Here is a 57295-nt window from a genome sequence, read left to right on the forward strand (position 1 = left end):
GTTGCGATACACCAGGGGCAACTCGTGCGGGTGGCGTGGTGCCACAAGCTCACCATGAGGGAGGCTGCATTTTGCAGAGCACTGGATTCCCTCATGGTGAGCTTGTCGAACCACGCATGATTGTTCTGCAACGCTCTTCTCCGTTGCCACGCCCGCAATTGCGTCTGGCTGTTGAAAGGTGGGAAAGACGGGCGGTCCCTGGAGCGCGGGTCTTGGGGTATGCGGTATGCGATGCTTGCGATCCTGGGGACCACCCGCCCCGACGTTTTCAGGCCTTACCCAACGCGTAACCATTGAGCCAAACCTCCCCGGCCGCACAGGTTTTCCTCCCTGCAGGGCCGAAGCGCCGATCCTTTCCCGACTTTCGAAAGTTTCCGGAAGAATTCCCGCCGGAAAGGACACGAGAAGAATAAGCGCGGACGGGAGAACGTGGATAAGTTGGTGGTGAATTTCTTATAAAACAACAGCTTGGCTGTTCCCACCCCCCTCTGTCCTGCCGGACATCTCCCCCACAAGGGGGGAGATCACATCGGCATAAACGCTTTTGCGTTATTTTCAATGTTGAAGATTAGCTGAAACGGTTGTGACAGCTGATCTCCCCCCTTGTGGGGGAGATGTCCGGCAGGACAGAGGGGGGTGAAAATCACACAAAAGGCTTGGCGCATGAATGCCTTTTCTAGCCCGCCAGCATTTCCCGCAGCACCATCCGCTTGAACGTTTCAACAAGCGCATCGCCTTCCCCGCGCTCGACGGAAATCGCCAGATGCATGGTGGCTTGGCCCAGATGCATGATCAGGAAGCTGGAACTCTCCAGCGCCGCCCTGTCCGCCGCCGGGTTGATGCGCAAACGCGCCGCGGCAAGCACGGCGCCATTCAGGCGGCTGTCATGCAGATCGATATCGCGCAGCGCCTTGTCCGCCTGCGTTCCCGACCAGATGTCACGCATGACGGGTTCGGCCAGAAACATCGCGTGATACGTATCGATCAGATCCGCAAAAGATGACTGCAAGTCCTTCATATCACTGACGTTTTGCAGTGCATCAGCAATGCATTCACGCCCCAGTGCATTGTACCTTTCCGCCAGCGTCCGGATGATCGATCCCTTGTCCGGAAAATACTGGTAGAGCGATCCGATCGATATCTCCGCCATCTGCGCCACATCGCTCATGCGCATGGCGTCGCTGCCGCCCGTGGCGATAAGCGTCGAGGCACAGGACAGAATACGCTCCACCCTCTCCCTGCTGCGCCGCTGCGTCGGTTCCTTGCGCGGCATGGTGGCTTCCCTGTCGCCGGAGGCAGGCACAACAGACGCAATCTCGTTCATGGGCAGGATCTCCAAGGTTCTCAAATTCCGCTTGACTCGCAGAATATGAGGATTTATCACATATTGCAAATGTGAGTATTGCTCATATTTGCACAAGGGAGATCACCATGACCAGCAGCAACAGCATATCGACAGCAAAACCCATTCTCATCGTCGGCGGTACGGGCAAGACCGGACGCCGTGTGGCGGAACGGCTCGACGCGCAGAATGTGCCCGTGCGCATCGGTTCGCGCAGCGGCAGCCCGGCCTTTGACTGGGAAGACCGCAATACCTGGCTTCCCGCGCTTGACGGCGTCAAAGCCGCCTACATCACCTATTACCCGGACATTGCCATTCCCGGAGCAACAGAGACCGTCGAGGCATTCGCGCGGCTTGCCGTGGACAATGGCGTCAAACGGCTCGTGCTCCTGTCGGGGCGCGGCGAACACGAAGCCCAGCGTGCCGAAAAGGCATTTCAGCAGTCCGGTGCCGACTGGACCATCGTCCGCGCCAGCTGGTTTGCCCAGAATTTCAGCGAGAACGTCATGCTGGCCTCCATTCTTGCCGGTGAACTCGCCCTGCCGGTCGGCGATGTGGGCGAGCCGTTCGTCGATGCCAACGATATTGCCGATGTGGTGGCGGCAGCGCTGACGGACGATCGCCATATCGGTGAGCTTTATGAGGTCACGGGGCCGCGTCTCTTGACTTTTGCGCAAGCGACGGAAGAAATCGCCAGCGCCGTCAAACGCGATATTCGCTATGTGACGATCACGCCGGAACAGTTCTCGCACGGGTTGGCGCAGGAACAGCTTCCGCCTGAAATCGTCGGCCTGCTCAACGAGCTCTTCACCCAGGTGCTTGACGGGCGCAACGAATATCTCGCCGATGGCGTGCAACGGGCGCTGGGCCGCGCCCCGCGTGACTTCTCGCACTACGTTCAGGAAACAGCAGCGACCGGCATCTGGTCGGATATTTCGGAGGGACAGTAACATGTGGCTACCCATTCTCACCCTTTTGGCCGCCCTGGGAAGCGGCCTGATGGCAGGGTTGTTCTTCGCTTTTTCAAGCTTCGTCATGACCGCGCTGGCCAAACTGCCAGCCGAACAGGGTATCGCCGCGATGAATTCGATCAACGTGACGATCCTCAATTTCTCATTCTCCCTGGCCTTTTTCGGCACCGCGGCGATCTGCGTCGTCCTCGGCGTGGTCAGTGTCATGCGCTGGGGTGAATCCGGGTCGCTGGCGCTGCTTGCCGGCAGCGTGCTTTTCCTTGTCGGCACCATCATCGTCACCATGGTGTTCAACGTGCCGCTGAATGACACGCTGGCTGCAATCAGCCCGACAAGCGCCGAAGGCGCGAGTGCATGGACGACCTATCTGAATGACTGGCTGCCGTGGAACCATGTGCGGACAGTGGCGAATTTCGCCGCCCTCGCCGCCTTCATCTTCGCTTTCGCCCAGCAGTCGCAGGCATGAAGCATCCGGTAAGCTGAAACGCTTATCCGCTCTGCCCGGACAATCGAACCCGGCCGTCCCCACGGCCGGGTTTTCATTTCCGGCGCCTGCAAAAATCACGCTTGCGGATCACATAAGTCTATGCTTATGTATTGGCATGTCTGAAGTCGATATATTCAAGGCCCTTGCCGACCCCACCCGCCGCGCCGTGTTCGAACGGCTGGCCGATGGCGAGAAGAATGCGACCGAGCTGCGCGAGGGGTTTTCCCTGTCGCAGCCCGCCATGTCGCAGCATCTCGCCGTCCTGCGCTCCGCCGGCCTTGTCGCGGAGCAGAAGTCGGGCCGCCACGTTCATTACCGGGTCAATCCCGACGGCCTGGCGCAACTGCACCAATGGCTCCACCGCTACCGTGCCTTCTGGCCGCAGCGCGTCGATGAGTTGAAACAGCTTTTGAAGGAAATGGATCAATGACCAGCGAAACAGCGCAAGCCGATACCGCACTGCGTTATGAATATGATCTGGATGCCGCGCCTTCAAAAGTCTGGCGCGCGCTGACCGTACCGGAATTCGTTGCCCGCTGGCTGCTGCCCGATCCGCAGGCGCCGCAGGAGCCACCGCGTATCTCCCTTGAGGTCATCGAAGCCGATACGGAACGTTTCGTCCGCTATTCCATGCGCGAAGAGGATGATGCCGTGGCTGACAGCATCGTCACCTTCCGGCTCAACCCCAATGGCTCCGGCGGCACGATTTTCAGCATCGTGCATGAGCCTGTGATCGCAGTGATGCCGCAGGGCCGCACCGCTGCCAATGGCAATGCGCCGCCGACCGCCATGCGCCTCGCCGCTTAAACACACAGAAATACAACTGATGAAGGAGTGTTCGCCATGCGCGACATGATGCAGCTCGTCCCTATGGTCGTGGAACAATCCAGCCGCGGTGAACGGTCGTTCGATATTTATTCGCGCCTGCTCCGGGAGCGCATCGTCTTCCTGAACGGTCAGGTGGAAGACGGCATGGCAGCGCTGATCTGCGCGCAGCTGCTGTTTCTCGAATCCGAAAACCCGAAGAAACCCATCTCCATGTATATCAACTCGCCCGGCGGGGTCATCACCTCGGGCCTTGCCATCTATGACACCATGCAGTTCATCACCTGCCCGGTCGCCACGCTGTGCATGGGCACGGCGCGCTCCATGGGTTCATTCCTGCTGATGGCGGGCGAACCTGGCCACCGCGCCGCCCTGCCCAATTCGAGCCTGCATGTGCACCAGCCGCTCGGCGGGTTTCAGGGACAGGCCTCGGATATTTTCATTCAGGCGCAGGAAATGGCGGTGGTCAAGCAGCGCATGACCCGGCTCTATGCCCAGCATTGCGGCCGCACGGTGGAAGAGGTCGAGAGAACCCTCGACCGCGACCATTTCATGACCGCGCAGGAAGGCCTCGACTGGGGCCTCGTCGATACGATCATCAGCAAACGCGACGGCAGCCCCTTGCAGCTTCCCAGCAGCTGACGACGGGCCACATCGACTTTGACATCGCCGTTTTCTTCTTTTATACGGCTCGTCCACACCGATGGAGTGTTTATGTCTAATCAGTCTGAGTCCCTCTAAAGCCCCAGCTTCTTTGAAGGTTGGGGCGTGAAAACAGGAGCCCCGCGCCAAAGTTCTTTGGCAGCGGACGTGTTCTTATGGGCTTTTGCCCGTTTTCCCAGGACTTGGATCAATGGACATTTCGCGCGACGAACAGCGCATACTTCACCTGCTCGCCCAGGGCGGCAAAATCTTGCTTGAAAAAGATGAGCGCAAGGCCATCACGGATATCGTCTGCCTGACCCGCGATGGTGCCCGCTACACGGCCTGCGACCTCAGGCTCTTCCGCAAGCTCAAACAGAAAAAGGCCATCGCCTCCTCCGGCGGCGGCCCTTACCGGGTAACCCGGCGCGGCCTGCAACTGGTGCGCTCGGAGCTGGACAACCGGTAATCGCATGGCCGGCGGCGTGGAAACACGCCGCCGGTTTTATGCAACGAGTTTCCACAAACCATGCGTTTGCAGAGCCATATTGTGCGTGGTTCGACAAGCTCACCATGAGGGATGTGGTTTGGTGCAAGATCAATCACAAACGTTGCAGAACTTAGCTCCCTGCAATCCTCATTCTCCCTCATGGTGAGCTTGTCGAACCACGCACAATGCTGATGCAAATATGGCCCGTATCTCTCCTCAAAAATCTTCCGGTTCCGGAATCCGCCCGAAAGCGATCTTGGAGCCGATGTAATTGCCGGGTCCGGTCGTCAGCCCGAGATTGAGCGCCTTGGAACCATGGCGCACCCGCACCCTGTCGAGCAGGTCCGAAACGCGTTCCCATTGGCCGCGCTGCTCGGTCATCCCCCGCGTGTCGAACAGATCAAGGCTTGCCTCCGTCTCGCTGGAAAGATCATGCAGCACGACGGTGACCGAATTGACCTTCTTCATTTCACCTGCCTTGATCAATTTCTCATGCAAATCATTGAGACAATTGAGAAAACTGTGATCATCCCGTGCCGGGCGGAACTGGCCTTCCACCGTCACGCGGCTATCCCAGCGTGTCCCGACGGTGTAGCTGAGCGCGCCGGCACGGTAATGCGACCGGCGCAAACGCCGCGCGGCGCTGAGGCACAGCAGCCGCGCGCATTGCAGCACCTTGTCCGGTGCCCGCCAATCCGGTGGCAGGTTGCGGCCGTGACCGAACATGCGCTTGACGGTCTCCGGCTTTTCCACGGCATAGCCATGCAGCGCCGAGACGAAACGCTCGCCCTCGACACTGTTCCAGATCGCACGGGCATGTTTGGGCGCCAGCGCCCAGAGACCACGCACATCGTTCACGCCGGACTGCCCCAGGCGCTGTTCCATCCCCTTGGAGATACCGGGCAAATCCTTCAACCGGAGGTCGAACAGCCGTCCCGGCAGGTCATCATGATCCAGCACGACGCAGCCATCGGGCTTGTCCATTTCAGCGGCGATCTTGGCAAGAAGCTCGTTGAGGGAAACGCCGATCGAACAGGTCAGCACCGCGCCCATTTCCTCGTGCAGCGCCCGCTTGATGCGCGCCGCCAACCCCTGCGGGTCCCTGGCCTCGGAGGCCAGCAGCGTGCACGCCACCTCGTCAATCGAGCGCACGGCGGCAATCGGCACGCAGGTCTCGATGGTCGACAGAATCCGGTTGTGCATCTTCACATAGACATCGGGCCGCGCTTCGAGAAACACGATATCCGGGCAGAGCGCACGGGCATCGCGCACAGAGGTGCCCGTCTTGATGCCGAAGGGCTTTGCCTCGCGGCTGGCGGCAATGACGCTTGTATGCGGCGAATCCAGCGGCACCACCGCGATGGGCCGATCGCGCAGCGCCGGATCGAGCTGCTGCTCGGCGCTGGCAAAAAAGCTGTCGAAATCCAGATAGAGCTTTTCCAGATGGGTCGGTTTACGCATGGGTTCTGTTCTCGCTGCAGAATGAGAACAAAAATAGAACATCGGGCCGTTCAATGCAAACTGAATCAGGAAATGCTGCTATCCCTGCTGACAGATGTCAGGCCCGCGCGGCATCCATGATGCGGAACTGGGTGGTTGTCGAGCCGTTCCAGTGGTTCAAGGCCAGATTGCCCGCCACATGCATGGACTGGCCGAGATTGCCGAACAGGAAATCACCCAGCGGCCCGCCTGTTGCGCGAAAGGCAATCGCGTTGATACGCTTGCCGTCGGCGCCCGCCAGCGTCGCCTTGACATGGTTCGTCCCGACGGTGCGGGCATCGACGAGCCGGTGGTGCGGCAGCACCAGCACCGGCTGCGGGTGGCCGGAACCAAACGGCCCGGCCCGTTCCATCGTCTCGAAGAGCGGCACCGTTGCGCCCGATGCGCTGAGCGCACCGTCGATGGCCAATGACTGGTTCTCGCGCAGCTGGCCGACCATTTCGGCCGCCTGCTCTTCAAAGAATGCCCGCAGCGCGCCCATCTTGCCGCGCTCCACCGTGATGCCCGCCGCCATGGCATGGCCGCCGCCTTTGACCAGCAGCCCGGCATCCACGGCGCTGCGCACCAGTTTTCCCAAATCAAACCCGCTGATCGAACGGCCGGAACCGCTGCCGGTGCCGTTGACATTGAAGGCGATGGCAAAGACCGGGCGCCGGGCCCTTTCCTTCAGCCGCGCCGCGATCAAGCCGACAATGCCCGGGTGCCAGTCGTCGCTGGCCGTCACCAGAACGGCGGGTCCGCCACCGCTCGACATTTCCAGCATGGCTTCGGCTTCCGCCTGCTCCAGCATCACGGTTTCCATCGCCTGCCGCTCGGTGTTGAGCCGATCAAGCTCGGCGGCAATCCGCGCCGCCTCGTTCGGATCGTCCAGCGTCAGCAGCCGCGCGCCAAGCCCGGCATCGCCGATGCGCCCGCCCGCATTGATGCGCGGACCGATGAGATAACCGAAATGAAAGGCGCTGAGCGGTTCGCCGATGCGCGAAACCCGCGCCAGGGCGGCCAGCCCGGCATTCTGCTGTGCCCGCGCGACGAGCAGGCCCTTGACCACGAAGGCGCGGTTCAGCTCCTTCAGCGGCACCACATCGCACACGGTGGCAAGCGCCACCAGATCGAGCATCGACAACAGGTCCGGCGCCAGCGTTCCCGTCGCAATGCGCTGCGCGCGCAAGGTGCGCAGAACCTGCACCAGGGTGAGGAACACCACCCCTGCCGCGCAAAGATGGCCCTGCCCGGACAAATCGTCCTCGCGGTTGGGATTGACCACCGCCGCGGCGGCAGCCGGCAGTTCGCCGCCGACCTGATGATGGTCGAGCACGACCACGTCAGCACCCGCTTCGCGCGCAGCCTCGATGGCCGCTGCGCTGTTGGTGCCGCAATCCACCGTCACGATCAGGGAAGCGCCATTTTGCGCCAGTTCGCGCATGGCCTGCGGATTGGGCCCGTACCCCTCGAAAATCCGGTCGGGGATATAGATATGGTTGGCAACGCCGTAATGGCTGAGAAAGCGCGAGAGAATGGCCGACGAACAGGCGCCGTCCACGTCGTAGTCGCCGAAAATCGCCACCTTCTCGTGTTTGGCGATGGCCTGCGCGATACGACCGGCCGCCTTTTCCATATCGATCAGCGATGCGGGATCGGGCATCAGGCCCTTGATGGTCGGGTCCATGAAAGCTGGCGCATCGTCCACCCCGACGCCGCGCCCGGCGAGAACGCGGGTGACGAGATCGGGAAAACCATGGTTCTGCGCCATGGCGAGCGCAATATTGGCTTCACGCGGTCCCAGCCGGTCAACCCATTTCAGACCGGTTGCAGAATGTTCAATGCCGAGGAAAAGCCGTTCTGGTGCCATGCAAGGGTTCAATCATCCGGCCGCGCCGAATGCAATGCTCCGAACGATCAATCCGGTGCACAAACCAGCAATTACTGCGGGGCTGTCGCGGGTGCGGCCTGACCATTGACCGCCGGTGTCCCCAGATCATTCATCGTCGTGGCAATCGAGGTCGCGAAATCGGCAAGGCTGCGCTCGGCCGCATCCTTGCTGCCCTTGGCGTAGTTGGCAACGGGCTGGATCAGCAGATAGCGGCTGTGCATGCCGATCACGCAGACCAGGAAGGCGTGCTTCTCCTGCGCCGCATCCGCGGTGACGCACGGCATTGCCCGGCCCACACTGTAAGGCAACGTTGTCTGCACCGCGATTTCGCCGGGCTGGGTCGAATGGTACTGCGTGGCCTTTTCGAAGAGATCGCGCACAACGGGATCGTCGGGACCGTCCTTGATCGGATAAGCGGCATCCTTGTTGCTGGCCCTGACGCCAGCCATCGTCACCGTTGCCCGGGCGTCAACGGCTTCATATTCGGCCGTCACGCTGAAATCCTGCGGATTGACGCTGTGTTTGACGAGGGTAAAGGGTCCGACCATCTGCGGAAACCGGTCGGCAATCGAATTGGAGCGATAGCCTTGAATGAGATCAAGGTAAGGGTCCTGCGCAAAAGCACCGTTCAGCGGGCCCAGAAGAACGAGCGTTGATACAAGGCAACCGGTTATTTTCGTTCGGATATTCATGGCTGTTCCACCGATCTGAACTCCCGCTCTGAAAATACCTCAAAAAGCATGGCCTCAATAGGGCATTTCCTATTGAGCCATCAACGCAGTTAACAAAATGCCCTGCAGCCCGAAGGAACTGCAGGGCAAAAAGTGTTTCAAATACCGGTTCTTACTGGAATTTTGTCATGTCCTGGTGTTTTGCCTTGATCTCGCGCACGGTCTGCGAATGCGAACGCATGACGATCGTGTGGGTCTGGATATAGTCGCGGGCGAATTTCACGCCGGACAGCATATTGCCGTCAGTGACACCCGTGGCCGCAAACAGCACGTCGCCCTTGGCCATTTCTTCCATGGTGTAGATCTTCTTCGGATCGCTGATGCCCATCTTGGCGGCACGCGCAATCTTGTCGTCGCTGTTGAGCTGCAAGCGGCCCTGCATCTGGCCACCGATGCAGCGCAGAGCCGCCGCGGCAAGAACGCCTTCCGGCGCACCGCCGATGCCGATGTAGATATCGATGCCGGTTTCATCGGGATCGGTCGTGTGGATCACCCCGGCGACGTCGCCATCACCGATGAGGCGGATGGAGGCGCCCGTTGCGCGCACTTCCTCGATCAGCCGCGCATGGCGCGGGCGGTCCATGATGCAGGCGGTGATCTCACTGACCGGAACGCCCTTGGCCTTGGCCACCGCAGCGATGTTCTCCGCCGCAGGCGCATCGAGCTGGATGATTCCGGCGGGATAGCCCGGTCCGACGGCAATCTTTTCCATGTAGACGTCGGGCGCGTAAAGCAGATTGCCCTTTTCGGCAATCGCGATCACGGCGAGTGAGTTGGGCAGGTTCTTGGCGCAGATGGTGGTGCCTTCAAGCGGATCGAGCGCGATATCGACCTCGGGGCCCGTGCGCGTGCCGACTTCTTCACCGATGTAGAGCATCGGCGCTTCGTCGCGCTCGCCCTCGCCGATCACCACGGTACCGCTGATGGGAAGACGATTGAGTTCCTGACGCATGGCATCCACGGCAGCCTGATCGGCAGCCATTTCATCGCCGCGCCCGCGCAGACGGGCAGCGGCCACGGCGGCACGCTCGGTCACGCGGACGAGCTCAAGGGTCAAAATACGGTCGAGGCCCATCGAAGTCTGGTCAGAAGTTTTCGGCATAATCTATCCTGCGTTCGTGTGGGAATTACCCTTTTGCGGATCAACAGGGTACTTCCTAGCATTGCTGTGCAAACCTTTTGTCAAAGTCGCAGAGCAGCGGCAAGACCCCGCCGGCAGGAAAGTGCCTTCACCGAAAAAGCTAATCGATTAAACGGGGTAGCGGCCGTTCACGAAGCAATACAAGCCTTTTACAAACGGTCATGGGCCGGCTGTATCAGCCGGCGCGTTCGATGCGGATCATCTGCGGCTTGTCCGTGGAATGGCCATCCTTCACGATACCCTCAAGCGCCTTCTTGACAGCCGCCTCGGTGGTTTCGTGCGTGACGAGGATGACTGTCTTGGTGGCATCCGGGTGGCTTTCCGCACTCTGGCGCTGGACGATGGATTCCAGCGAAATGTCATTGTCGGCCATGCGCTTGGCAATCGCCGCAAAAACGCCGGCACGGTCATGCACGGTCAGACGAATAAAGTATCCGCCCTCGTGCGAGCGCATTTTGGCACGTTTGTAGGGCGCCAGCGATTTTGCCGGCGTGCCGAAGACGGGGCCGTGCTGGAAGCCCGGACGGCTCTTGGCGATGTCGGCGAGATCACCGATAACGGCAGATGCCGTGGCGGCACCACCGGCGCCCGGACCCGACAACAGCAATTCGCCGAGAAGATCGGTCTCGATCGCAACCGCGTTGGTTACGCCATGCACCTGCGCAATCACCGATTCGACCGGCACCATGGTCGGATGCACGCGCTGTTCGATGCCGCTGTCTGTCTTCAACGCAACGCCAAGCAGCTTGATGCGGTAGCCGAGTTCATCGGCGGCCTTGATATCGGCCAGCGAGATATTGCTGATCCCTTCGAGATAAATGTCATCGGCGGCAATCTGCGTGCCGAAAGCAAGGCTGGTCAGGATCGCCAGCTTGTGCGCGGTGTCGTTGCCCTCGATATCGAATGTCGGATCGGCTTCCGCATAGCCGAGACGCTGGGCATCGGCGAGGCAATCCTCGAAGGAAATGCCCTCGTCCCACATCCGCGTCAGGATGTAGTTGCAGGTGCCATTCATGATGCCGTAGACGCGCGACACGGTGTTGCCGGTCAGGGACTCGCGCAAAGCCTTGATGACGGGAATGCCGCCAGCCACCGCCGCTTCGAAGTTGAGCAGGACGCCCTTCTCCTCGGCAATTTTGGCAAGAGACACGCCATGCTTGGCAAGAAGCGCCTTGTTGGCGGTGACCACATGACGGCCGGATTTCAGCGCCGCCTCGACAGCAGCGCGCGCCGGACCCTCGTCGCCGCCGATCAGTTCGATGAACACGTCGATATTGTTCGACTTGGCCAAGGCAACCGGATCGTCGAACCATGTGGCCGACGAGAAGTCCACGCCGCGATCCCGCTTGGCATCACGGGCGGACACGGCGGTGACGATGATTTCCTTGCCGCACTGACGGGTGAGCATCTCGCCCTTGTCCCGCAAAATTTTCAGAACCGAGGCACCAACAGTGCCCAGTCCGGCGATTCCCACGCGCAGCGCATCACTCATCGTTCATTTCCCTGAAGTGTTTTAGCCTGAAGCGGCGCCCGACGGCGCCGCGAATTCCGATGTCGGCATGCCGCTCAGCGGCGCGCGTTCAACGGAATGACGTTGTGCAGCTTTTCATCCGCCGTTGCAAGGAACCGCTTGAGGTTGCGGGCTGCCTGACGAATGCGATGTTCGTTCTCGACCAGCGCGATGCGGATATAGTCATCGCCATGCTCGCCGAAGCCGATGCCGGGCGCCACGGCGACATCCGCATGCTCGATCAGCAGCTTGGAGAACTCCAGCGAACCGAGGCTACGGAACTTTTCCGGGATCGGCGCCCAGGCAAACATCGTCGCCGCCGGTGACGGAATATCCCATCCGGCGCGGGCGAAACTGTCGACCAGGACATCACGGCGATGCTTGTAGACCGCACGCACTTCCGCAATGTCGGAACCATCGCCATTCAAGGCAGCGGCAGCGGCAACCTGAATCGGCGTGAACGCGCCATAATCGAGATAGGACTTGACCCGGGTGAGCGCCGAGATCAGACGTTCATTGCCGACGGCAAAGCCCATGCGCCAGCCCGGCATCGAGAATGTCTTCGACATGGAGGTAAACTCCACGGCAACATCGATCGCGCCCGGCACCTGCAGGACGGACGGAGGCGGCGCGTCGTCGAAATAAATCTCGGAATAGGCCAGATCCGACAGAATGATGATTTCATTCTTGCGGGCGAAGGCAACCACATCCTTGTAGAAATCCAGCGATGCCACGTGGGCGGTCGGATTGGAGGGGTAGTTGAGGATCAGTGCCAGCGGCTTCGGAATGGAATGGCGGATACCGCGTTCCAGCGCCGGAATGAACTGGTCATCGGGCATGGCCGGGATCGAACGGATGACGCCGCCGGACATGATGAAGCCGAACGCGTGGATCGGATAGGTCGGATCTGGGCACAGCACGACATCGCCGGGCGCGGTGATCGCCTGCGCCATGTTGGCAAAACCTTCCTTGGAGCCAAGGGTCGCCACGACCTGCGTGTCGGGATTGAGCTTCACGCCGAAACGCCGCTCGTAATAGGCGGCCTGGGCACGGCGCAGACCGGGAATGCCTTTCGAGGAGGAATAGCGGTGGGTGCGCGGGTCCTGGACGGCCTCGCACAGCTTGTCGACAATGCCCTGCGGCGTCGGCAGGTCGGGATTGCCCATACCCAGATCGATAATGTCCGCACCGGCCGCTCGCGCGCTCGCCTTCAGGCGATTGACCTGTTCAAAAACGTAAGGTGGCAGGCGGCGAACTTTATGAAATTCTTCCATAGGTTTGGGTCCGGTAAAAATGGGTTCTATGTGCGGGTGCGCTATACACCCAAACTGTACGGCGGTCGAGCGATCATTGACACCGCGCGTCGCGCGCCGGGTCAATCGCCGTCATGCCATCCAGCCCGGGATTCTCCTGAGCAAGACACCCATTCGTGGTGTCTTCATGACCTTGCCGGCAATGGGTTATTGCCCGCTTTCAATAGCCTTCAAATCGTCCTGCTGCTGCTGGACCAGCTTCTTCATCTCGGCCTGGCGCCGGGCAACGGCTGCCGGATCGGCGGTGGCATTGCCCTGCCCGCCTTTGGCCGCCACCAGCTTCTTCTGCAGATCGTCCTTCTGCTGCGGCGTCAGCTGTGCGGTCTCGCCCTTCGGATCGGGCGTGAAAACCGGAAAAGTGCCGGTGTTGACAGGACCGGTCAGGGGCGAATTCGACATGGGCTCGGGCGGCATGTTCGCGCAGGCGCTCAAACCGGCAATCAGAACGGCGCCAACCGAGAAGCGGATGATGGTTTTGACCGAGATATTCATTGTTTGTCCTGACTGCCGGAATCGATATTCATCATAGTGATATGAAATGCACGTTAGAGGGATAGCATTAGAGCAACCGACATTCAAATGGGTTCAATTCCGTTTCTCCCATGGAAATACAATCTGCGAAGATGGTGACAAGGCCGTGATCTTTCCTGCACAATGACCGCAATTGAATGTCCGTTGCTCTGACTTGTGGTATCATATCTATTATGCTGATCGGGAGGATCGGCGGGAGGGAACGAATATATGGATAATCCAGGCGACAAGAGTGCAAAAACGCCGAACCTCGACAAATATGTCATCAAGGATCCGGAAGCTTTCGCGCGCAATGTCGCCCATATGATCGAACAGGCCGGCAAGGCCGCCTCCGCCTGGGTCGAGCCGCGTGAAAAGGGCTTGAAGCGCGACACGATCGCCGATCCCGTCACCGATGTGGTGAAAACCCTCTCGCGTGTTTCCGAATACTGGCTGTCCGAACCGGGGCGCGCGCTGGAGGCGCAGACCAAGCTGTTCGCCAGCTATATGGCCATCTGGTCCAATTCCATCCGCCGCATGAGCGGTGAACAGGTCGATGACGTCGTCAAGCCCGACAAGGGCGACAAGCGCTTCGCCGACGAGGACTGGGGCAGGAACGCTTTCTTCGACTTCCTCAAGCAGGCCTATCTCGTCACGGCAAACTGGGCCGGCGAACTGGTCACCCATGCCGAAGGCCTCGACGATCACACGCGCCACAAGGCGGCGTTCTACGTCAAGCAGCTGACCACGGCGATATCGCCCAGCAACTTCCTGCTGACCAATCCGGAACTCTACAAGGAAACGGTCGCTAGCAATGGCGAGAACCTGGTCAAGGGCATGAAGATGCTGGCGGAAGACATCGTTGCCGGCGGCGGCGACCTGCGCCTGCGGCAATCGGATATGACCAAGTTCGCCCTCGGTGAAAATGTCGCGACCACCCCCGGCAAGGTGATCGCGCGCAGCGATGTCGCAGAAATCATCCAGTATGAACCCGCGACGCCGGATGTGCTGAAACGCCCGCTGCTGATCTGCCCGCCGTGGATCAACAAATTCTACATCCTCGATCTGAACGCAGAAAAATCCTTCATCAAATGGGCCATCGACCAGGGACACACCGTGTTCGTGATTTCCTGGGTCAATCCAGACCACCGGCACGCCATGAAGGACTGGACCGCCTACATCAATGAGGGCCTGCGCTTCGGCCTCGACACCATCGAGAGTGCAACGGGCGAAAAAGCGGTCAACGCCATCGGCTATTGCGTCGGCGGAACGCTTCTGAGCGCCGCCCTCGCCCTTTTTGCCCAGGAAGGCGAAAACAGGATCAGGAGCGCGACCCTTTTCACCACGCAGGTCGATTTCACCTATGCGGGCGATCTCAAGGTTTTCGTCGACGAGGATCAGATTCGCGCCCTGGAAGCCGCCATGTCCGCCGAAGGCTATCTGGACGGCACGCGCATGGCGACGGCCTTCAACATGCTGCGTTCCGGCGATCTGATCTGGCCCTATGTCGTCAACAATTACATGCGCGGTCGCGATCCTGTCCCATTCGATCTTCTCTACTGGAATGCGGATGCCACGCGGATGAGTGCGGCCAACCACTCCTACTACCTGCGCAACTGCTATCTCGACAACAATCTGGTGCGCGGGATGATGAAGCTCGCCGGGCAAAACCTGTCACTGGGCGATGTCAAAATCCCCATCTACAATCTCGCCGCCAAGGAAGACCATATTGCGCCGGCATTGTCGGTTTTCACCGGCTGCAAATATTTCGGCGGCGACGTCACCTATGTCCTGGCCGGCTCCGGCCATATCGCCGGCGTGGTCAATCCGCCCGCCAAGAACAAGTATCAGTATTGGACCGGCGGTTCGCCCGTCGGCGCGTTCGACGAATGGCTCACCAACACGTCGGAACATCCCGGCTCCTGGTGGAATCATTGGCAAAAATGGATCGAATCGCAGGACGACGCGCGCGTTCCCGCACGCCAGCCCGGTGAAAATGGTTCGGAAATTCTCGGCGAGGCGCCGGGAACCTACGTGCGCATCCGCGTGTAAAAATTCGCTGTTTTGCTGGCTTTTGAGCCTATCCTGGTCGTGAAAACCATGGCAGGAAGGTGGCCAATCACGTTTTCGCCTCATTCTGGCTATAGCCCGGAGCTTGTGGAGACGTTTAAAAATCGTTAACTTTGCGCTCTCTCTGCCGGTGTTTTTGCACTTCAACTAAACTTCGCGAGCATCCTGCTCATCTCAAAGCGGATTGGACTGAACCATTGCAAGAGCCGGAAAAGACGAGACGGGGGAATCGTTGAACAAGCTGTCAGCCTCAGTAGCAGCCTTCCGGGCGAGCACCGCTATTTGCTTCGTAACGATTTTTGCGATGGCGACAGCATCCTGCACGTCGACAGGATCGGCACCGACTGCCGGCTCCGTCCTCAACGTCGCTTCAGCCACCACAAGCACCGCGACAGCCAGCGCCAATGCGAATGCGATTCCGGCAGCCGGATCGGAAAAAGCATCCCCCGAAGCACTGGCCCTTGCTGGCGGCGCCGAGACAAACGCCGCCAAGGCAGCCACTCAGGCCGCCACGTCGGCGGAACAGGGCAAAACGGTTGCCGCCCATCCGCAATCACCGAAGGAGGCGGCCACCGCTGAGGCCGCAGCCAAAGCGACTGTGGAAACAGGGCAGCACGTCACAGCCTTCGCGCCCGCGGTGGTAAAGCCGCCGGTAAAGACATCGCTGTTCGGAAGCGCCGCGCCGGAAACGGTCGAGCAACCGCAAGCAGCCGAATCGCATGCCGCTCCGGAAACCGGCGCAAAGCCAACCAAGGCGGACGCGGAAGCCAAGGCGGCACAGGTTGCATCAGCCGGTGCCGGGCAGACAATCACCGTTCCCGAAGCCAAACCGGCAGCACATGCACCGGCATCCGACAGGGACAATGGCTTGCTGGTGCGCCTCTTTGCCAACAATGCCGGTGCTGCCGCGTCGAAACGTCAGGTCGCCGTCATTCAGCCCAAGGCGCAGGCACAACTCAAGGCCATCAGCGGCAATGCGCCGGTACAGGTGGCCAGCGCCGCCGGATTGCCGTCGCCATCGAACTACCGACCGACCGAGCATCTGTCGTCCCTGCCCGGCGTGCGCCCCAATGGCGGCATCCAGATCATGCAGCGCGACAGTCTCTATCAGGACGACGACGAATCAGCCGCCGCGCCGGTGATTCTGGCTTCGGCGGCCGGACTGGCCCGGCTGGCCCCCAATGGGCTCAAGGTTCAGCGCGAAAGCGTGGATGTCGCCTGCCTGAAACCGCAACTGGTCGGCATGCTGAAAACAATCGAACGCCGCTTCGGCAAATCGGTGATCGTGACGTCAGGCTATCGCAGCCCGCCTTACAACCGGCTCGTGAACGGCGCCAAGGCCTCGCTCCACATGTCCTGCGCGGCGGCGGATATCCAGGTTCCCGGCGTTTCCAAATGGGATCTGGCGAATTTTGCCCGGACAATGCCGGGTCGCGGCGGCGTTGGCACCTATTGCTATACCGAATCGGTTCACGTCGATATTGGCCCGACTCGCGACTGGAACTGGCGCTGCGGCAGCCGTCGCGGCTGATCCGGATTAATTGCGGCCGTTCGCGGCCGCCCATGCGCACGGCATTTGTGCACAGCCCCACGAAGAATTTTCACTTTTCCCAAAAAAGAATGAAATATGGGGTTGCAGTCGAAAAACTGTTTCACTATAAGCCGCTTACCTGCAGGCGCCCATCGTCTAGCGGTTAGGACGGCGCCCTTTCACGGCGCAAACAGGGGTTCGATTCCCCTTGGGCGTACCAGGCTTTCTCCCCGTAAAATCAGTATATTACAGAAGCCGGCTCATAGGCCTGCGCTTTATCCTTTCATGCAAAACGGCCAGCCCCCGCAAGAGCCGGCCGCGCTGTCTTTGGTCCTTGCAGCTAGTTGGCAGGGGCCGGCTTTGCCGGTTCCGGTGCCGGAGTGGTTGGAGCTGCGCCGGGTTTTGCGGGCTCCTGGGTGGTCGCAGGCGGCTTGCTGCCGCCCTCAGATGGCTTGTTGTCGCAAGCTGCCAATGTGAACGCAGCGACCGCTAGAACGGGTACGAAAAACTTACAGTTCATCATGTCTCCTCCTATGCGTTTCACCCGCCGTGGGCAGGCGTATACAGGATGAGACAGGGCGGACGATGAGAACAGACCTGCATGTTCAAGCTTTGTCACCGGCTGTTAAAGAAAGTTATGAGGCTCCATACCTGACCTGACTTATCATCAATCACTGCTGAGATTCCGATCTCCGGCAGTAGGGTTCGGTTTAACCTCCAAACCAACCCGAATTCTCCCACCCCAGAGCAAATTTGCCTGCCTTTCCCAAGGCAGGCCTTTTTTGTCTGCGGCCTGACCTACCCACCGCCTTCGGTCCCGGTTCAGCGCCTGCGAATGGGCACAGACGGGCCACAATCTAAGCATGTTTTTCCCATCCTATGTCACCATGCAGGAAAACATATTCATGAGCAGACAAACGAAGATAACAGTGACGTTCTTGCTGGCCGGCCTTGCTGCGACGGCTGCCATGCTCATGGCCAATCTGTCCCTGGCCGATGTGATCAGGACGGTTCAGGGCCTGTCCTGACGTTTCAGGCGCGATTAGCGATTGTCCGGCCTTCCCCGGTCGGGTAGATCTCGTGGATGATTTTCCCTGCCCCTCTCGTCACCGGCCGACTGGTCCAGCGTTACAAGCGCTTTCTTGCCGATATCATCCTCGATGATGGCAGCCCGATCACCAGTTCCGTACCCAATACCGGCTCCATGCTCGGGCTGACCGATCCCGGCATCCGCGTCTGGCTGTCCTTGTCCGATGACGGCAAGCGCAAATATGCCCATACGCTGCAGATCGTCGAAGCGCAGGGCACACTGGTCGGTATCAATACGGGCCTGCCCAACCGGATCGCCGAGGAAGCCATTGTGGCGGGGCTTCTGCTCGCGCTCGGCGGGTATGGCGCGCTCAAGCGCGAGCAGAAATATGGCGTAAATTCCCGCATCGACATTTTGCTGACCGATCCGGAACGGCCGACGGCCTATGTCGAAGTGAAGAACGTGCACTTCTCCCGCACGGCAAATCTCGCGGAATTTCCCGATTCTCCGACAGCCCGCGGCGCAAAACATCTGGACGAGCTTGGCAACATGGTTGAGAATGGTCACCGTGGTGTCATGCTTTACGTGATCCAGCGCGACGACTGCGACCGCTTGCGAATCTGCGGCGACCTAGACCCGGTTTACGCAAGGGCGTTCGAGCGGGCAATGCGCCGCGGGGTTGAAGCTTACGCAATAAGATGCCACATCACGCCTTCGGGCATTGCTGCAACAACTGCGATACCCATTATTGATTGACGCCAAGCGGAAAGCACCATGGTCACCTATCTCGATGCGCAGACAGCGCCCCTGAAGAACACCGGACAGATCAGGCTTCACGGCCCTGAAGGTTTCGCCGCCATGCGCAAGGCCTGCCAGCTCACGGCACGTTGCCTGGATGAGCTCGCCAGTCTGGTTGAACCGGGTGTGACCACCAATACCATCGACCGCTTTGTCTTCGAATTCGGCGCCGATCACGGTGCCCTGCCCGCAACCCTCAACTATCGCGGCTATACGAAATCATCCTGCACGTCGATCAATCACGTCGTCTGCCATGGTATCCCTGATGACAAGCCACTGCGCGAAGGCGATATCGTCAATATCGATGTCACCTACATACTCGATGGCTGGCACGGCGATTCCAGCCGCATGTATCCCGTGGGCGAGATCAAGCGTGCCGCCGAGCGCCTGATGGAAGTGACGCATGAAAGCCTGATGCGCGGTATTGCGGCCGTTCGCCCTGGTGCCCGGACCGGTGCCATCGGCGCCGCCATCCAGAACTATGCCGAAGCGGAGCGCTGCTCCGTTGTTCGCGACTTCTGCGGCCACGGTGTCGGCCAGCTTTTCCACGACGCACCGAACATCCTGCATTACGGCACGCCCAATGAGGGCGTTGAACTGCGCGAAGGCATGATCTTCACCATCGAGCCGATGATCAATCTCGGCCGCCCGCATGTAAAAGTCCTCGCCGATGGCTGGACAGCCGTCACCCGCGACCGTTCGCTGACAGCGCAGTATGAACATACGGTCGGCGTCACCAAGGACGGTTGCGAAGTCTTCACCCTTTCACCCGCAGGCCTGTTCGCTCCGGGTTTGAAACTCGATTAGGAACGCAGGGGCCCATGAGCGAAGACGAGCCACCCAAGACTTTCTTCCTCAAAGAGCCCTCACCAAAATCGCTGCAGAAACAACCTGGTGTTGAGAAAACCGCCGATACAGCCAACGCTGCCAGCCAGGCCGCGGAACCGCATTACACCGGCCACCGCGAGCGGATGAAGGAGCGTTTCCAGAAAGTCGGCCACCAGGGCTTTGCCGACTATGAAATGCTGGAAATGCTGCTGTACCGACCCATAAGGCAAGGCGACACCAAGCCACTGGCCAAGGCGCTTCTGGCCCGCTTCGGCAGTCTGGCGGAAGTCCTGGGCGCGCCGGAACATCTCCTGCAGGAGGTAAAGGGCTGCGGCCCGACCGTTGCCTTTGATCTCAAATTCATCGCCGCCCTTGCTCACAGGGCCATGCGCAGCGGCATTGGCGAACGCACCATGCTTGGCTCATGGAGCAAACTGATCGACTACTGTACCGCGGCCATGGCGCACGAGCCGCGCGAGCAGTTGCGTATCCTCTTTCTCGACAAGAAAAACATGCTGATCGCCGACGAGGTACAGCAGGTCGGCACCGTCGACCACACGCCGGTCTACCCGCGCGAGGTGATTGCCCGGGCCCTGCAACTGTCCGCGAGCGCTCTCATTCTCGTGCATAACCATCCCTCGGGCGACCCGACGCCATCCAAGGCGGATGTCGAGATGACAAAAACCATTGCCGGCATCGGAGCACAGATGGGAATCATTGTTCACGACCACATCATCATCGGCAAGAACGGCCATGCGAGCCTGAAGGGCATGAAACTCTTCTAACCCTGGCCGGGCGAACCGCAATCGCGATCAAATGCATGTCGCCGACAATGTGTATTGGTATGCCGTGCCCCAATGGAGAGTTGCATGAATTCGGTTGAGAAAGCGATCTGGTATGTGGAGGGTCATTTCGCCGAGGAGATCACCCTCGACGATATCGCCGATGTGGCGGGCCTGTCACGGTTTCACATGTCCCGCGCCTTCGGCATCTTTGCCGGCCGCTCGGTCAGCAGTCACATCCGTGGCCGCCGGTTGACCGAGGCAGCAAAATCCCTGTGCGAAGGCGCTCCGGATATTCTCAGCGTCGCGCTCGATGCCGGCTACAGCTCCCATGAGGCATTCACGCGGGCGTTCCGCGATCAGTTCGGCCTGACGCCCGAACAGGTCCGCGCACAGCGCCATACCCGTAACATCCCATTGGTGGAGCCGATGAAAATGGACGAAAAGTTTATCACCGATATCGAAGAGCCACGCATCGCGAACGGCAAACCAATGCTGGTCGCCGGCATAGGCGAACGATACACCTGCCAAACCAGCAGCGGCATTCCGGCGCAATGGCAGCGTTTCAACCCCTATTTCGGCCATATCACCGGCCAGATCGGCAATGTGGCCTACGGCGTCTGCTGCAACAGCGATGACGCCCAGAATTTCGATTACATCGCGGGCACCGAGGTTGCCGATTTCTCCGACATCCCGCAGGAGTTCGCTCGGCTGCGCATTCCAGCACAGACCTATCTGGTGTTTTCGCATCGCGACCATATTTCGACCATTCGCAGCACGATCATGACCATCTGGGGCAAATGGCTGCCGGAATCCGGCCATGCCCTGGCCGATGCACCCAATTTCGAACGTTATGGTCCGGAATTCGACCCGCGGACCGGCAATGGCGGAATGGAGATATGGATTCCGATCAAGGCCTGAACCGGCATCGAATCCATACTGACGGGTGCTGTCAGCAGGAAATCCGCTATGATGGGCCCGTCATAGCGGAGACACCACCATGTTGCAGGCATGTCTGAATGGCGGGCGCATGCGGGATTTTCACCCTGCGCTCCCCTTTACAGCCTCGGAAATTACCAGGGACGCCGCACTTGCCGTGGCGGCTGGCGCCCGCGAGCTGCATATCCACCCGCGCGGACCGGATGGAATGGAAACGCTGGAGCCGGACCATATCGCCGAGACCCTGCAGGCTGTTCGTTCGGCCGTGCCGGGCATTCCCGTCGGCCTTTCCACCCATTGGCGCATCCCTCCCGGCGGCCTTTCGCGGCAGAAACCCATTAACAGCTGGACGACCTTGCCCGACTACGTTTCGATCAACCTGATCGAAGCGGATGCGGAGGATTTGATTGCGCACGTTCTCGGCAGGGGTATCGGCGTCGAAGCGGGGCTCTGGTCCGTCAGCGATGCGGAGCGCTTTGTCGGCCTGAAGAATGCGGCAAAATGCTTGCGCGTGCTGATCGAAATCAACGAGCAGGACATCGACGAGGGATTGCGGGCCGCCGATGGTATTCAGGCGGTTCTGCGCAAGGCAGGCAATACAGTGCCTATCCTCATGCATGGCGATGAAGCCAGTGTCTGGCCCATCTACAGCGAAGCCATGGCCAAGGGCTTTGACAGCCGTATCGGCCTGGAAGACGGCAATCTCCTGCCGTCGGGACAAATGGCTGCGGGCAATGCCGATCTGATCCGCGCCGCGCTCGACCTGGTGTCTCGCTGAGATCGCTTATATCTCATCAAGAAACTCGCCCAGAAACCGGCGGAGTCGCTCCTGTCGCACCTGGGCGATCTGCGCACCCCTGACCGTGTTGAACCCCGCAGTCAACTTGAAAAGCTTGACCTCAAAATGATCGATGGCAAAACTCTTGTCATCGAGGTTACGATCGATTGCCATGGGGTCCAAGGGATCATAAAGCCCACTCCCCATCCGGCCAGCGATGTAGAAACATCGTGCAGCGCCGACCATGCCAATGGCATCCAGACGATCCGCATCCTGCAGGATTTTCGCCTCCAAGGTACGTGGAGGGATGTTTGCCGAAAAGCTGTGTGCTTCGATGGCGTGCGCTGTGGCAGCAACGCGCGGGGATTGCCAGCCAATATCGGCAAGAAGCTTCGATGCTTTTTCAGCAGCCAACCGCGAGGCCTGCGCGCGATGGGGTGAATTCTTTTCGACGGCAACGCAGTCATGCAGGATTGTCGCTGCGGCCAGTATTTCACGGTCCCCACCCTCCTCGTTATGAATTGCTGTTGCATTTTTCCACACACGCAAGAGATGAGACAGGTCATGCGACCCATCACTCGTCCCATCGGTTGCATGAGGCAGAAGGTGTTCGGCAAGCGCCTCGAACGGCGCAAAGGCAGCAATGGACATCGGCGAAATCTCTACGGAATCAGCTAGACTCGCAGCATACGCTGCCCAGCAATTACCACGCACCAGAAATGAAAAAGGCCGCTCGAAAGCGGCCTTTTCAATCAGAGAGACAAAAGCTTACGCTTCGTCTTCGGTCTTCTTCTTGGCGGCCTTCTTCGGCGCTGCCTTCTTGGCAGGCTTCTTGGCTTCGCCGGACTTTTCATCCGACTCGTCTTCAGCCATCAGCTCTTCCTTCGTCACCTTCTTGTCGGTGACATTGATGGAAGTGAGAAGGTGATCGACAACCTTTTCTTCGAAGATCGGAGCGCGCAGATTGTTGATCGCTTCCGGAGTCTTGCGGAAGAATTCATAGATCTGCTGTTCCTGGCCCGGATACTGGCGAACCTGATCGTAAACGGCGCGCTGCAGTTCCTCTTCGGTCACTTCGATGCCGGCCTTGTTGCCGATTTCGGAGAGAACGAGGCCAAGACGAACGCGGCGTTCAGCCAGCTTGCGATATTCTTCGCGTGCTTCTTCTTCCGTGGTCTCTTCGTCTTCGAACGTCTTGCCGGCCTGTGCGAGGTCCTGGCCGATCTGTGCCCAGATGTTGTTGAACTCGGCATTGATCAGGCGTTCCGGCGATTCGAACTTGTACTCGCCGTCGAGCGCATCGAGAATCTGACGCTTGACCTTCTGGCGGGTGAACGAGCCGTACTGGCTTTCGATCTGCTCGCGGATAACCTGACGCAGACGGTCGGCGCTCTCGATGCCGAGCTTCTTCGCGGTTTCGTCGTTGATTTCGAGTTCGCCGGGCTTGCCGATTTCCTTGACGGTGATGTCGAAGGTCGCATCCTTGCCGGCGAGGTGCGCTGCACCGTATTCAGCCGGGAAGGTAACCTTGATCTGCTTCTCGTCGCCAGCCTTGGTGCCGATCAGCTGATCTTCGAAGCCGGGAATGAACTGGCCGGAGCCGAGGATCAGGGTCGCATCGGTATCGGCGCCGCCATCGAACGGCACGCCGTCGATCTTGCCGAGATAGTCCATGGTGACGCGATCGCCGGATTCAGCCTTGCCCTTCTTGGGTTCGAACGTCTGGGCGGAGCTGGCAACGCGCTTGACCTGCTCTTCAACTTCCGCGTCGGTCACATCGACCACTTCGCGCGTGACGCTGATCTTGGAAGCGTCCTTGAGTTCGATAACCGGCAGGACTTCGTAGTTCAGCGTGAATTCGAAATCGGCTTCGCCGTTCAGAACCTTGTCCGCTTCCTTCTCGTCTTCCGTCATCGCAACTTCCGGCTGGGTCGCCGACTTTTCGTTGCGCTCCGCAAGGATCGTGCGCGAGGAATCGCTGAGGATCTCGTTGACGACTTCAGCCATGAACGACTTGCCGTACATCTTGCGCAGGTGATTGAGCGGCACTTTGCCGGGGCGGAAGCCATTGATGCGCGCCTTGGCGCTGGCACCTTGGAGGCGTTCGGAAAGCTTTGCTTCCAGATCCTTGGCCGGAACGACGACCTTGATCTCGCGCTTCAGCCCTTCATTGAGCGTTTCAGTAACCTGCATGTCCAAACCTTCACTTTTTTTAACATTTGTCCCGCCGTCGCCGGCCTGTGAGCCAAATTGCGGGAGAAAAACTGTCTGCCATCGTGGCTTCTGGTGCAGATGGGGCGAGCCATGCCCTCACCATCCACGTTGATTTTATTGCTTTATTTCTCTTTCAGCTCATTTTTTGTGACACAATTCATATCACAGAACCTGTCACAGAGCCGCGCAAGAAATTGCACCCTTACCGATTGGTGGCTCCATTTACTTGCACTGCGTACAAAAATCAATGGCACAGCCTCAGGGTCGGGCAAACTTCTGCACGGCAAGTCAGGCACTTTCATGATCGCAACAACACGTGAAATATTTGCCTGATGACAACAATGTGCAACTGTGCAAATCTTCCCGGCATGGGGACCATCGATAGCCAACTGGAAATATGCCTCAACGGAATTTGGAACTGCCCTTGCGCTGGTCCCTATCGAAACTAAATACTAAATCGATACAATCTGAGAAATTGACTTGTTTGTCTGCGGCGCCAGCATTCCAGCTGTTCTGGTCAGCGCATCACCTGACCCGTAGCCGTACGATGAATCACCAGCGCTGACGGCGATGCCCAGGCATCCCCGAGACGCCTGGAAGTCTGATCGTCATGGAGGCCTGCCCTTGTCACGGAATTCTCTCTCTACCTTCAAAATCGGTGTTGCAATCGCGCTCATGGCCGCCTCTCCGGCACTGGCGCAGAATGCGCCCCCGCCTCCAACCGTCACGGCAGCCAAGCCTGTCGTCCGCGATGTGATCGACAGCGATGAGTTCATCGGCCGCTTCGAAGCGGTCGACCAGGTCTCGGTACGCTCGCGCATCGATGGCTATCTCGATACGGTGCATTTCAAGGACGGCTCGTTGGTCAAGAAGGGCGATCCGCTCTTTACCATCGACCAGCGCCCCTACATATCCGCTCTGGCGCAGGCCCAGTCCGCGCTGGAGGTGGCCAAAACAACGGAAACCTATGCGGAAGCCCAGTTCAAGCGCACCCAGTCGCTGACCGGCAGCGGCACGCTGTCCGTGTCGACGCTGGATGATCAGCGCCGCGCCTATCTCGCCGGTCAAGCCAACGTCGTTGGCGCACAGGCCGCTGTTGACGCTGCCCAGCTCAATCTGAACTACACGCAGATCACGGCGCCGCAGGATGGCCGCATCGACCGCAGGCTCATTTCCGTCGGCAATCTCGTCAATGCCAACAACACCATCCTGACAACCATCGTTTCGCTCGATCCGATCGATTTCTATTTCGACGTGGATGAGCGCAACCTCCTGTCCTATGCCAAGACCGCCCGCGAAAACGGCAGCAATCTGCAGGAAGGAGGCGGCGGCCTCGAAGTGACGGTGCGGCTGACCGATTCCAACCAGCCGCCGTTCAAGGGCAAGCTCGATTTCGCCGAGAACCGGCTCGATGATGCCACCGGAACGATGCGGGTGCGTGCCCGCTTCAACAATCCGGATTTCGTGCTGCAGCCCGGGCTGTTCGGCCGGGTCGAAGTGGCCGCCTCCAACACCTATAAGGGCATTCTCGTGCCCGACGAAGCGGTTGGCTCCGATCAGAACGAGCGGGTTGTCTATGTCCTCAATGCGGACAACTCGGTCACGACCAAGCCCGTGCGTCTCGGCCCCAAACTCTACGGTTATCGGGTGATCCGCAGCGGCCTGACCGGCGACGAGACCATCGTGGTCAACGGCCTGATGCGGATTCGCCCCGGTATCAAGGTCAAGGCCGACGTCATCCAGCTTCCGCCGGAGGTGAAGGCTGCGGAGGCGGGCCAATGAGATTTGCGCATTTTTTCATCGACAGGCCGATCTTCGCATCCGTCCTGTCGATTGTGCTGCTGATCGTCGGCGGGATCGCCTACACCCAGCTCCCTGTCGCCCAGTATCCGGAAATCGCGCCGCCAACCATTGTCGTGCGCACCGCCTATCCCGGCGCCGATGCTGAAACCATTGCCAACACGGTCGCCACCCCCATCGAACAGCAGATCAACGGCGTCGAGGACATGCTCTATATGTCTTCCTACTCGACCGCCGATGGTTCGATGGCGCTGACCATCACCTTCAAGCTCGGCACCGATCTCGACAAGGCACAGGTTCTGGTACAGAACCGCGTCGCCATTGCCGTACCGCAATTGCCGCAGGACGTGCAGCGCAACGGCATCACCACGACGAAAAGTTCGCCCGACCTAATGATGGTCGTGCACGTGCTTTCGCCCGACAACCGTTACGACCAGCTCTATGCCTCAAACTACGCCAATACCCGCATCCGCGACGTGCTCTTACGGCTCGACGGCGTCGGCGAAGTCACCATCTTCGGCGAGCGGCAGTATTCCATGCGCATCTGGCTCGATCCGCAGAAACTCGCCGCATACTCCATGACATCGGCTGATGTGGTTCAGGCACTGCGCGACCAGAACGTGCAGGTCAATGGCGGTGCCATCGGCGGACCGCCCACGCCGGGCACAAGCGCCTTCCAGTACACGGTCACCATGCAGGGTCGGTTCAGCGATGCGCGGCAATTCCGTTATGTCATAGTCAAAACAAGCGGCGACGGCCGTCTGGTACAGTTGCAGGACGTCGCCCGCATCGAACTCGGCGCCAAGGATTATGTGACCAACAGTTATCTCGACGGCAGTCCTGCAGTGGCACTGGGTATCTTCAGCCGTCCGGGCACCAATGCCCTTGCTGCTGCCGCGTCCATCCGGTCCACCATGGAGGAACTGTCCAAGGATTTCCCTCCGGGCCTGAAATACGACATCGTCTATGATCCGACGGAGTTCATCGCGGAATCGATCTCCGACGTTTACAAGACGATCTTCGAAGCCGTGATTCTCGTGGCGCTGGTCGTTCTCGTCTTCCTGCAATCCTGGCGGACGGCAATCATCCCGATCGTGGCCATCCCGGTCTCATTGATCGGCACCTTCGCCATCCTCTCGGCCTTCGGCTTCTCGCTGAACATGCTCACCCTGTTCGGCCTGGTCCTCGCCATCGGTATTGTGGTGGACGACGCCATCGTGGTGGTGGAGAACGTCGAGCGAAACCTTGCGGCGGGCATGAGCCCGAAACAGGCCTCGCACACGACCATGGACGAGGTGGGAACCGCCGTTATCGCCATTTCACTGGTGCTGATCGCGGTGTTTGCCCCGACGGCGTTCATTCCCGGCATATCGGGCCAGTTCTACATCCAGTTCGCCGTGACGATCTCGGCAGCAACAGCCATTTCGGCCATCAACTCGCTGACGCTCTCTCCTGCGCTGGCGGCAATTGTGTTGCGCCCGCATGACCATGCGGTCTCCAAAAACCCTCTGGCGCGGGCTGGCCGGGCCTTGGCCAATGGCTTCAACACCGGCTTCGACAAGATGGCGAACGGCTATTCCTGGATCGTCCGGCATCTCGTCGGATCGACCATCGGTCTCCTCGCCTCCCTGCTGGTGTTCGCAGGGCTGCTGGTCGCCACCTGGTTCATGGCGGTCACGATCCCGCGCGGCTTTGTGCCGCCGATGGATCAGGGCTATGCCATCGTCGTCGTCCAGCTGCCCGACGGTGCTTCGCTCGCCCGCACGGACGCGGTGATCGAAAAGGCATCGAAGATCATCAAGGGCATTCCGGGCGTGCGCAACGCCATTGCCTTTGCCGGGTTCAACGGCGCAACCTTCACCAATGCGTCGAATTCCGGCGTGGTGTTCGTTCCATTCCAGCCGTTCGCGGAGCGGATCAAGAACGGACAAACGGCCAATTCCATCATCGGCCAGGTCTATGGCAGCCTGCAAAGCATCCAGGAGGCCTTCATCATCGCCGTGCCGCCGCCGCCGATCCGCGGCGTCGGCAATGCCGGCGGCTTCAAGATGCAGCTTTTGGATCGCGACAGTTCCGATATGCGCCGCGTCCTGGGATTGGCCTATCAGATGATGGGCGAAGCCAACCAGACCCCCGGCCTGACCGGCGTCTACACCACGTTCTCCGCCAACAGCCCGCAATATTTCCTGGAGGTGGACCGTGACAAGGCACAGGCATTGAACGTGCCCATTCCAAACATTTTCGAGGCGCTTTCAACCAATCTTGGCACCTCCTATGTCAATGACTTCAATGCCTTCGGCCGCGTCTATCAGGTGCGGGCGCAGGCCGACCAGCAATACCGGCTGGACCGGACCGACATCCTTGCCCTGAAAGTACGCTCGGCAACGGGTGCGCTGGTTCCGTTGGGCACGCTGATCAACATCAAGGACACCAATGGCCCCTCGCTGGTGCAGCGATACAACATGTATGTATCGGTGCCGCTGCAGGGCAATGCCGCGCCCGGGGTTTCCACCGGTACGGCGCTCGACAAGATGGAGGCCCTTGCCACCAAGACACTGCCCAGCGGAACGACGTTCCAGTGGACGGAACTGGCGCTTCAGGAACGGCAGACCGGAAACACGGCGATCCTGATCTTCGGACTGTCCGTGGTGTTCGTCTTCCTCGCCCTTGCCGCACAGTATGAAAGCTGGGTGCTGCCATTGGCGATCATCCTGATTGTGCCGCTGGCGGTTCTGGCCGCGCTGATCGGCGTGTTCCTGCGCGGGATGGACAACAACATCCTCACGCAGATCGGCCTTGTCGTCCTGATCGGCCTGGCGGCGAAGAACGCGATCCTGATCGTGGAATTCGCCCGCCAGCATCAGGCGGAAGGTGCAACGCCTGTTGAAGCCGCCATCGAAGCCAGCCGCCTGCGGCTTCGCCCGATCCTGATGACCGCCTTTGCCTTCATCTTCGGTGTCGTGCCGCTGATGATTGCCCAGGGCCCCGGCGCGGAAATGCGCCAGTCACTCGGCACGGCTGTGTTCTCCGGCATGCTGGGCGTGACCTTCTTCGGCCTGTTCCTGACGCCGGTGTTCTACGTTGCGCTCCGTTCATTCGGACGCAAGAAGGCACCGGTTGAAAAGCCGGCGGAAGAAGCCCCGGCCCACTAGGCTTGAAACGCCCGACACAAGGATCGCGCCGGCTTATCACCGGCGCGATTTTTCATGGATGCCGAATTTGATGGTGTGAGGCATTGCAAAACACCGCGCTTTCAAGACACTGCGCGGCAGATTCCAAGGGAAAGTGACGCTCATGACCAATCAGGATATTCGCCCGACCATCGATGCTCCCGATGACGATCCGCGCATCTGGCTCGAAGAAATCGACGGCGCACAGCCGCTCGCATGGGTGGAGAAGCAATCCGCCGCAACCATGCAGCGCTTCGGCGGCCGGCAGTTCGAGCATGACCGCGACGTCCTGACCGCCATTTTGAACCGGCCGGACAAGATCCCGATGGTCGGACGGCGCGGCGATTATCTCTACAACCTCTGGCAGGATGAGAAGAACCCGCGCGGCCTGTGGCGCCGGACCACCATGACATCCTACAAGACGCCCGAGCCGGAATGGGAACTTCTGCTCGATATCGATGCCTTGGCCGCAGCCGAAAATGACGACTGGATCTGGGCAGGCGCGCAGATCGAACCGGAGAAGCGGCAACGGGCCATTCTCTCCCTGTCGCGCGGCGGCAGCGATGCGGTGGTCAACCGCGAGTTCGACCTGGACACGCTGCGGTTCATCGAAAACGGCTTCAACCTTCCCGAAGCGAAGGGTGGCCTCGGCTGGCTCGACCGCGATACGGTGCTGATATCGAGCGCCCTTGGCGAGGGCATGGCCACGCAATCCGGCTATGCGCGCACCGTCCGCCTGTGGCGACGCGGGACCGATCCGCTGGCTGCACCGGTGATTTTCGAATGCGCCGCGGATTCCATGGCCGCCGGTGCCGACATTGACCACAGCAGCGGCAGCGAGCGCCTCTGGTTTGTCGAGCAGCATTCCTTCTTTGAAACCGCCGGATGGCTAGGCGATCGCAGTGGCCCCGGGCAGCGCGTGGACGTGCCCGCAACGGCCTGGTGGAATTCCTACGACCAGTGGCTGACGGTCAAGCCGAGAGAAGACTGGACAGTCGCCGGCATCACCTACCCCGCAGACACGCTCCTCGGCATTTCGCTCCAGGCATTTCTTGCCGGAGAGCGTGATTTTCAGGTTCTGTTCGAACCGGGTCCGCGCCGCGCCCTGCAGGGGTTCTTCTGGAACGACAAGAAGCTGGTCGTCTCCTATCTCGACAATCTCGCGCCACGCTTCGAGATTTTCGAGCCTGCACTTGGCAAATGGGCAAAAAAGCCCATTTCGGTCGTGCCAACCGAGGGCATCGTTCATATCTGGTCGCTGGATGTCGAGGACATCCACGCCAATGGCGAACTGCTCGTCGCCGCGCAGGACCCGATAACCCCGGCGCAGGTGCTGCTTCTCGACATTGCCGAGCCCAACACACTGGCTGCCCCCACGCTGCTCAAACAAAGCCCTGCGGTCTTCGATGCGACCGGGCTTGTCGTCACGCGGCATGAGGCGATCTCCAGCGATGGCGAGTCGATCCCCTATACGCAGATCGGACCCAAGGGTGAAACCGGCGATGCACCGGTGCACATGACCGGTTACGGCGGATTTGGCGTGTCGATGGAGCCCTATTACAGCGCGTCCGTTGGCAAGTTGTGGCTCGAGCGCGGCGGCACAAGCGTGGTCGCCAATCTGCGCGGCGGCGGCGAATTCGGCACCGCATGGCACGACGCGGGGCGCCGGGCAGGCAAAAAGCTCTCGCATGATGATTTTGCCGCCATTGCCGCCGATCTGGTGCGGCGCGGCGTCACCCGGCCGGGCCGTATCGCGGCGGAAGGCGGTTCCAATGGCGGCCTGCTGATTTCCAACATGCTGACGCGTTATCCCGAACGCTTCGGCGCCCTGTTCTGCACCATTCCGCTGATCGACATGCGCCGCTACAACAAGCTTCTCGCCGGGCCGAGCTGGGTCGACGAATATGGCGACCCGGACAAGCCGGAGGATTGGGCTTTTCTGAAGGAAATGTCGGCCTATCACGCGGCTATGCCCGGCCGGCCCTATCCGCCGATCCTCATTGCCACAACCCGCAGGGATGACCGCGTGCACCCCGGACACGCCCGCAAGATGGCAGCAAAGTTGCAGGAACTCGGCTACACCGCTTCGTTCTATGAGCCCGAGGCGGGCGGACACGGATACGGCAAGGACAACAGGGAGCGCGCCAGCTTCATTGCGCTGGGCTACGCCTTCCTGCGGGATGCGATCGGCTGGACGCCGGCGTAAACCTGTTCAAGCGGCGGCTTTTTCCTTTGACCCCTGAGAAGAGGGTGATATAGAGACCGGCGCTTGAGGGCCGGATACGGCCCTCATCTGCGGATATGGCGAAATTGGTAGACGCACCAGATTTAGGTTCTGGCGGGAGACCGTGGGGGTTCGAGTCCCTCTATCCGCACCACTCTTTCTTAAAATACTTCAATAGGTTGAATGGCTTTCTTCAAAGCTGCGCGATGACGGCTGTTCAGTAGGCCGGTTCCTGGTAAAGCAGGCGTCCATTGTACTTGAGCGAACGAATCTGAGCTTCGCCCGCGCTGGAGACGGCAATCACCGCATCAACCCCGCGCTCACTCTGCACCTTCTCGACCGCACGGCCCCATCCTTCGGGGAGATAATAGCGTTCGATGCCGTACTGCACCGCAAAGATGCCCATGGCGCCCGTCAGCGTCTGGCCATGCATCTGGACTTCGCCAGCCGCCAGATCCCGGCGTTTCTGCCAGGAGGCCCCGGTGAAACCCCACCGGCCATCCGCGCCCTCTTTCAGCGTGACGTAGATGTCGGCAAGACCTGTGGTATCCGGCTTGGTGCCGCTCACCTTGTCGGCTTCGACGGACGAAATCCCATAGCCAAGCCGCACATATTCGCCGCGCAACAGGTCGCGCGGATCAACCGGCTGCGTGGCCAGCGTGATCATTGTGCCGTGGCGCAAAATCATCGCGTGCTTTTCTATCATGGCATAAAGCGCGCCCGACTGCAGAAGCGCAACGATCAAAGCCGGCAGCAAAAAATACTTTGTTTTCATGATGCTGCACCCTTCACCAGACTCTTCCTGTGAAGACGGCGTTCCATCCGGATAACGAACACCGCAAGCAGCAGGACGAGCACGCCGACGGTCAGGAAGAAGCCAGCGGTACCGATCATCGTGCCGATGGTCTCGAACGCGATATAGAGAACCTCCAGCGAAAACAGCCCATAGGCGCTCCACCGTATGGCAAGATTGCGGTGCCCCGACAAAGCCAGACCGGCGATCGCCACGGCAAGGATGACAATACCCGTCATGACATCGCGAGTCTGGGCAAAGATGTGGTCGTTGAACTGGAAAATCAGCAGCACCATCTGCACCGCCAGAAATCCGTAGGCGCCGAGACTGATGCTCCATCCGGTCGCGCGGTCCAGCACAGCCGGATGCAGTGCGTCCAGCAGAAACAGGCCGAGCCCGGCAATCAGCATCATCCACAAGACGACAGTGACATCCCGGTCGAAGTGAACGATGCAGACAAAGGCCAGCACGAGGACAGCGAGGAAGTGCCGGGCCACCTGCGCACCCGTATACCAGATCAGGCCCGCCGCAATCACCGCGAAGACCGGAACGATCCAGATATAGGACAAGCGCGATGCCGTTTCCGGTTCCAGGCTGGCCACGAGATAGAAACCGGCAATCACGATGCTGGCGGAGACGAGTGTCGACGAGCGCAACAACAGCGCGGCGACAACCGTCCCGCCCGCCCAGAGCAGCGCCGCGGACGCCACTTCACCCGACAGATGATACATCTGGCCGACCAGTGCGATCCCGGCACCAAAGGCGATGGCGCCCAGGAGATAGAGCGCCTCACTGAAAATCCTGTCGCCCTTGTTCGCCCGCCATGCGCCGCCGAGATAACCGCACCAGAGCACGGCAAAGATCAAGCCGACGCGAACAAGGCGCGGCATGGCTTCCCAATTGGCGGCAATCAGCGACAGCAGCGCCGCGCCGAGGAGAATGACGCCCAGTATGGCCAGGACATTGCCCAGCCCGAAACCCGGGCCCTGCCCGGCGATATCGGCGCGCAGGCGGTCCGCCGTGGCGTCATCGATCAACCCGTCACGCTGCCACCGTGCAATGTGCTTGCGCAGGGTAAAACCGACTATCATGCATTCTGCTCCCGACTCGAGCTGTAAGATTAGGGCTCCGCCCCTGATAAGGCCAGCCACATTGAAAACGCAATTGCAGCCGGATTCGGGCTAAAGGTCATGAAGATGACATTTGTGCGACGCAGCAATTAAAATCGATTAATGATGCAATGCAGCATATGCATAGCTGATCTGCAAACTTGGCTCTGCACATTCGCCAAGGCATCCACTATCTTCAGGTCAACGATCAAGAGTGATCAACGAAACAACTGAACCGAATGGTGAATGAAATGAACCTTATCCGCTCCTACAGCAACTGGCGTCGTTATCGTGACACGGTTTCCGAGCTGAACCGTCTGTCGACCCGCGAACTGAACGACCTGGGCATCTCCCGCTCGGACATCCCGTTCGTCGCCAAGAAGTCCGCAGTACGCTAATCGCATAACAGAATATCGCCGGGGTTCATCCTCCTCCCAGAGCCCCCGCGATCAAAGGCCGGCACTCCTCCTCCCAGCCGGTCTTTACAAAACGGCACCCACCGCACCTCCTCCCGCGGTGGGTGTTGTTGTTTCCAGGGTATGCGGTTCGAGACATCTGCTCACCGCCTCCCTTTTCAAATCGACTCCCGTTGCGATCCATGCCTGCGACCATTCGGGTCAAAGCCGGGCTGGAAACATGCACCCTGGAGTTCTACAGTCTGAGTCCCCCTTCACATCCTCCCCGGGAGACTTACCATGCAAAAACGCCCTCTTGGCCGCACAGGCCTGTCGATTGCTCCGCTGGTTTTCGGCGGCAATGTCTTCGGCTGGACCGCTGACAAGAAAACCTCCTTTGACCTGCTTGACCGCTTTGCCGATGCGGGCCTCAATACGGTCGATACGGCCAATGTCTATTCAAGTTGGGTTCCGGGAAACAGCGGCGGTGAATCAGAAACCATCATCGGCGAGTGGATGAAATCCCGCGGTATGCGTGACAGGATGATCATCATCACCAAGGTCGGCGGCGACATGGGCAAAGGCAAGAATCTCAGGGCCGCCAATATCGCCGAGGCCGTCGAAGCATCGCTGAAACGTCTGCAGGTGGACGCCATCGACCTCTACCTCTCCCATTGGCCGGATCCGGCCACACCCCACGCGGAATCGCTTGCCGCCTATGACAAGCTGCTGAAAGCCGGCAAGGTCAAATCCATCGGCGCATCCAATTTCGATGCGAAGCAGCTGCGCGCAGCGCTCGACACCGCCAAGGCGGATGGCCTGCCGCGCTATGACGTGCTCCAGCCGGAATACAATCTCTATGACCGCGCCGGCTATGACGGCGCGCTGCGCGACCTGTGCATGGCCGAGGACATCGGTGTCATCACCTATTTCAGCCTTGCGCGCGGGTTTCTCTCTGGCAAATACCGCAGCGAAGCCGATCTTGGACAGAGCCAGCGTGGCGGCGGTGTCAAAGCCTATCTCAATGCGCGCGGCTACCGCATTCTGGAAGCGCTGGACGCGGTTGCGGCCAAGCATGGCGCCAAGCAGGCCGAGGTTGCCCTGGCCTGGATTATCGCACGCCAGGGCGTCACCGCCCCCATCGCCAGCGCCACATCGCTGCAACAACTGGAAAGCCTGATCAAGGCGGCATCCCTGACGCTCGACAAGGCGGACATCGCCGAACTCGACAAAGCCAGCGCCTGACACACCGACAAGCCGCTGCGGATGATCCGCAGCGGCGTTTGCACCATTGAAGCCGGACGCCAAACGGTTTATTGGGGTGCTATGTCAAACACACCCGTACACATCATTGGCGGCGGTCTCGCCGGTTCCGAAGCTGCATGGCAACTCGCCGAAGCAGGCATTCCCGTCATCCTGCACGAGATGCGTCCCGTTCGCGGCACGGACGCGCACAAGACGCAGGATCTTGCCGAGCTTGTCTGCTCCAACTCGTTCCGCTCCGATGACGCGCAAACCAACGCCGTCGGCGTGCTGCATGCGGAAATGCGTCTCGCCAATTCGCTGATCATGGCATCGGCCGATTCCCATCAGGTTCCCGCAGGCGGCGCCCTCGCCGTGGACCGCGATGGTTTTGCCCAGGCTGTGACGGCCAAGCTGGAAGCCCACCCGCTGATCACCATCGAGCGCGAAGAGATCACCGGCCTGCCCCCGGCAGAATGGGACAAGGTCATCATCGCCACCGGGCCGTTGACGGCACCGTCGCTGGCCGAAGCCATTGGCAGGCAGACCGGCGCCGATGCCCTCGCCTTTTTCGATGCCATTGCGCCCATCGTGCATTTCGACAGCATCGACATGAACACCTGCTGGTTCCAGTCGCGCTACGACAAGGTTGGCCCAGGCGGCACCGGCAAGGACTACATCAACTGCCCCATGACCAAGGAGCAGTATGAGGCTTTCGTGCAGGCGCTGATCGGCGGTGACAAGACCGAATTCAAGCAGTGGGAAGGCACGCCCTATTTCGACGGCTGCCTGCCCATCGAGGTCATGGCCGAACGCGGCGTCGAAACCCTGCGCCACGGCCCGATGAAGCCGATGGGCCTGACCAATGAGCACAACCCCACGGTCAAGGCCTATGCCGTCGTGCAGCTGCGGCAGGACAATGCGCTTGGCACGCTCTACAACATGGTCGGCTTCCAGACAAAACTGAAATACGGGGCGCAGACGGAGATTTTCCGGATGATTCCCGGCCTCGAGAATGCCGAATTCGCGCGGCTGGGCGGCCTGCACCGCAATACCTACCTGAATTCACCCATCCTGCTCGACCCGACGTTGCAGCTGAAATCCCGCCCGGGCCTGCGCTTTGCCGGGCAGATCACCGGTTGTGAAGGCTATGTGGAATCGGCAGCCATCGGTCTGCTTGCGGGACGTTTCGCCGCCGCCGAGCGTCTCGGACATGCTTTGACACCGCCGCCGCTCACCACGGCCTTTGGCGCGCTGCTCGGACACATCACCGGCGGTCACATTGTCAGTGATGAAGAACCCGGCAAGCGCTCCTTCCAGCCGATGAATGTCAATTTCGGCCTGTTCCCGCCGATTGAGGCGCCGAAGTCGGAAGGCAAACGGCTGCGCGGCAAGGAAAAGACCAACGCCAAGAAACGCGCCATGAGCGCGCGTGCGCTTGCCGATTGCCGCGCCTGGCTGGGCCTGCCTGCGGTGGCCGAGGCTGCGGAGTAACGAGCACAGCTTGTTGCATTCCATGGTGTGCGTGGTTCGACAAGCTCACCATGAGGGAATCCAGTCCGTTGCAAAATGCAACATCCCTCATGGTGAGCTTGTCGAACCACGCACAACGCTAATGCCATCCAAGGCTAGCGCATCGACGCCCTGAGCATCACCCACTGGCGCTTCAACGGTGAAATTACCGCTGTTTCATCGGCTGCTGCGGCGCCATTGGCCCTGATCCCCTTCAGATAGGTTCTGGTCAGGCTTACCGGCAGATAGGCCGGACGCAAAGCGGCGGGGAGCGATTTTGCGCCGGCTTCATATTTCCCGAGATGATCTTCCGCCAGCGCCGTCATCGCATCGATGGCGCGCTTGACTGCGTCCTTGTCGGCGCCCTCAAGCACTGTTTCGGCACTGCAGCCAACCGCGGACAGGATGTCAGCCGGGATATAGACCTGTCCGCGCCGGCGGTGCAGCGGCAGGAGACGCAGAAGGCCGGTAATGGCCTGGGCAACCCCCGCATGGCCCGCCATATCCGCATGGGCCGGCGCCTTTTCCACATCAAGCACAAGCGAGGCAAGCTGGATCAAGGCCGAGGCCGTCTCGCCGCAATAGCCCTCAAGGTCGTTGCGGCTGGGCATGGGATCGTCATAGAGATCGAAAATGCGGGCTTCGCAGTAATTGTCGAAGGCGGCGCGCGGCAGATTATGCACCTTGATCGCCTCCAGCAGGGCCGCCGCCACCGGATTGCCGACGGCCTCGCCATGCTCCGTGCCGTCGATCAGGTCACGCCACCACTGCAGACGTACCTCGCCCGGCAGCGGATCGTGGATCAGGTCACGGATGCGGGCGATCTCGACATTGAATGCATAAAGGGCGGCCAAGGCACCTCGTTTGTCCTCCGGCGCATAAAGCACCGAGAGGTAGCGGTCGGGATCGGCATCGCGCAGCAATTGCAGGCAGTGGGTCTGGTTCGCGTTCATGGGGCTGAGATACAGAGAACCGCCGGTTTAATCCACTGCAATCAGTGCCGCAGCGACGGCACGGTCTTCCGCCAGCAGAACATTATAGGTGCGCACGGCCGCGCCGGTGCTCATGGGATCGGAGGAAATGCGGTGCTCGCGCAGCACGTCACGCAGGGCCTGCGGCAGACGGCGCAGTTCGGTGCCGGTTCCCACCAGCAGAATCTCGATATCGGCCGCCTGTTCGAGCACTAGCGCCAGATCCTCCGCCGTCAGCGCGGTCTCGATCTTCGGCGCCCAGCCATGGATACCCGATGGCAGGCACAGGATCGATCCGCGATGCGACATGTCGGCAAACCGGAACCCGCCATTGCCATAGGCGTCAATGGGTGCACGGCCCGGAAAATGCGCGTCGCGGATTTCAATGCCCTTGGCCACGGCGCTATGCTCCGCTCTGCCTGGCGGGATGAGCATCATCGATCACATCGCGTCCCTTGAGCCCGAACAGCATCAGCAAGGGTCCGGCAACGAAGATCGACGAATAGGTCGCAACGACAATGCCGACCGCGATGGTCAGCGCAAAAGAGCGGACATCATCGCCGCCATAGGCATAGAGCACGACCAGCGCGAGGAAGGTGGCCAGCGATGTCAGGATGGTGCGCGACAATGTCTGGTTGATCGAGGCATCGAGAACCGCCGACAGCGAAACGCTGTTGCCATGCCGCCGCAGGTTTTCCCGGACGCGGTCGTAAATCACCACCGTATCGTTGAGCGAATAACCGACAATGGCCAGAAGCGCCGCAATGCTCCAGAGGTTGAACTCCATCTGGAAGATAATGAACATCCCGAGCAGCAGCACCACGTCATGGATGGTCGCGATGATCGCACCGAGGGCAAAATGCCATTCGAAGCGGAACCAGACATAGGCGAAGATCGCCACCAGGGAGAGCGCGACCGCCAGTCCGCCCGCCTTGGCAAGCTCGCCCGATACAGTCGGGCCGATGACATCCACCCGGCGGAATTCATAATCCTGATCAAGCTCGCCGCGGATTTTGACACCGACGGTCTGCTCGGCGTTTTCGCCTTCGCGCTGGCTACCAACCGTAATCAGCGCCCGGCTGTCCGATTTGAACGGTTCGATCTTCACATCGCCGATGTTCAGGTCATCCAGCCGGCTATAGACATCGTCCAGATCGATCGGCCCTTCATTGGAGGCGATCTCGACCATGGTGCCGCCCTTGAAGTCGATGCCGAAATTCATGCCGACGACAAGGAACAGCACGATGACGGCAACGCTCGACAGCGCGGAGAAACCCAGCGTCAGCCCGCGCAGCCGCATGAACGGAATCCTGGTGTTGTTGGGAATGAGCTTCAGCGGTGCACGCGGCACTTCCTTGGGCTTCGACCACTGCACCCAGGCAGACACCATCCAGCGCGTCAGCGTGAATGTGGTGAACAGCGTGGTGACAATACCGATGGTGACGGTCACGGCGAAGCCATGCACGGGCCCGGTGCCGAGGATGAACAGGACGAGCGCGGCGATCAGCGTTGTCACATTGGCATCGACGATCGTCGCCTGCGCGCGGGCAAAGCCGGAATCGATGGCCTGGATGACCGAAAAGCCGGCGCGCCGGTCTTCGCGAATGCGCTCGTAGATCAGAACGTTGGAGTCCACCGCCATGCCGATGGTCAGGACGATACCGGCAACGCCGGCAAGGCTCAGCGGTACGCCGAATATGGTCAGAACCGCCAGGATCAGGACGATGTTGACAACAAGCGCGATGCTCGCAATCACGCCCAGCAGGCCATAGGTCAGCAGCATGAACAGGATGACGAGACCGGCGCCGATGAGCGCCGCGATCTTGCCTGCAGACACGGCAGCAGCGCCAAGATCGGTACCGACAGAACGTTCTTCAATCACGGTAACAGGTGCAGGCAGTGCGCCGGCACGCATGACGATGGCAAGGTTGCTGGCACCCGACAGGTCGAAATTGCCGGTGATCTGGCCCGTATCGCCGGGAATGGCTTCGCTGATGACCGGTGCCGACAGCACCTGATCGTCAAGCACGATGGCAAAGGACTTTCCAATGTTTTCCTTGGTCGCCCGGGAGAACCGTTCCGCGCCCGCGCTGTCCAGCTTGAAGGTGATGACGGGCTGCTGGGTGGCCGTATCGACACCCGCCTGCGCCCCGACAAAATTCTGGTTGGTGACGATGGCCTCCTTCTTGACGAGGTAGGCCACGGGCGGATCGTCAAAGGAATAGACAACATCAGCGCCTTCCGGCGGCGTGCCGTCAATCGCCTGCTGCACCGGCACGGACGTATCGATCATGCGGAAGCTCAGCTGGCCGGTCAGGCTCAGAATATCCTTGAGCAGCTGCGAGTCATACAGACCCGAAACCTCGACCAGTACACGCCCGCTTCTCTGGCTCTCCACATTGGGATTGGTGTAGCCGAGCTCGCTGAGACGGCGGTTCATCACCTCGATGGCCGCGCCGGTCTGCGCCAGCTTGTCCTTGTCGACCTGCAGCCGGATGCGCGAGCCGCCTTCCATATCCAACCCGAGGGCGAGCTGCTTCTTCGGCAGCCAGTTGGGCAGGTTCGCCAACTGGATGGGGGTAAAGAGGTTTGGCAGAGCCAGGATCACGCCGACCAGAACAACGGCCCAGATGAGAAGTGTCTTCCAGCGGCTAAAATAGAGCATGCAATCCCGACCTCAAGAATCAACAGGGCGGCCTGATGCCGCCCTGTCACTATGACTTATTTCTTGTTATCGGCAACCGGTTCACCTTTGATGCGCACGTCGGACACCAGTGCGCGGATGACGCGGGCCTTGACGCCCTCGCCGATTTCGACCTCGAGTTCACCGCTGTCATCGAACACCTTCGTCACCTTGGCAACGAAACCGCCGGTGATGATCGTGTCACCGCGACGGATGTTCTTGAGCTGCTCTTCGCGCTTCTTCATCTGCGTGCGCTGCGGACGGATGATCAGGAAGTACATGATCACGAAAATCAGGATGAATGGCAGGATGCTCATCAGCATTTCCGGCGCACCACCGATACCTGTTGTCTGTGCATATGCGGGAGTTACGAACATAGAGACAATCTCCAGAGTAATACGTGTTTGAAAGTTTATAGAGCCTGCGCAATACAATGTTTGGAATGGGAAAAGCAACCGTGCAAAATCCCGTAGCGCGCTTTTCGATTTCCCATCAACATGATAGTGGCTTGAACGCAGAAAAAACAAAGGCTTGATAAGAATGTCCGAGGAATTGCTGACAGATAAACTTGACCGTCTGATTGCAGTGCTGGAGCGCATGGCACCGCCAAAACCGCAACCCGTCGATCTCGACACGGCGGATTGCTTTGTCTGGAACCCGGACAAGCTTGCCTTCGACCCCGTCAGAAAGGTCAACCGGGTCGATATTTCACTCATTCGCGGGGTCGATCGCGTCCGCGATATCCTCTTCGACAACACCAAGCGCTTTGCCGACGGATTGCAGGCCAACAACGTGCTTCTGTGGGGCGCGCGCGGCATGGGCAAGTCATCCCTGGTGAAGGCCGTGCATGCCTCCGTCAACATTGCCGCGCCCGACGATACCGGTACGCTCAAGCTGGTCGAGATCCATCGTGAGGACATCGACAGCCTCCCCTCCCTGATGGCGGCCATCAAGGACACGAAATATCGTTTCATTCTGTTCTGCGACGATCTTTCCTTCGACCACGACGATACATCCTACAAGTCATTGAAGGCGGCGCTGGAAGGCGGCGTCGAAGGCCGTCCGGACAACGTCATCTTCTACGCTACTTCGAACCGCCGGCATCTGTTGCCGCGCGACATGATCGAGAACGAGCGCTCGACGGCCATCAATCCGTCCGAAGCCGTTGAGGAAAAAGTGTCCCTGTCGGATCGTTTCGGTCTGTGGCTCGGTTTCCACAAATGTAGCCAGGACGATTATCTCTCGATGATCGACGGCTATGCCGCGCATTTCGATCTGCCGATGCAGAAGGAGCAGTTGCATGCGGAAGCGCTGGAATGGTCGACCACGCGCGGTTCGCGCTCCGGCCGCGTCGCATGGCAGTTCACGCAGGACCTGGCCGGACGGCTCGGCAAGAAGCTCTGACAAACGAAAAGGCCCGCGCATCGCTGAGCGGGCCTTCTGATTCAAACCTGAGCTGATCAGGATTCGAGATATTTCGACGGATCGACCGGGGTCGAGTTCTTGCGCACTTCGAAGTGCAGCTTTGGCGATGTCGCATTGCCTGTCATGCCCGACCGGCCAAGTTCCTCACCGCGCTTCACCTTCTGGCCGCGCTGCACGTTCAGCTTGCTCGCATTGCCATAAACCGTGACCAGACCATTGTCGTGGCGCACGAGAACGGTGTTGCCGAACTCCTTCAGGCCATCGCCGGAGTAGATGACCACGCCGTTTTCAGCGGCTTTGATCGGCGTGCCCTCGGGAACCGAAATGTCGATACCGTCATTGCCCTTGCCGTAATTGGCGACAACCCGGCCGCGAACTGGCCAACGCATCTGCGACGCACCGGTGGCGGATGGTGCCGATGCAACATCCTTCTCCGCATCGTCGATCACCTTTTCGCTCGCCTGCGGCGGCGTGTAAGGCTTTGCCTGGCTGTCAGCCTGCGGCGCAGCAATCGCTGCAGTCGGTGCCGTGCTTGCAACAACCTTTGGCTGTTCGACTGGCGGCGTCGCGGCGGTCTTCACCTGATCGACGGAACCCTTCGACTTCATGTTGTTGGCGACATTTTGCGCCAGCGAGGAACTCGATGCCGGAATGACCAGCGACTGGCCGACCCGAACGGTGCCCTCTTTCATGTTGTTGGCCTGCTTGATGGCCTCGACATTGGTGCCCGTCTTGCGGGCAATGGCATGCAGCGTGTCGCCGCCCTGAACCGTATAGGAGCCGGAATGGCTGGGTGGCGTCGTATTGTTTGCCGTCGTCGTTGCCGCGCCGTTCCGGTCCTTGACCTGCGGGGCCTGCGGAAGAATGGCTGCCGTGTTGGCGGAAGCCTGTCCCGGTGTCGCCGGCTTGGTCGGCATGCGCGCTTCACGGCCATCCGGTGTCTTCAGCGTTCCGGCTGGAGCGGCAAGCGGCGGAGCCTGCACATTGCCCACGGGCTGGACCGATGCCACCTGCTGGCGGACGGGCGCGGTGTTGGCGAGCTGACGTGCCGGCTGCGAGGAGACCGGCGGCAGTGTCGAGGCGCTGACCGCACCGACCGGCGGCAAGGCACCGCGCTGGACACCGCCCGCCGCTGGAACCGCATTGCGGTTCACCGACGCCGTATAGCGTGCATCGACTGGTGGCGTGTAACCCGTTGCACCCGCATTTTGCGGTTGAATGATTGCACGCTGGTTGTCGCTATAGCCGGAGCTGAAGTCAGCACTGGTAAAGCGCGATACTCCGGAGCTGCAGCCTGCAGCCAAACCGGCAATCATGAGAATGCTGGCATTCAGTGCCAGCCGCCGTGACGCTTTGTCTAGTACACTCAAACGCATCGCTTATCCCGCCCGTACTCAATACAAGAATATGGAGCTATTAAACCGCGTTAATGTTACCCGACCGTTAAAACGAGCAGAAAATTTGTAAAAGATTCACCAAACCCGTAAAGGGTTGCGCCTGCGCTGCGGCAGAACGTCCGTGTCAAAGGGCTGTGGCAACACCGTCAAGCAGCGGCAAAAAGCGCGCGGGCATCATATCCTCGCGCTCGAAACGGCTCCCGATCTTCGACAGGCGCGACACCACCTGCTTGCCGTCAACCGGACCGATCGGCGCAATCATGACGCCATTGGACGACAGAAGCTCGACGAACTGGCGCGGCATGCTTTCAAAAGCCGCCCAGACGACAATGCGGTCAAACGGCCCGTCATGGGTCAGGCCAAGCTTGCCATCGGCATGTTTGATGAAGATATTTTCGATCTTCAATGTCTGGTGGCGCTGCTGCGCAAGCTCAACCAGAGTACGATAGCGCTCGATGGACAGGACCCGGCCGGCGAGCCGAGCCATGATGGCAGCGGTAAAGCCGGTGCCCGTGCCGATTTCCAGAACCCGGTGCGCCGGCTCAAGATCGAGGGCCTTGATCAGGCGCGCCTGCAGGTCCAGCCCTTCCATGAACTCACCGCATTCGATCGGCAGCATCCGGTCGCCATAGGCCAGCGTTCCCAGATTGCCGGAAACAAAGGCCATGCGGGATGTCGCCTCAAAAGCCGTCATGAGCCGCTGGTCCGTCATTCCCAAAGACCGCATCCGCAGGACGAAGGCGGCAAAGCCTTCCCGTTCTGAAAGCGCAGGCTTCATGCGAACGCATCCTCCAAGGTCTGGCGCATCTCGTGCGCTGTCAGATCGAGTTGAAGCGGCGTCACGGAGATGTAGTTTTTGCGGATGGCGGCAACATCGCTGTTTTCCGCCGGCTCATCCTTGCCGCGGCCGTACCGCAGCCAGTAATATGGCAGGCCGCGTCCATCCTGCCGCTCTTCAATCGTCAATCCATGGGAAAGCTTGCCCTGCGCCGTGACGCGGACCCCGGCCAGTTCCCCGCCGCTGCAGCTCGGGAAATTCACATTGAGAAGCACGCCTTTGGCCAGCGTGACAGCCAGAAGCTTTTTCAGGAGAGCCGGTGCGCGCTGTTCGACGATGTCCCATGGCAGGACGCGTGTCCCGCCATCGAGATTGTATTCCTGCGACAGGGCAATTGAGTTGATGCCAAGGAGCGTGCCTTCGATGGCCGCGGCAACGGTGCCGGAATAGGTGACATCATCGGCGGTATTCGAGCCGGAATTGACACCCGACAGGATCAGGTCCGGCGGCTCAGGCATCAGATGCTTGACGCCCATGATCACGCAGTCCGTCGGCGTACCGCGAACGGCGTAGTGCCGGTCATCGATCTCGCGCAGGCGCAGCGGTGTGGACAGCGTCAGCGAATGGGCCAGACCGCTTTGGTCGGTTTCGGGCGCGATCACCCAGACATCGTCGGAAAGCTGGCGGGCGATACGTTCCAGAACAGCCAGACCTTCCGCATGAATACCATCATCGTTGGTCAGCAGAATGCGCATCGCCCTCTCCTATGCAGCTTTTTCGATTCGTTTCAGTCCACCCATGTAAGGCACAAGTGCTTCAGGAACTGTGACACTACCGTCCTCGTTCTGATAATTTTCGACAACGGCAATCAGTGCACGCCCGACTGCGGTACCGGAACCGTTGAGCGTGTGGACGAAACGCGTCGATTTCTCCCCTTCCGGCCGGTAGCGCGCATTCATGCGGCGTGCCTGGAAATCACCGCAGACGGAGCAGCTGGAGATTTCGCGATAGGCCTTCTGGCCGGGAAGCCAGACTTCCAGATCGTAGGTCTTCTGCGCGCCAAAGCCCATGTCGCCCGTGCACAGCGTCATCGTGCGGAACGACAGGTCGAGGCGCTTCAGCACTTCCTCGGCGCAAGCGGTCATGCGCTCGTGCTCGGCAATGGAGCTCTCGGCATCGGTGACCGACACCAGCTCGACCTTCATGAATTGGTGCTGGCGCAGCATGCCGCGCGTGTCACGGCCGGCCGAACCGGCCTCGGAGCGGAAGCAGGCTGTCAGCGCCGTCATCCGGATCGGCAGATCGCGAATGTCGAGGATTTCTTCCCGCACGAGATTGGTCAGCGGCACCTCGGCCGTTGGAATGAGATAGCGGCCATCGGTTGTCTTGAAGAGATCCTCTTCGAACTTCGGCAGCTGGCCGGTGCCATAAAGCACGTCCGCATTGACCAGAAGCGGCGGATTGACCTCGGTATAGCCATGCTCGGTCGTGTGCAGATCGATCATGAACTGGCCGAGTGCACGCTCCAGCCGCGCCAGCTGGCTCTTCAGGACGGTAAACCGGCTGCCGGACAGCTTTGCTGCACGCTCGAAATCCATGTAGCCAAGGTTTTCGCCGATCTCGAAATGCTCCCTGGGTTCAAAGGAGAAGTTCTTGAGATGACCGACGCGGCGCGTTTCGACGTTGCCGCCCTCGTCCTTGCCGACCGGGACACTGTCGAGGGGAAGATTGGGAAGCACGGCCAGCGCATCGTTCAACGCACGGTCAAGCTGGCGCTCTTCTTCTTCAGCACTCTGCAGGAAGACCTTGATTTCGGCCACTTCGGCCTTCAGACGGTCGGCCGTGGCCTGATCCTTGGCGCCCATGGCCTTGCCGATCTCCTTGGAGGCGGCATTGCGGCGTTCCTGCGCGTCCTGCAGCTTGGCGATATGCTGACGACGCTTCTCGTCCAGCTCGATCAGGCGGGACGACTGCGGCTCGACGCTCCGTTTCGCCAAAGCTGCGTCAAGCGCCTGAGGATTCTCGCGGATCCATTTGATGTCGAGCATGGTAATAAAGCCGTCTTGAAGTGTTCGTTGGATTGAGGACGTGATTGTCCGGCGAAAGCTGGAACTGCGTCAGGACGAGATATCGCTATCGCTGGACCCTGATTGTGCTTCGGCTTCAGCTGCCTCACGCTTTTTCTCGATCAGACGCGCCATCCAGATGGAAACCTCGTAGAGAAGGATCGTCGGGAGTGCAAGACCGATTTGGCTGAGGGGGTCCGGCGGCGTGATCACCGCCGCGACGATAAAGGCAATGACGATGGCGTATTTGCGCTTCGAGCGCAGGCCTTCATAGCTGACAAGCCCAACCCGCGCGAGCAGCGACGTGACCACCGGCAACTGGAACACCAGGCCAAACGCGAAAATCAGCGTCATGATCAGGCTCAGATATTCCGAAACCTTGGGCAGAAGTGAAATCTGCACTTCACCAGCGCCGCCGGTCTGCTGCATGGCAAGGAAGAACCACATCACCATGGGGGTGAAAAAGAAGAACACCAGTGCGCCGCCCATCAGGAACAGCACCGGCGACGCGATCAGGAATGGCAGAAATGCCATCCGTTCATTCTTGTACAGACCCGGCGCGACAAACTTGTAAATCTGCGAGGCAATGACGGGAAAAGCCAGAACAATGCCGCCGAACATGGCGATCTTGACCTGCGTGAAGAAAAACTCCTGCGGCGCCGTATAGATCAATTGCGCCTTTGCCGGATCAAAGCCGGCCCAGGACACGGCCCACTGATACGGGATGACCAGAACATTGAACAACTGCCGGCCAAAATGGAAGCAGACAAGGAATGCCACGAAAAACGCCACCAATGCCCAGATCAGCCGGCGGCGCAATTCGATGAGGTGTTCGATCAGCGGGGCCGAGCTCTTATCAATGTCGTCGTCGGTCTTGCTCAAGATTTTGTCCCCGTATCGCCAGCTTTGGCCTTGGCACGCGGCTTGGCCGTTCTTTTTGCTGGTGCAGTCTGTGCAGGCGTTTCTGCCGGTATTTTGGCGGCAGATGGCTTGGCCGCAACTTTGACAGGCGCAGCGGCCTTGGCCGTTGCCTTGGCTGGTGCAGCCTTGCCGGATACAGCGGCGGAAGCCGGTGTCTCAGCCGCAGCCTTGGGCTTGCTGGCCCGGCGGGTTTTCTTTGGCGCCGTGGCCGTCATCAGCGGAGCGACAGGCTCCATCGTCTGCGGTTGAAGCTGCGTCGCGCCGGGAGCGGAAGGATCGGGTACGGCAATGTTGTCTTTGCCGGCCGTACCGCCATCCTTCAGGCTTGAGCGGATTTCCTCGCCAATCGTGCGGACGGGATCGAAAACCTTGCGGATATCGTTGCGCGGATCGAGGCTTTTGGCATCGTTGATGATATCGCGCACGTCATCGAGCTCGGCCTCTTTGAGGGCTTCATCGAATTGACGCCGGAATTCACCCGCGGTCGCGCGAAATTTGGCCGTCGCCTTGCCAAAGGCGCGCAGCATTTTCGGCAAATCTTTTGGCCCGACCACCACGATCACAACGATCACGATCACCAGGATTTCCGACCAACCAACATCAAACATTCATCATGCTCCGGCCGCAGCGAGACAGCAAAGCCCCGCGCAGGAAAAAACTAAATCAAGCCACTCAGGACTTCGTTGTCTTTTCCTTGACGGAATTCACCGGCTGGTTCGGCTGATTATCGATCGTCTTGGAATTGTCAGCCGCATCATCATCGGCCATGCCGCTCTTGAAGTTCTTGATACCCTTGGCAACGTCGCCCATCAGTTCGGGAATCTTGCCGCGACCAAAAACCAGAAGCACGATCGCCAATACGATCAGCCAGTGCCAGATTGAAAAACTACCCATTTTACCCTCGCATTCGCTCAACAGTTTGAGCTCATCTATGCCTTTTCCCCGTGCTTTTCAAACACAAGTGCATATTGTTGTTTCACATTCATGTAAGTTCGGCGCAAGTGCGAATTGAAATCTTCAGCACGAATTTTCCGAACCGGCATCGTCTGCGCCACCATTGCGCACAAATATGGCAAATAAAAATTCAATCGTGTTCCACACGCGGCGTCAAAAGTCCAAGTTCTTCCAGATCGATATCGGTCAACGGATCTTCGTCTTCGGTCAATTCATCGGGATCATTGACCGGGATGGGAATGGCGAAATTGGCAGGCATGCGCGCGGACAACAGTCCGGCGCCGCGCAATTCGTCGATCCCCGGCAGATCGCGCACCTCCTGCAGGCCGAAATGATCGAGGAACGAGGATGTCGTGCCATAGGTGATCGGCCGCCCCGGCGTGCGCCGGCGCCCGCGGAACTTGATCCAGCCCGTCTCCATCAGCACATCCAGCGTGCCCTTTGACGTCTCCACGCCGCGAATATCTTCAAGCTCCGCCCGCGTCACCGGCTGGTGATAGGCAATCACGGCGAGCACTTCGAGTGCGGCTCGCGAAAGCTTCTTCTGCTGTACTGCCTCGCGGTTCATCAGGAAGGCAAGATCGGCTGCGGTGCGGAAGGCCCATGCGCCGCCAACCTGCAGGAGATTGATACCGCGCTTGGAATACACCGACTGCAACTCGCCAAGCAGCGCCGGAACGTCGATCCCCGAGGGAAGACGCTCTTCCAGCGCCCTCACTGTCACCGGCTCGGCTGAGGCAAACAGGATAGCCTCGGCCATGCGCAACGCATCGGATACGGAGATCGTCGATTTCCAGTCCGCCTCGCGGCTGTCGCTTTCATCGTTATCGGGCTGGATATGCAGAGGACCGGTTTCAGCCATTGACCACGTCCCTCATCGTTGTCAGCGGCGGCTGGTCGGTCTTTTCAGCCGGTCTTGGCGGCCGGTCCCGCAGGAAAATCGGCTTGAACGCACCGGTCTGCTGGATTTCCATATGCCCTTCCCGCACCATTTCAAGGCTGGCGGCAAAGGAGCTGGCCAGCACGGTGGCGCGCTCGCTGGGCGACGCGATGAAATCGAGGAGGTATTGATCCAATGCGGTCCAATCCTTCATCTCACCGACAAGACGCATGAGAATGGTACGTGCTTCCTTCAGTGACCAGACACTGCGGCGCGCGATCTGCACGTGGGAAATCGCCTGCTTCTGCCGTTGCGAGGCATAGGCGGTCAGGAGTTCGTAAAGCGTTGCCGAATAGATATTGGTCTGATCGACAATGACGGCTTCCGGCATGCCGCGGGCAAAGACATCGCGGCCAAGGCGATTGCGGTTGACCAGCTTCGTGGCCGCATCGCGCATGGCTTCCAGCCGCTTCAAGCGGAATTGCAGCGTCGCCGCCAGCTCCTCGCCGCTCTCGCCTTCATCGCCGGGGGTCTTCGGGATCAGCAGCTTGGACTTGAGGTAGGTCAGCCAGGCCGCCATGACCAGATAGTCGGCGGCAAGCTCCAGCCGCAGCGCTTGGGCCTGGCGGATGAAGATCAGATACTGCTCGACAAGGGCAAGCACGGAAATGCGGGCCAGATCGACCCGCTGGTTGCGCGCCAGATGCAGAAGCAGATCGAGAGGGCCTTCAAAACCCTTGATGTCGATCAGAAGCGACGGCTCGCTGACACCACGATCGGATGCACTTTCCCACAGCGCCTCCATGGGTGCCGCGGTCTTGCCATTGGTTTTCTGATCCGTCGCCGTCAACTCTTTCTCGCTTCTATGCCACCGCTTCGAAGAAACGCTGGAATTCTTCCCGGATTTCCGCTTCATCCGAAGCATCCGGCTTTCTCGCATATTGGATTGCCCGTTGTGCCCGCTCCAGCGCCTTGCCGTTCAGCTCGGGTGTGCAGGAAGCAACCGCCGTCATCTGTTCCATAATGCCGTGGCAGTGAAGCACGATATCGAGGCCCGCCGCAAAGATTGCTTTGGTCCGGTCAAAATAATCCCCAGAAAGTGCGTTCATCGACACGTCATCGCTCATCAGTAGCCCGTCAAAGCCGATATGGCCGCGAATGATCTCTTCCACAACCTTGCCGGATGTTGTCGCCGGATGCTTCGGGTCGATGGCCGAGAAGATGACATGGGCGCTCATCGCCATGGGCAGATGCGCCAGAGCCCGGAACGGGGCAAAGTCGTGTTCCGCCAATTCGTCGAGCGGCGTCGTCACGGTCGGCAATTCGTGATGGGTGTCGGCAAATGCGCGGCCATGGCCGGGAATGTGCTTCATCACAGGCAGCATGCCGCCCGCCAGAAGGCCTTCCGCCGCAGCCCTGCCCATCGCCGTGACGATTTCCGGATGCTTGCCGTAGGCACGGCTGCCGATGACCTCGTTGGCGCCCTCAACCGGAACATCGAGAACCGGAAGACAATCGACATTGACGCCGAGTTTCATGAGATCAAACGCGTGAAGGCGCGAAAGCAGCCAGGCCGCGCGCAATCCCGCCTCTTCGTCCTGCTTGAACAGGGCACCCAGCGCCGATCCGGCGGGATAATTGGGCGCCAGCGGCGGCCGCAGACGCTGCACCCGCCCACCTTCCTGATCGATCAGCACAGGGGCTTCGTCACGCCGCACCAGATCGCGCAGATGCGCGGTCAGATCCTCGACCTGTGCCGCTTCGCTGACATTGCGGGCAAACAAGATAAAACCCCACGGGCGTTCATCGCGGAAGAACGCGATTTCGTCGGGGGTCAGTTTCAGACCGGACGTGCCGGCAATCCATGCTTTTGATTCGCTCATGGGTAAAGTCTACTGCGGTGATGCAAAAAAGGAAAAGGCGGCCATTGGCCGCCTTTGTCTGGTTATGTGGCGGGCTTACTGCGTCACGAAGCAGCTGCCGCCCGCCGACTTGAACTTGGTGCACAGATTGACGGCAGCGTCCTTTGTACCGGCCGGGATACGAACACGGTAGAATGTACCCTTGCCGGCAATCTCGGCCTGCTTGATATCGACACCGCGACCGGCGATCACGCCGGGATAGCGCTGGGCGAGCGAAGCATAGGTCTTCTGCGCGCCTTCCGCCGTCGGCTGCGAAGCAACCTGGATCAGATAGGTGCCCGGCGCCACGGCAGAAGCAACCTGCTGCTGCGGCTGACCGGCCGGCTTTTGCGGCGCGACGCGATCAACAACGTTCAAGGGCTGGTCCGCCGGACGGGAGTCGACAATCGGGACATTCTTCGGCGCAACGGAGGCAACCGTCTCTGCCGTGATCTTCTTCGTCTCGACCGCCTTGGCCGGCAGCTTGCCGGTTGCCGGAGCCTGCGGCTTGGCAACCAGGGGCTCAACGGCCGGTTTTGGCGTTGCAGGATTGCTGGCCGCTGCAAGCGAGCCGATCTGATCGTTGCCGTCGGGCATCGCGCTGACCGGGGCCGGCGCCGCCGGTGCCGGACGCGCCATGGGCGCGGCGGCAGGACCTGAAGCGACGGGATCGGCAGCCTGCGGAATGGCGGCGACCATGGTACCATCGGGCTTCACGACCATGGTCTGAACCTTGCGCGGTGCGATGGCGCCATTCGGCTGGGCCTGCTCCGCGCTCGAAGCCATGTTCGCAGCGGCGGGATCGACCCGCTCCTCGGCCTTGGTTCCGGCAATATCCTCATCCGTATCGGCAGTCAGATCGACCGGCTTTTCCTGGGTCGTGACAAGCTGCTGCTGCTTTGGCGGCGATGTATCCGCCGTCGCACCCTTTTCATAAACGATCTTGTCCTGGACAGGCGCTGTCGTGTTCGCCGTGCTTTCCGGCTGAACCTTGATCGGGGCTTTGTCGGCCATGATCACCACGGGCGCGCCACCCGATCCGCTGGTCCATTTATAGGCAACGGCACCGGAAACGGCGAGTAGAACGGCTGCTGCTACGGCACCCGGCACAACGAAGCTGCGTTTGCGGCTCATCGGCTGGGCATAGGTCGTTGCAGCCATGCCGACATCGTCGCGTTTTGGATCGTAGCCAAAATCCATGTCGTCTTCAGGACCGTTGCTGTAGCTGCTGGCAACCGGACGGGACTGATGCGCGCTGGCAGCAGCTACTCCGACAGCCGCCGCTGCGGCGACACCGGCTCCGGCAGCCGCATAGTTTGCCGGGCTATAATGTCCCTGCTCAGCCTCATTGCCGAAAACATCGGCAAAAATATCGGCGTATTCGTCCTTGGCGGCCGGCGCCGGCTGCTGCGGCTCCTCCTGCGGCGCCGTATAGGCCGCGCGGGTATCATCCGCCTCGATCGAGCCGAAGACTTCAGCAAATTCGGTTTCAAGCTCGCCCAGGCCATTGTGCTGCGGAACATCGTCTTCGTAGTGCACTTCAGGCAGATCGAGCGACTCCGTGTACTCGACCCGGTTCTCGGTGACCGCCACGGTGTGAACATCGGGCGCAGAGGAGATTGACGAGGCCGCACGATCCAGCTCATCCGCATAGCCGCTCAAATCCTGCGGCTCCGGCAGATGGTGGGTTTCTGCAGCAGCCAAGGGCGCAACGGGAGCAAGCTCCGGCTCGCGAACGGCCGCATAGGAATGCACGGGGCTCTGGTAACGGGGCAGCTCTGCGTCCAGCGTATGCGCCGGAACAGCTTCGTCTTCCACATCCAGCGGCACTTCGAAATCGTCGAAGGCAGCCATCAGTTCTTCCGTGTCGAAATCCTCAAGCAGATCGCCCTGAACCGCTGCCACCTCTTCGTGCACCGGAACCGGCGCGTAGGCAGCCGAAGCCGGGACAGGCGCGGCCTGATAGGCCGCAGGTTCCGGTGCATAGGCCGGCTTCGCCTCGGCAACCGGCTGGGTGACGGACGGCGCATAGGAGGTTGCGCGGCTGATAATGGGAGCAGCTTCCGTACGGCCGATGACCGGCGCTTGCGAACCATACCCCCAGGAAGCGTTTGCCGAGCGCTGAACCACAGGCTTCGCCGCACCGGCAAGAAGCGTCTCAAGTTCATCTTCAAGGCTTAAGGACGGCGCCGCAACGACAGCGCGTTCCGGCTGCGCCGGTTCGGGCACAAAGCTGACGGGCTCGTGCCCATCGCGCCCCTCACCCGTTTCACCGTCGGCATAAACGGCGTCCGGCTCGTAATCGGCGTAGTCGGGTTCCTCATAGATCGCGACGGGCTCGGCTGCGGCATGCGCATAATCCGCATTCGACATCAATTCCCGTTCCACCGCGTCCTGAATATCGAAGTGAGCAAACCGATCCGGCTCAGCATGACTGTGCACGGGCTCCGGGGCTGCCGCCGGGGCGGCACGCTGAGGATGCTCCTCAAAATCGCCCATGAGCTCGCGCTCCAGATCCATAGCAAGATCCTCGCCCGATCCGGTTGCCGTATGTTCCTCTTCGACAGGCGTTCCCATGATACGGGAAAGCTCCATCAGAGGGTCGTCATTACCGAATCGCGAATCATCCTGCCGGTGAGAACGCTGAAGATAGTTGTCCGCCATGGCGTTAATCCTGTACTCTCAACTATGGACGTCAAAAGACGTCACGCATTGGCCATACCAGCGCAATGTGGGCAAAAGTTGACAGGATTTCCGCGCCTTTCAGCGCATTTCGGTTGGGGCGTCCGCACCAATGATAGACAATCCGGACGCCAAAACCTTAGAAACAACCTGCACCAGCCCTAGCCTGGCTTGGGACAAGTTTGGATCGTTAACCTTAATAAAACGTAAGTCCGCGTTTTCGGTTCCCTTATTCCACTGCGCGTGCAGCGAACTTGCCAGGTCATAAAGGTAGAAAGCAAGGCGGTGCGGCTCCTGATGGACGGCCGCCGTTTCAATCAAACGCGGGTATTCGGCGAGCTTGCGGATGAGCGCAATTTCGCTTTCGTCCGTCAGCAAACCGAAGTGCTGGGCACTGGCCGCCAGTGATTCTTCGCCCAGCCCAAGCTGTTCGATCGCCTGCCGGAACACGGAATGGCACCGCGCGGAGGCATACTGGACGTAGAAGACCGGATTGTCCTTGGAATGTTCGGTGACCTTGGCGAAGTCGAAATCCAGCGGCGCGTCATTCTTCCGGTACAGCATCATGAACCGGACGGGATCACGCCCGACTTCTTCCACCACATCGCGCAGGGTAACGAATTCGCCCGAGCGTTTCGACATGCGCACTGGCTCGCCATTGCGATAGAGTTTGACGAGCTGGCAGATGAGAACCGTCAGCTTGGCCGTACCGCCGGAAACAGCGCGTGCCAGCGATTCAAGCCGCTTGACGTACCCACCATGATCGGCCCCGAGCACATAGATCATCTCATCGAAGTGCCGGTCGTACTTGTCCTTGAAATAGGCAACGTCGGCGGCAAAATAGGTGAACTGTCCGTCGGACTTCACCAAAGGCCGGTCGATATCGTCACCCACATCGGTCGAACGGAACAGGGTCTGCTCGCGATCTTCCCAGTCCTCCGGCAGCTGGCCCTTGGGCGGCGGCAGCTTGCCTTTGTACACATGTCCCTTCAGCGTCAGGTCGTTGATTGCCGACCTGATCTGCTTGGCGTTGTCCGCATGCAGCGTCCGCTCGGAGAAAAACACATCGTGATGCACATTGAGCGACGCAAGATCGTCGCGGATCATCACCATCATGGCATCGATGGTCCGATCCTTGATGATCGCGGTCGCTTCTTCTTCCGGCATTGCCAGAAGTTTCGTGCCGTAATCGGCGGCAAGCGCCTGCCCGACCGGAACAAGATAGTCGCCGGGATAAAGGCCAGCCGGAATCTCGCCGATATGCTCACCCAGCGCTTCGCGGTAACGCAGCATCACCGAGTTGGCAAGCACATCGATCTGCGCGCCCGCATCGTTGATGTAATATTCCTTGGTCACATCATAACCGGCAAAGGACAGAAGATTGGCAAGGGCATCGCCGACAACGGCGCCCCGGCAATGCCCCACATGCATCGGCCCGGTCGGATTGGCTGAAACGAACTCGACATTGACCCTGTGGCCGTAGCCCAGCTTCGACCGGCCATAGTCGAGACCGGCGCCCAGCATGCCGGCCAGTTGCCCGTGCCAGTACGTATCCTTCAAGCGCAGGTTGATAAAACCCGGTCCGGCAACGTCAACAGAGCCGACATCCGGGTCATTTTTCAGCGCGTCGCCGATCTTTATCGCCAGTTCGCGCGGGTTTTGGCCAACGGCTTTCGACAGAACCATCGCGGCATTCGTTGCGATATCACCGTGGCTCGGATCGCGCGGCGGCTCCACGCCAACGCGGGACAGATCCACATCGGCGCCATCAATGGTTTTCAATTCAAGCGCTTGCAGGGCTTTTTTAATCCGCGCATCGAAATCGGCGAAGATGTTCATGACGTTATACTCGATCGGGTTTTTCACGTTGGTGCGGTCGTGTGACCGCGATTGGCCCTTCGCTTAAGCCAATTCGGGCGTATGGTCAAACAAGCGGCGATGCTCGCGCACAGCATAAGTGTCGGTCATGCCCGCCAGGAAATCCGCCACAAGCCGTGCGCGCGCCGCCAAACCGTCGTGTTTCGGCCCCTCGCGCCAGCCTTCCGGCATGGTCTGCTCGTCGGCCATATAGGCATCGAACAAATCGCGCACGATCTGATCGGCGGACTTTCTGATGCGGATGACGCTCTCGTGGAAATAGAGATTCTTGTAAAGGAACGATTTGAGCAGCTTTTCCTTGTCCCGCATGGCCCCGGAAAACCCGATGAGCATGCGTCCGGCATTGTGAATATCGTCCACGCATTGCGGTTGCAGCGCTTCGATATTGGTTTGGGCCGTGCGGATAACGTCTTCGACCATGATGGTGATCTGCCGCCGCACGATTTCGTGCGATGTACGGACATCATCGAGAACGGGATATTTCTGCCGCACCGCGCGCAGGATGTCGCCCGTCAGCGGAACCTCCTCCAATGCCTCCAGCGACAGCAGCCCGGAACGCAGGCCATCGTCGATATCATGCGCGTTGTAGGCGATATCGTCGGCAATTGCCGCGCACTGCGCCTCCAGCGAGGCATAACGGCTGAGTTCGAGGTCATATTGGCTGTTATACTCGACAATGGCGGCCGGCACGGGGTGCTTCAGTCCCTGGCCATCCGCTCCCGTCAGCGGACCGTTGTGCTTCACAAGCCCTTCAAGCGTCTCCCAGGTCAGGTTCAGCCCGTCGAACTCCGCATAGCGCCTTTCAAGGCTGGTCACGATCCGCAATGACTGGGCATTGTGGTCGAACCCGCCAAACGCCTTCATTTTTTCGTTGAGCGCATCTTCGCCCGTATGGCCGAACGGCGTGTGGCCGAAGTCATGCACCAGGGCAATCGCCTCGGCCAGATCTTCATCGAGCCGCATCGACCGTGCCAATGCCCTGGCAATCTGCGCCACTTCGATCGTGTGGGTCAGCCGGGTGCGATAGTGATCCCCCTCATGGGCGATGAACACCTGTGTCTTGTGCTTCAGGCGCCGAAAGGCGGTGGAATGGATGATGCGGTCGCGATCACGCTGGAAAACCGTGCGTGTCGGACTCTCGTTTTCCGGCACGAGGCGGCCGCGACTGCGTTGCGGATCGCAGGCATAGGGCGCCCTCTCCCTGTATCCGAAGCCAATTCCCTGCATCGACATGATTGAATTGAATGCCTTCCCACTTTGCGGCCGCGCTGGTCGTTGACTTCGCGGTCGCCAATTCTTAGCTATGGTGTATGATGAATGGCAAGGTGTGACATGGCAATGTCAACTTAAGCCGGAGCGCTGCGAACTGGTTCGCATTTGGAGCGTGAAGAAATGAGCGATGCAATGAATGTTTCCGTATCCGATGCTGCTGCCAAGCGCATTTCGGCAATTCTGAAGTCCGATCCCGAGAAGACCGCCCTGCGCATTTCCGTCGAAGGCGGCGGCTGCTCGGGCTTTTCCTACAAATATGATCTGGTCGATGCGCAGGACGCCGATGACATCGTCATCGAGAAACTCGGCGCAAAGGTGCTGATTGATTCGATATCCCTGCCCTATATCGGCGGTTCCGAAATCGATTTCGTCGATGACCTGATGGGACAGTCTTTCCAGATCCGCAATCCCAACGCCACCGCGTCCTGCGGCTGCGGAACCAGTTTTTCCGTCTGACCGGCGTTTCAGATTTCGCGCAATCAAAACTCAGCAAAGTCGTTGTTTCCCATGAAAATTGTCACCTGGAACATCAATGGTGTGAAAGCGCGGATCGAAGTTCTGACAGCGTGGCTGCGGGAATCCAATCCGGACATCGTCTGCCTGCAGGAAATCAAGTCCGTCGACGAGCAATTTCCGCGAGGTGAAATCGAAGCCCTCGGCTATCACGTCGAAACCCACGGCCAGAAGGGCTTCAATGGCGTTGCCATCCTGTCGAAGAAGAGCCCGGACGAAGTAATCCGCGGCCTGCCCGGCGAGGATACCGACGAGCAGTCTCGCTTCATCGAAGCGGTATTTTCGACGGAAACCGGCGCCATCCGGGTTGTTTCACTGTATCTGCCCAACGGCAATCCCATCGATACGGAAAAATTCCCCTACAAGCTGCGCTGGATGGAGCGTCTGGAACGCTGGGCGGAAGACCGGCTTGCCCTGGAAGAACCGC

52 protein-coding genes and 2 tRNA genes (1 of these 54 only partly in view) are annotated in these 57295 nt (G+C 59.9%); 25 read left to right on the top strand and 29 right to left on the bottom strand.

The window, feature by feature from the left end:
* Positions 1–676: 676 nt before the first annotated feature.
* Positions 677–1324, bottom strand: coding sequence for a TetR family transcriptional regulator (locus ACIQWS_RS09115; protein ID WP_403175144.1), 648 nt, complete (start codon positions 1322–1324; stop codon positions 677–679).
* A gap of 107 nt (positions 1325–1431) precedes the next feature.
* On the opposite strand from ACIQWS_RS09115, the gene ACIQWS_RS09120 reads away from it, so the two are divergent.
* From ACIQWS_RS09120 to ACIQWS_RS09145, 6 genes are all read left to right on the top strand, one after another.
* Complete coding sequence (locus tag ACIQWS_RS09120; RefSeq protein WP_403175148.1) at positions 1432–2292, top strand: NAD(P)H-binding protein; 861 nt, start codon at positions 1432–1434, stop codon at positions 2290–2292.
* A gap of 1 nt (position 2293) precedes the next feature.
* Positions 2294–2779 (top strand): anthrone oxygenase family protein, encoded by a 486-nt coding sequence (locus tag ACIQWS_RS09125; RefSeq protein ID WP_346305993.1) that lies wholly within the window; start codon positions 2294–2296, stop codon positions 2777–2779.
* A 136-nt stretch (positions 2780–2915) separates the two neighbouring features.
* Complete coding sequence (locus ACIQWS_RS09130) at positions 2916–3230, top strand: helix-turn-helix transcriptional regulator (RefSeq protein ID WP_105732628.1); 315 nt, start codon at positions 2916–2918, stop codon at positions 3228–3230.
* Positions 3227–3607 (top strand): SRPBCC domain-containing protein, encoded by a 381-nt coding sequence (locus tag ACIQWS_RS09135; RefSeq protein WP_346305994.1) that lies wholly within the window; start codon positions 3227–3229, stop codon positions 3605–3607. The genes ACIQWS_RS09130 and ACIQWS_RS09135 overlap by 4 nt, the downstream gene beginning before the upstream one ends.
* Before the next feature lie 36 nt (positions 3608–3643).
* Positions 3644–4267 carry an ATP-dependent Clp protease proteolytic subunit gene (locus ACIQWS_RS09140; protein ID WP_346305995.1) on the top strand — a complete coding sequence of 208 codons (624 nt, stop codon included), beginning with the start codon at positions 3644–3646 and terminating at the stop codon, positions 4265–4267.
* A gap of 211 nt (positions 4268–4478) precedes the next feature.
* The gene (locus tag ACIQWS_RS09145; protein ID WP_346305996.1) at positions 4479–4736 is read left to right on the top strand and encodes a YjhX family toxin; all 258 of its coding nucleotides are present in this window, start codon (positions 4479–4481) and stop codon (positions 4734–4736) included.
* A 237-nt stretch (positions 4737–4973) separates the two neighbouring features.
* On the opposite strand, the gene ACIQWS_RS09150 is transcribed toward ACIQWS_RS09145, so the two are convergent.
* From ACIQWS_RS09150 to ACIQWS_RS09180, 7 genes are all read right to left on the bottom strand, one after another.
* Entirely contained in the window at positions 4974–6218 is a 1245-nt protein-coding gene (locus ACIQWS_RS09150; RefSeq protein WP_403175165.1) for a Y-family DNA polymerase, read from the bottom strand.
* A 97-nt stretch (positions 6219–6315) separates the two neighbouring features.
* A complete protein-coding gene (recJ, locus tag ACIQWS_RS09155; RefSeq protein ID WP_403175173.1) occupies positions 6316–8106 on the bottom strand; it encodes a single-stranded-DNA-specific exonuclease RecJ in 1791 nt (596 codons plus the stop codon).
* A 71-nt stretch (positions 8107–8177) separates the two neighbouring features.
* Positions 8178–8819, bottom strand: a complete 642-nt coding sequence (locus tag ACIQWS_RS09160; RefSeq protein WP_403175175.1) for a hypothetical protein — start codon at positions 8817–8819, stop codon at positions 8178–8180.
* A gap of 151 nt (positions 8820–8970) precedes the next feature.
* Positions 8971–9960: a class II fructose-bisphosphatase gene (gene glpX / locus ACIQWS_RS09165; protein ID WP_346306000.1), complete on the bottom strand. Its 990-nt coding sequence runs from the start codon at positions 9958–9960 to the stop codon at positions 8971–8973.
* Positions 9961–10174: 214 nt separating this feature from the next.
* Positions 10175–11491 carry a homoserine dehydrogenase gene (locus tag ACIQWS_RS09170; RefSeq protein WP_223613188.1) on the bottom strand — a complete coding sequence of 439 codons (1317 nt, stop codon included), beginning with the start codon at positions 11489–11491 and terminating at the stop codon, positions 10175–10177.
* Positions 11492–11565: 74 nt separating this feature from the next.
* Complete coding sequence (locus ACIQWS_RS09175; protein WP_105732616.1) at positions 11566–12783, bottom strand: LL-diaminopimelate aminotransferase; 1218 nt, start codon at positions 12781–12783, stop codon at positions 11566–11568.
* Positions 12784–12969: 186 nt separating this feature from the next.
* Positions 12970–13314: a hypothetical protein gene (locus ACIQWS_RS09180; protein ID WP_288191648.1), complete on the bottom strand. Its 345-nt coding sequence runs from the start codon at positions 13312–13314 to the stop codon at positions 12970–12972.
* 249 nt (positions 13315–13563) lie between these two features.
* Here ACIQWS_RS09180 and phaC point away from each other — a divergent pair, with 249 nt between their 5' ends.
* The 9 genes from phaC to ACIQWS_RS09225 all read left to right on the top strand — a co-directional run bounded on the left by phaC (position 13564) and on the right by ACIQWS_RS09225 (position 22088).
* Positions 13564–15384 (top strand): class I poly(R)-hydroxyalkanoic acid synthase, encoded by a 1821-nt coding sequence (gene phaC / locus ACIQWS_RS09185; protein ID WP_403175192.1) that lies wholly within the window; start codon positions 13564–13566, stop codon positions 15382–15384.
* 322 nt (positions 15385–15706) lie between these two features.
* On the top strand, positions 15707–16933 hold the full coding sequence (locus ACIQWS_RS09190) for a YcbK family protein (protein WP_403175196.1): 1227 nt from the start codon (positions 15707–15709) through the stop codon (positions 16931–16933).
* 145 nt (positions 16934–17078) lie between these two features.
* Positions 17079–17153, top strand: a tRNA-Glu gene (locus ACIQWS_RS09195).
* A gap of 685 nt (positions 17154–17838) precedes the next feature.
* The gene (locus ACIQWS_RS09200; RefSeq protein ID WP_346308284.1) at positions 17839–17961 is read left to right on the top strand and encodes a hypothetical protein; all 123 of its coding nucleotides are present in this window, start codon (positions 17839–17841) and stop codon (positions 17959–17961) included.
* A 56-nt stretch (positions 17962–18017) separates the two neighbouring features.
* The gene (sfsA, locus tag ACIQWS_RS09205) at positions 18018–18719 is read left to right on the top strand and encodes a DNA/RNA nuclease SfsA (protein WP_403175205.1); all 702 of its coding nucleotides are present in this window, start codon (positions 18018–18020) and stop codon (positions 18717–18719) included.
* 18 nt (positions 18720–18737) lie between these two features.
* Entirely contained in the window at positions 18738–19568 is an 831-nt protein-coding gene (gene map / locus ACIQWS_RS09210) for a type I methionyl aminopeptidase (RefSeq protein ID WP_403175210.1), read from the top strand.
* Between the two features lie 14 nt (positions 19569–19582).
* The gene (radC, locus tag ACIQWS_RS09215) at positions 19583–20374 is read left to right on the top strand and encodes a DNA repair protein RadC (protein WP_403175214.1); all 792 of its coding nucleotides are present in this window, start codon (positions 19583–19585) and stop codon (positions 20372–20374) included.
* 84 nt (positions 20375–20458) lie between these two features.
* A complete protein-coding gene (locus tag ACIQWS_RS09220; RefSeq protein WP_403175221.1) occupies positions 20459–21292 on the top strand; it encodes a GyrI-like domain-containing protein in 834 nt (277 codons plus the stop codon).
* A 79-nt stretch (positions 21293–21371) separates the two neighbouring features.
* Positions 21372–22088, top strand: a complete 717-nt coding sequence (locus ACIQWS_RS09225) for a 3-keto-5-aminohexanoate cleavage protein (RefSeq protein ID WP_403175229.1) — start codon at positions 21372–21374, stop codon at positions 22086–22088.
* 6 nt (positions 22089–22094) lie between these two features.
* Here the strand turns inward: ACIQWS_RS09225 and ACIQWS_RS09230 are convergent, their stop codons facing one another.
* Entirely contained in the window at positions 22095–22739 is a 645-nt protein-coding gene (locus ACIQWS_RS09230) for an HD domain-containing protein (protein WP_403175233.1), read from the bottom strand.
* A gap of 117 nt (positions 22740–22856) precedes the next feature.
* A complete protein-coding gene (tig, locus tag ACIQWS_RS09235) occupies positions 22857–24281 on the bottom strand; it encodes a trigger factor (protein ID WP_223613177.1) in 1425 nt (474 codons plus the stop codon).
* A 696-nt stretch (positions 24282–24977) separates the two neighbouring features.
* Between tig and ACIQWS_RS09240 the strand changes: the two genes are divergently transcribed.
* From ACIQWS_RS09240 to ACIQWS_RS09255, 4 genes are all read left to right on the top strand, one after another.
* Complete coding sequence (locus ACIQWS_RS09240) at positions 24978–26084, top strand: efflux RND transporter periplasmic adaptor subunit (RefSeq protein ID WP_403177650.1); 1107 nt, start codon at positions 24978–24980, stop codon at positions 26082–26084.
* A complete protein-coding gene (locus tag ACIQWS_RS09245; RefSeq protein WP_403175244.1) occupies positions 26081–29254 on the top strand; it encodes an efflux RND transporter permease subunit in 3174 nt (1057 codons plus the stop codon). The genes ACIQWS_RS09240 and ACIQWS_RS09245 overlap by 4 nt, the downstream gene beginning before the upstream one ends.
* A 142-nt stretch (positions 29255–29396) precedes the next feature.
* Positions 29397–31478: a prolyl oligopeptidase family protein gene (locus tag ACIQWS_RS09250; protein ID WP_403175248.1), complete on the top strand. Its 2082-nt coding sequence runs from the start codon at positions 29397–29399 to the stop codon at positions 31476–31478.
* A gap of 89 nt (positions 31479–31567) precedes the next feature.
* Positions 31568–31650, top strand: a tRNA-Leu gene (locus tag ACIQWS_RS09255).
* Between the two features lie 63 nt (positions 31651–31713).
* On the opposite strand, the gene ACIQWS_RS09260 is transcribed toward ACIQWS_RS09255, so the two are convergent.
* Both ACIQWS_RS09260 and ACIQWS_RS09265 read right to left on the bottom strand, forming a co-directional pair.
* Positions 31714–32271: a GDYXXLXY domain-containing protein gene (locus ACIQWS_RS09260; protein ID WP_346308278.1), complete on the bottom strand. Its 558-nt coding sequence runs from the start codon at positions 32269–32271 to the stop codon at positions 31714–31716.
* Positions 32268–33380: a DUF2157 domain-containing protein gene (locus tag ACIQWS_RS09265; protein WP_403175257.1), complete on the bottom strand. Its 1113-nt coding sequence runs from the start codon at positions 33378–33380 to the stop codon at positions 32268–32270. Before ACIQWS_RS09265 ends, ACIQWS_RS09260 begins: the two co-directional genes overlap by 4 nt.
* Before the next feature lie 269 nt (positions 33381–33649).
* Here ACIQWS_RS09265 and ACIQWS_RS09270 point away from each other — a divergent pair, with 269 nt between their 5' ends.
* The 3 genes from ACIQWS_RS09270 (at position 33650) to trmFO (ending at position 36529) form a co-directional block, all read left to right on the top strand.
* Positions 33650–33796 carry a DUF1127 domain-containing protein gene (locus tag ACIQWS_RS09270; RefSeq protein ID WP_091878374.1) on the top strand — a complete coding sequence of 49 codons (147 nt, stop codon included), beginning with the start codon at positions 33650–33652 and terminating at the stop codon, positions 33794–33796.
* Positions 33797–34093: 297 nt separating this feature from the next.
* On the top strand, positions 34094–35038 hold the full coding sequence (locus ACIQWS_RS09275; protein WP_403175265.1) for an aldo/keto reductase: 945 nt from the start codon (positions 34094–34096) through the stop codon (positions 35036–35038).
* A gap of 81 nt (positions 35039–35119) precedes the next feature.
* Positions 35120–36529, top strand: a complete 1410-nt coding sequence (gene trmFO, locus ACIQWS_RS09280; protein WP_403175269.1) for a methylenetetrahydrofolate--tRNA-(uracil(54)-C(5))-methyltransferase (FADH(2)-oxidizing) TrmFO — start codon at positions 35120–35122, stop codon at positions 36527–36529.
* A gap of 134 nt (positions 36530–36663) precedes the next feature.
* Here the strand turns inward: trmFO and ACIQWS_RS09285 are convergent, their stop codons facing one another.
* Genes ACIQWS_RS09285 through yajC form a run of 4 tightly spaced genes read right to left on the bottom strand, consistent with a single transcriptional unit; the run spans position 36664 to position 40578 of the window.
* Complete coding sequence (locus ACIQWS_RS09285) at positions 36664–37500, bottom strand: phytoene/squalene synthase family protein (protein WP_403175272.1); 837 nt, start codon at positions 37498–37500, stop codon at positions 36664–36666.
* 27 nt (positions 37501–37527) lie between these two features.
* Positions 37528–37917, bottom strand: coding sequence for an Mth938-like domain-containing protein (locus ACIQWS_RS09290; protein ID WP_223613492.1), 390 nt, complete (start codon positions 37915–37917; stop codon positions 37528–37530).
* A 4-nt stretch (positions 37918–37921) separates the two neighbouring features.
* Entirely contained in the window at positions 37922–40183 is a 2262-nt protein-coding gene (gene secD / locus ACIQWS_RS09295; protein WP_403175284.1) for a protein translocase subunit SecD, read from the bottom strand.
* 56 nt (positions 40184–40239) lie between these two features.
* Entirely contained in the window at positions 40240–40578 is a 339-nt protein-coding gene (gene yajC / locus ACIQWS_RS09300; RefSeq protein WP_223613168.1) for a preprotein translocase subunit YajC, read from the bottom strand.
* Positions 40579–40741: 163 nt separating this feature from the next.
* Between yajC and ACIQWS_RS09305 the strand changes: the two genes are divergently transcribed.
* Positions 40742–41605, top strand: coding sequence for an ATP-binding protein (locus tag ACIQWS_RS09305; protein ID WP_288194478.1), 864 nt, complete (start codon positions 40742–40744; stop codon positions 41603–41605).
* A 56-nt stretch (positions 41606–41661) separates the two neighbouring features.
* On the opposite strand, the gene ACIQWS_RS09310 is transcribed toward ACIQWS_RS09305, so the two are convergent.
* The 13 genes from ACIQWS_RS09310 to ACIQWS_RS09370 form a co-directional block, all read right to left on the bottom strand.
* Positions 41662–43002, bottom strand: coding sequence for a peptidoglycan DD-metalloendopeptidase family protein (locus ACIQWS_RS09310; protein WP_403175302.1), 1341 nt, complete (start codon positions 43000–43002; stop codon positions 41662–41664).
* 145 nt (positions 43003–43147) lie between these two features.
* Complete coding sequence (locus tag ACIQWS_RS09315) at positions 43148–43801, bottom strand: protein-L-isoaspartate(D-aspartate) O-methyltransferase (protein WP_223613165.1); 654 nt, start codon at positions 43799–43801, stop codon at positions 43148–43150.
* On the bottom strand, positions 43798–44556 hold the full coding sequence (gene surE / locus ACIQWS_RS09320; protein ID WP_223613164.1) for a 5'/3'-nucleotidase SurE: 759 nt from the start codon (positions 44554–44556) through the stop codon (positions 43798–43800). Before surE ends, ACIQWS_RS09315 begins: the two co-directional genes overlap by 4 nt.
* Positions 44557–44565: 9 nt before the next feature.
* Complete coding sequence (gene serS / locus ACIQWS_RS09325; RefSeq protein ID WP_403175318.1) at positions 44566–45849, bottom strand: serine--tRNA ligase; 1284 nt, start codon at positions 45847–45849, stop codon at positions 44566–44568.
* A gap of 69 nt (positions 45850–45918) precedes the next feature.
* The gene (tatC, locus tag ACIQWS_RS09330; protein WP_403175326.1) at positions 45919–46749 is read right to left on the bottom strand and encodes a twin-arginine translocase subunit TatC; all 831 of its coding nucleotides are present in this window, start codon (positions 46747–46749) and stop codon (positions 45919–45921) included.
* Complete coding sequence (gene tatB, locus ACIQWS_RS09335; protein ID WP_403175333.1) at positions 46746–47396, bottom strand: Sec-independent protein translocase protein TatB; 651 nt, start codon at positions 47394–47396, stop codon at positions 46746–46748. The genes tatC and tatB overlap by 4 nt, the downstream gene beginning before the upstream one ends.
* 64 nt (positions 47397–47460) lie before the next feature.
* Positions 47461–47682: a twin-arginine translocase TatA/TatE family subunit gene (locus ACIQWS_RS09340; RefSeq protein ID WP_223613161.1), complete on the bottom strand. Its 222-nt coding sequence runs from the start codon at positions 47680–47682 to the stop codon at positions 47461–47463.
* 190 nt (positions 47683–47872) lie between these two features.
* Positions 47873–48604 (bottom strand): SMC-Scp complex subunit ScpB, encoded by a 732-nt coding sequence (gene scpB / locus ACIQWS_RS09345; RefSeq protein WP_346307358.1) that lies wholly within the window; start codon positions 48602–48604, stop codon positions 47873–47875.
* Positions 48597–49472 carry a segregation and condensation protein A gene (locus ACIQWS_RS09350; protein ID WP_403175345.1) on the bottom strand — a complete coding sequence of 292 codons (876 nt, stop codon included), beginning with the start codon at positions 49470–49472 and terminating at the stop codon, positions 48597–48599. Before ACIQWS_RS09350 ends, scpB begins: the two co-directional genes overlap by 8 nt.
* 13 nt (positions 49473–49485) lie before the next feature.
* Entirely contained in the window at positions 49486–50505 is a 1020-nt protein-coding gene (gene nagZ / locus ACIQWS_RS09355) for a beta-N-acetylhexosaminidase (protein WP_403175350.1), read from the bottom strand.
* Between the two features lie 75 nt (positions 50506–50580).
* Positions 50581–53187 carry an SPOR domain-containing protein gene (locus tag ACIQWS_RS09360; protein ID WP_403175357.1) on the bottom strand — a complete coding sequence of 869 codons (2607 nt, stop codon included), beginning with the start codon at positions 53185–53187 and terminating at the stop codon, positions 50581–50583.
* 99 nt (positions 53188–53286) lie between these two features.
* Positions 53287–55044: an arginine--tRNA ligase gene (gene argS / locus ACIQWS_RS09365; protein ID WP_346308487.1), complete on the bottom strand. Its 1758-nt coding sequence runs from the start codon at positions 55042–55044 to the stop codon at positions 53287–53289.
* 63 nt (positions 55045–55107) lie between these two features.
* Complete coding sequence (locus tag ACIQWS_RS09370) at positions 55108–56316, bottom strand: deoxyguanosinetriphosphate triphosphohydrolase (protein ID WP_403175368.1); 1209 nt, start codon at positions 56314–56316, stop codon at positions 55108–55110.
* A 159-nt stretch (positions 56317–56475) separates the two neighbouring features.
* Here ACIQWS_RS09370 and erpA point away from each other — a divergent pair, with 159 nt between their 5' ends.
* Both erpA and xth read left to right on the top strand, forming a co-directional pair.
* Positions 56476–56811 carry an iron-sulfur cluster insertion protein ErpA gene (gene erpA, locus ACIQWS_RS09375; protein ID WP_403175374.1) on the top strand — a complete coding sequence of 112 codons (336 nt, stop codon included), beginning with the start codon at positions 56476–56478 and terminating at the stop codon, positions 56809–56811.
* A 51-nt stretch (positions 56812–56862) separates the two neighbouring features.
* Positions 56863–57295, top strand: the 5' portion of a protein-coding gene (gene xth, locus ACIQWS_RS09380; protein WP_403175380.1) for an exodeoxyribonuclease III. The gene runs 347 nt beyond the window's last position; the window shows 433 of its 780 coding nt (coding positions 1–433); the start codon lies at positions 56863–56865; its stop codon lies beyond the right edge, outside the window.

Source organism: Phyllobacterium sp. NPDC097923, from assembly GCF_044760925.1.
GTDB lineage: Bacteria > Pseudomonadota > Alphaproteobacteria > Rhizobiales > Rhizobiaceae > Phyllobacterium > Phyllobacterium calauticae.

What these genes read in the sequence shown, in the direction of transcription:
- ACIQWS_RS09115 (WP_403175144.1), bottom strand. Translation starts at nt 1,324, where the DNA reads ATGAACGAGATTGCGTCTGTTGTGCCTGCCTCCGGCGACAGGGAAGCC.
- ACIQWS_RS09120 (WP_403175148.1), top strand. Translation starts at nt 1,432, where the DNA reads ATGACCAGCAGCAACAGCATATCGACAGCAAAACCCATTCTCATCGTC.
- ACIQWS_RS09125 (WP_346305993.1), top strand. Translation starts at nt 2,294, where the DNA reads ATGTGGCTACCCATTCTCACCCTTTTGGCCGCCCTGGGAAGCGGCCTG.
- ACIQWS_RS09130 (WP_105732628.1), top strand. Translation starts at nt 2,916, where the DNA reads ATGTCTGAAGTCGATATATTCAAGGCCCTTGCCGACCCCACCCGCCGC.
- ACIQWS_RS09135 (WP_346305994.1), top strand. Translation starts at nt 3,227, where the DNA reads ATGACCAGCGAAACAGCGCAAGCCGATACCGCACTGCGTTATGAATAT.
- ACIQWS_RS09140 (WP_346305995.1), top strand. Translation starts at nt 3,644, where the DNA reads ATGCGCGACATGATGCAGCTCGTCCCTATGGTCGTGGAACAATCCAGC.
- ACIQWS_RS09145 (WP_346305996.1), top strand. Translation starts at nt 4,479, where the DNA reads ATGGACATTTCGCGCGACGAACAGCGCATACTTCACCTGCTCGCCCAG.
- ACIQWS_RS09150 (WP_403175165.1), bottom strand. Translation starts at nt 6,218, where the DNA reads ATGCGTAAACCGACCCATCTGGAAAAGCTCTATCTGGATTTCGACAGC.
- recJ (WP_403175173.1), bottom strand. Translation starts at nt 8,106, where the DNA reads ATGGCACCAGAACGGCTTTTCCTCGGCATTGAACATTCTGCAACCGGT.
- ACIQWS_RS09160 (WP_403175175.1), bottom strand. Translation starts at nt 8,819, where the DNA reads ATGAATATCCGAACGAAAATAACCGGTTGCCTTGTATCAACGCTCGTT.
- glpX (WP_346306000.1), bottom strand. Translation starts at nt 9,960, where the DNA reads ATGCCGAAAACTTCTGACCAGACTTCGATGGGCCTCGACCGTATTTTG.
- ACIQWS_RS09170 (WP_223613188.1), bottom strand. Translation starts at nt 11,491, where the DNA reads ATGAGTGATGCGCTGCGCGTGGGAATCGCCGGACTGGGCACTGTTGGT.
- ACIQWS_RS09175 (WP_105732616.1), bottom strand. Translation starts at nt 12,783, where the DNA reads ATGGAAGAATTTCATAAAGTTCGCCGCCTGCCACCTTACGTTTTTGAA.
- ACIQWS_RS09180 (WP_288191648.1), bottom strand. Translation starts at nt 13,314, where the DNA reads ATGAATATCTCGGTCAAAACCATCATCCGCTTCTCGGTTGGCGCCGTT.
- phaC (WP_403175192.1), top strand. Translation starts at nt 13,564, where the DNA reads ATGGATAATCCAGGCGACAAGAGTGCAAAAACGCCGAACCTCGACAAA.
- ACIQWS_RS09190 (WP_403175196.1), top strand. Translation starts at nt 15,707, where the DNA reads ATGGCGACAGCATCCTGCACGTCGACAGGATCGGCACCGACTGCCGGC.
- ACIQWS_RS09200 (WP_346308284.1), top strand. Translation starts at nt 17,839, where the DNA reads ATGAGCAGACAAACGAAGATAACAGTGACGTTCTTGCTGGCCGGCCTT.
- sfsA (WP_403175205.1), top strand. Translation starts at nt 18,018, where the DNA reads ATGATTTTCCCTGCCCCTCTCGTCACCGGCCGACTGGTCCAGCGTTAC.
- map (WP_403175210.1), top strand. Translation starts at nt 18,738, where the DNA reads ATGGTCACCTATCTCGATGCGCAGACAGCGCCCCTGAAGAACACCGGA.
- radC (WP_403175214.1), top strand. Translation starts at nt 19,583, where the DNA reads ATGAGCGAAGACGAGCCACCCAAGACTTTCTTCCTCAAAGAGCCCTCA.
- ACIQWS_RS09220 (WP_403175221.1), top strand. Translation starts at nt 20,459, where the DNA reads ATGAATTCGGTTGAGAAAGCGATCTGGTATGTGGAGGGTCATTTCGCC.
- ACIQWS_RS09225 (WP_403175229.1), top strand. Translation starts at nt 21,372, where the DNA reads ATGTTGCAGGCATGTCTGAATGGCGGGCGCATGCGGGATTTTCACCCT.
- ACIQWS_RS09230 (WP_403175233.1), bottom strand. Translation starts at nt 22,739, where the DNA reads ATGTCCATTGCTGCCTTTGCGCCGTTCGAGGCGCTTGCCGAACACCTT.
- tig (WP_223613177.1), bottom strand. Translation starts at nt 24,281, where the DNA reads ATGCAGGTTACTGAAACGCTCAATGAAGGGCTGAAGCGCGAGATCAAG.
- ACIQWS_RS09240 (WP_403177650.1), top strand. Translation starts at nt 24,978, where the DNA reads ATGGCCGCCTCTCCGGCACTGGCGCAGAATGCGCCCCCGCCTCCAACC.
- ACIQWS_RS09245 (WP_403175244.1), top strand. Translation starts at nt 26,081, where the DNA reads ATGAGATTTGCGCATTTTTTCATCGACAGGCCGATCTTCGCATCCGTC.
- ACIQWS_RS09250 (WP_403175248.1), top strand. Translation starts at nt 29,397, where the DNA reads ATGACCAATCAGGATATTCGCCCGACCATCGATGCTCCCGATGACGAT.
- ACIQWS_RS09260 (WP_346308278.1), bottom strand. Translation starts at nt 32,271, where the DNA reads ATGAAAACAAAGTATTTTTTGCTGCCGGCTTTGATCGTTGCGCTTCTG.
- ACIQWS_RS09265 (WP_403175257.1), bottom strand. Translation starts at nt 33,380, where the DNA reads ATGATAGTCGGTTTTACCCTGCGCAAGCACATTGCACGGTGGCAGCGT.
- ACIQWS_RS09270 (WP_091878374.1), top strand. Translation starts at nt 33,650, where the DNA reads ATGAACCTTATCCGCTCCTACAGCAACTGGCGTCGTTATCGTGACACG.
- ACIQWS_RS09275 (WP_403175265.1), top strand. Translation starts at nt 34,094, where the DNA reads ATGCAAAAACGCCCTCTTGGCCGCACAGGCCTGTCGATTGCTCCGCTG.
- trmFO (WP_403175269.1), top strand. Translation starts at nt 35,120, where the DNA reads ATGTCAAACACACCCGTACACATCATTGGCGGCGGTCTCGCCGGTTCC.
- ACIQWS_RS09285 (WP_403175272.1), bottom strand. Translation starts at nt 37,500, where the DNA reads ATGAACGCGAACCAGACCCACTGCCTGCAATTGCTGCGCGATGCCGAT.
- secD (WP_403175284.1), bottom strand. Translation starts at nt 40,183, where the DNA reads ATGCTCTATTTTAGCCGCTGGAAGACACTTCTCATCTGGGCCGTTGTT.
- yajC (WP_223613168.1), bottom strand. Translation starts at nt 40,578, where the DNA reads ATGTTCGTAACTCCCGCATATGCACAGACAACAGGTATCGGTGGTGCG.
- ACIQWS_RS09305 (WP_288194478.1), top strand. Translation starts at nt 40,742, where the DNA reads ATGTCCGAGGAATTGCTGACAGATAAACTTGACCGTCTGATTGCAGTG.
- ACIQWS_RS09310 (WP_403175302.1), bottom strand. Translation starts at nt 43,002, where the DNA reads ATGCGTTTGAGTGTACTAGACAAAGCGTCACGGCGGCTGGCACTGAAT.
- ACIQWS_RS09315 (WP_223613165.1), bottom strand. Translation starts at nt 43,801, where the DNA reads ATGAAGCCTGCGCTTTCAGAACGGGAAGGCTTTGCCGCCTTCGTCCTG.
- surE (WP_223613164.1), bottom strand. Translation starts at nt 44,556, where the DNA reads ATGCGCATTCTGCTGACCAACGATGATGGTATTCATGCGGAAGGTCTG.
- serS (WP_403175318.1), bottom strand. Translation starts at nt 45,849, where the DNA reads ATGCTCGACATCAAATGGATCCGCGAGAATCCTCAGGCGCTTGACGCA.
- tatB (WP_403175333.1), bottom strand. Translation starts at nt 47,396, where the DNA reads ATGTTTGATGTTGGTTGGTCGGAAATCCTGGTGATCGTGATCGTTGTG.
- ACIQWS_RS09340 (WP_223613161.1), bottom strand. Translation starts at nt 47,682, where the DNA reads ATGGGTAGTTTTTCAATCTGGCACTGGCTGATCGTATTGGCGATCGTG.
- scpB (WP_346307358.1), bottom strand. Translation starts at nt 48,604, where the DNA reads ATGGCTGAAACCGGTCCTCTGCATATCCAGCCCGATAACGATGAAAGC.
- nagZ (WP_403175350.1), bottom strand. Translation starts at nt 50,505, where the DNA reads ATGAGCGAATCAAAAGCATGGATTGCCGGCACGTCCGGTCTGAAACTG.
- ACIQWS_RS09360 (WP_403175357.1), bottom strand. Translation starts at nt 53,187, where the DNA reads ATGGCGGACAACTATCTTCAGCGTTCTCACCGGCAGGATGATTCGCGA.
- argS (WP_346308487.1), bottom strand. Translation starts at nt 55,044, where the DNA reads ATGAACATCTTCGCCGATTTCGATGCGCGGATTAAAAAAGCCCTGCAA.
- ACIQWS_RS09370 (WP_403175368.1), bottom strand. Translation starts at nt 56,316, where the DNA reads ATGTCGATGCAGGGAATTGGCTTCGGATACAGGGAGAGGGCGCCCTAT.
- erpA (WP_403175374.1), top strand. Translation starts at nt 56,476, where the DNA reads ATGAGCGATGCAATGAATGTTTCCGTATCCGATGCTGCTGCCAAGCGC.